This window comes from Nostoc sp., from assembly GCF_036917235.1.
Taxonomy (GTDB): Bacteria; Cyanobacteriota; Cyanobacteriia; order Cyanobacteriales; family Nostocaceae; genus Nostoc.
The window spans coordinates 1-41,210 of sequence record NZ_JBALDU010000100.1 but is presented as its reverse complement, the minus strand read 5'-3'; the positions used below and the strand labels follow the sequence as shown (position 1 = coordinate 41,210).

General features: G+C 43.0%; 35 protein-coding genes. 14 read left to right on the top strand and 21 right to left on the bottom strand.

Annotated elements, in window-relative coordinates; translation table 11 throughout:
- Positions 1-100: 100 nt before the first annotated feature.
- The 6 genes from V7K44_RS29170 to V7K44_RS29145 all read right to left on the bottom strand — a co-directional run bounded on the left by V7K44_RS29170 (position 101) and on the right by V7K44_RS29145 (position 6,524).
- Positions 101-814: a 2OG-Fe(II) oxygenase gene (locus V7K44_RS29170; protein WP_334936932.1), complete on the bottom strand. Its 714-nt coding sequence runs from the start codon at positions 812-814 to the stop codon at positions 101-103.
- A gap of 100 nt (positions 815-914) precedes the next feature.
- Positions 915-1,520 (bottom strand): CDP-alcohol phosphatidyltransferase family protein, encoded by a 606-nt coding sequence (locus V7K44_RS29165; protein WP_334936930.1) that lies wholly within the window; start codon positions 1,518-1,520, stop codon positions 915-917.
- A gap of 262 nt (positions 1,521-1,782) precedes the next feature.
- A complete protein-coding gene (gene hpnI, locus V7K44_RS29160; protein WP_334936928.1) occupies positions 1,783-3,003 on the bottom strand; it encodes a bacteriohopanetetrol glucosamine biosynthesis glycosyltransferase HpnI in 1,221 nt (406 codons plus the stop codon).
- A gap of 130 nt (positions 3,004-3,133) precedes the next feature.
- Positions 3,134-4,009, bottom strand: a complete 876-nt coding sequence (gene hpnK, locus V7K44_RS29155) for a hopanoid biosynthesis-associated protein HpnK (RefSeq protein WP_334936926.1) — start codon at positions 4,007-4,009, stop codon at positions 3,134-3,136.
- A gap of 87 nt (positions 4,010-4,096) precedes the next feature.
- A complete protein-coding gene (gene hpnJ, locus V7K44_RS29150; RefSeq protein ID WP_334936924.1) occupies positions 4,097-5,551 on the bottom strand; it encodes a hopanoid biosynthesis associated radical SAM protein HpnJ in 1,455 nt (484 codons plus the stop codon).
- A gap of 262 nt (positions 5,552-5,813) precedes the next feature.
- Positions 5,814-6,524: an MBL fold metallo-hydrolase gene (locus tag V7K44_RS29145; RefSeq protein WP_334936938.1), complete on the bottom strand. Its 711-nt coding sequence runs from the start codon at positions 6,522-6,524 to the stop codon at positions 5,814-5,816.
- Between V7K44_RS29145 and V7K44_RS29140 the strand changes: the two genes are divergently transcribed.
- The gene (locus tag V7K44_RS29140) at positions 6,456-6,797 is read left to right on the top strand and encodes a hypothetical protein (RefSeq protein ID WP_334936940.1); all 342 of its coding nucleotides are present in this window, start codon (positions 6,456-6,458) and stop codon (positions 6,795-6,797) included. The two genes, V7K44_RS29145 and V7K44_RS29140, sit on opposite strands and share 69 nt — an antisense overlap.
- Before the next feature lie 18 nt (positions 6,798-6,815).
- Here the strand turns inward: V7K44_RS29140 and V7K44_RS29135 are convergent, their stop codons facing one another.
- The gene (locus V7K44_RS29135) at positions 6,816-7,619 is read right to left on the bottom strand and encodes an SDR family NAD(P)-dependent oxidoreductase (RefSeq protein ID WP_334936922.1); all 804 of its coding nucleotides are present in this window, start codon (positions 7,617-7,619) and stop codon (positions 6,816-6,818) included.
- A gap of 235 nt (positions 7,620-7,854) precedes the next feature.
- A complete protein-coding gene (locus V7K44_RS29130; protein WP_334936920.1) occupies positions 7,855-9,510 on the bottom strand; it encodes a B12-binding domain-containing radical SAM protein in 1,656 nt (551 codons plus the stop codon).
- A gap of 319 nt (positions 9,511-9,829) precedes the next feature.
- On the opposite strand from V7K44_RS29130, the gene V7K44_RS29125 reads away from it, so the two are divergent.
- From V7K44_RS29125 to V7K44_RS29105, 5 genes are all read left to right on the top strand, one after another.
- On the top strand, positions 9,830-11,449 hold the full coding sequence (locus V7K44_RS29125) for a cyclic peptide export ABC transporter (RefSeq protein WP_334936918.1): 1,620 nt from the start codon (positions 9,830-9,832) through the stop codon (positions 11,447-11,449).
- A 59-nt stretch (positions 11,450-11,508) separates the two neighbouring features.
- The gene (locus tag V7K44_RS29120) at positions 11,509-11,739 is read left to right on the top strand and encodes a DUF6737 family protein (protein WP_334936916.1); all 231 of its coding nucleotides are present in this window, start codon (positions 11,509-11,511) and stop codon (positions 11,737-11,739) included.
- 1,820 nt (positions 11,740-13,559) lie between these two features.
- Entirely contained in the window at positions 13,560-14,033 is a 474-nt protein-coding gene (locus tag V7K44_RS29115; protein ID WP_334936914.1) for a hypothetical protein, read from the top strand.
- The gene (locus tag V7K44_RS29110; protein WP_334936912.1) at positions 14,030-15,205 is read left to right on the top strand and encodes a PrsW family intramembrane metalloprotease; all 1,176 of its coding nucleotides are present in this window, start codon (positions 14,030-14,032) and stop codon (positions 15,203-15,205) included. The genes V7K44_RS29115 and V7K44_RS29110 overlap by 4 nt, the downstream gene beginning before the upstream one ends.
- Before the next feature lie 542 nt (positions 15,206-15,747).
- Positions 15,748-16,863 (top strand): sensor domain-containing diguanylate cyclase, encoded by a 1,116-nt coding sequence (locus V7K44_RS29105; RefSeq protein ID WP_334936910.1) that lies wholly within the window; start codon positions 15,748-15,750, stop codon positions 16,861-16,863.
- A 179-nt stretch (positions 16,864-17,042) separates the two neighbouring features.
- Here the strand turns inward: V7K44_RS29105 and V7K44_RS29100 are convergent, their stop codons facing one another.
- Both V7K44_RS29100 and V7K44_RS29095 read right to left on the bottom strand, forming a co-directional pair.
- Positions 17,043-17,633 (bottom strand): thioredoxin family protein, encoded by a 591-nt coding sequence (locus V7K44_RS29100; protein ID WP_334936908.1) that lies wholly within the window; start codon positions 17,631-17,633, stop codon positions 17,043-17,045.
- A 205-nt stretch (positions 17,634-17,838) separates the two neighbouring features.
- On the bottom strand, positions 17,839-19,758 hold the full coding sequence (locus V7K44_RS29095) for an ATP-binding protein (protein WP_334936906.1): 1,920 nt from the start codon (positions 19,756-19,758) through the stop codon (positions 17,839-17,841).
- Between the two features lie 315 nt (positions 19,759-20,073).
- On the opposite strand from V7K44_RS29095, the gene V7K44_RS29090 reads away from it, so the two are divergent.
- Together V7K44_RS29090 and V7K44_RS29085 are read left to right on the top strand one after the other, a co-directional pair.
- Complete coding sequence (locus tag V7K44_RS29090; protein ID WP_094348985.1) at positions 20,074-20,277, top strand: hypothetical protein; 204 nt, start codon at positions 20,074-20,076, stop codon at positions 20,275-20,277.
- 423 nt (positions 20,278-20,700) lie between these two features.
- A complete protein-coding gene (locus tag V7K44_RS29085; protein WP_334936904.1) occupies positions 20,701-21,555 on the top strand; it encodes a cyanophycinase in 855 nt (284 codons plus the stop codon).
- A gap of 145 nt (positions 21,556-21,700) precedes the next feature.
- Here the strand turns inward: V7K44_RS29085 and V7K44_RS29080 are convergent, their stop codons facing one another.
- The 7 genes from V7K44_RS29080 to V7K44_RS29050 form a co-directional block, all read right to left on the bottom strand.
- Entirely contained in the window at positions 21,701-22,618 is a 918-nt protein-coding gene (locus tag V7K44_RS29080) for a M23 family metallopeptidase (RefSeq protein ID WP_334936902.1), read from the bottom strand.
- A gap of 224 nt (positions 22,619-22,842) precedes the next feature.
- Positions 22,843-23,850 (bottom strand): phycobilisome rod-core linker polypeptide, encoded by a 1,008-nt coding sequence (locus V7K44_RS29075; protein ID WP_334936900.1) that lies wholly within the window; start codon positions 23,848-23,850, stop codon positions 22,843-22,845.
- 895 nt (positions 23,851-24,745) lie between these two features.
- Positions 24,746-25,084: a CpeR family transcriptional regulator gene (locus tag V7K44_RS29070; protein ID WP_334936898.1), complete on the bottom strand. Its 339-nt coding sequence runs from the start codon at positions 25,082-25,084 to the stop codon at positions 24,746-24,748.
- Entirely contained in the window at positions 25,078-25,707 is a 630-nt protein-coding gene (locus tag V7K44_RS29065) for a chromophore lyase CpcT/CpeT (protein ID WP_334936897.1), read from the bottom strand. The genes V7K44_RS29070 and V7K44_RS29065 overlap by 7 nt, the downstream gene beginning before the upstream one ends.
- Before the next feature lie 100 nt (positions 25,708-25,807).
- A complete protein-coding gene (locus V7K44_RS29060) occupies positions 25,808-26,344 on the bottom strand; it encodes a phycobiliprotein lyase (protein WP_334936895.1) in 537 nt (178 codons plus the stop codon).
- A gap of 212 nt (positions 26,345-26,556) precedes the next feature.
- Complete coding sequence (locus V7K44_RS29055) at positions 26,557-27,315, bottom strand: phycobilisome rod-core linker polypeptide (RefSeq protein WP_334936893.1); 759 nt, start codon at positions 27,313-27,315, stop codon at positions 26,557-26,559.
- A 527-nt stretch (positions 27,316-27,842) separates the two neighbouring features.
- Complete coding sequence (locus V7K44_RS29050) at positions 27,843-28,424, bottom strand: phycobilisome protein (RefSeq protein ID WP_334936891.1); 582 nt, start codon at positions 28,422-28,424, stop codon at positions 27,843-27,845.
- A 191-nt stretch (positions 28,425-28,615) separates the two neighbouring features.
- On the opposite strand from V7K44_RS29050, the gene V7K44_RS29045 reads away from it, so the two are divergent.
- Both V7K44_RS29045 and V7K44_RS29040 read left to right on the top strand, forming a co-directional pair.
- Positions 28,616-29,278, top strand: coding sequence for a HEAT repeat domain-containing protein (locus V7K44_RS29045; RefSeq protein WP_334936889.1), 663 nt, complete (start codon positions 28,616-28,618; stop codon positions 29,276-29,278).
- Between the two features lie 151 nt (positions 29,279-29,429).
- The gene (locus V7K44_RS29040) at positions 29,430-29,630 is read left to right on the top strand and encodes a hypothetical protein (RefSeq protein WP_334936887.1); all 201 of its coding nucleotides are present in this window, start codon (positions 29,430-29,432) and stop codon (positions 29,628-29,630) included.
- 113 nt (positions 29,631-29,743) lie between these two features.
- Here V7K44_RS29040 and V7K44_RS29035 read toward each other — a convergent pair whose 3' ends face one another.
- Positions 29,744-30,568: a pentapeptide repeat-containing protein gene (locus V7K44_RS29035; RefSeq protein ID WP_334936885.1), complete on the bottom strand. Its 825-nt coding sequence runs from the start codon at positions 30,566-30,568 to the stop codon at positions 29,744-29,746.
- Positions 30,569-30,683: 115 nt separating this feature from the next.
- Between V7K44_RS29035 and V7K44_RS29030 the strand changes: the two genes are divergently transcribed.
- The 4 genes from V7K44_RS29030 (at position 30,684) to V7K44_RS29015 (ending at position 34,339) form a co-directional block, all read left to right on the top strand.
- Entirely contained in the window at positions 30,684-31,262 is a 579-nt protein-coding gene (locus tag V7K44_RS29030) for a phycobiliprotein lyase (RefSeq protein WP_334936883.1), read from the top strand.
- A gap of 184 nt (positions 31,263-31,446) precedes the next feature.
- A complete protein-coding gene (locus V7K44_RS29025) occupies positions 31,447-32,181 on the top strand; it encodes a 15,16-dihydrobiliverdin:ferredoxin oxidoreductase (protein WP_334936936.1) in 735 nt (244 codons plus the stop codon).
- Between the two features lie 5 nt (positions 32,182-32,186).
- Complete coding sequence (locus V7K44_RS29020; protein ID WP_334936934.1) at positions 32,187-32,933, top strand: phycoerythrobilin:ferredoxin oxidoreductase; 747 nt, start codon at positions 32,187-32,189, stop codon at positions 32,931-32,933.
- Positions 32,934-33,097: 164 nt separating this feature from the next.
- Positions 33,098-34,339 (top strand): M20 family metallopeptidase, encoded by a 1,242-nt coding sequence (locus tag V7K44_RS29015; protein ID WP_334936881.1) that lies wholly within the window; start codon positions 33,098-33,100, stop codon positions 34,337-34,339.
- Positions 34,340-34,468: 129 nt separating this feature from the next.
- On the opposite strand, the gene V7K44_RS29010 is transcribed toward V7K44_RS29015, so the two are convergent.
- The 3 genes from V7K44_RS29010 to V7K44_RS29000 form a co-directional block, all read right to left on the bottom strand.
- Complete coding sequence (locus tag V7K44_RS29010) at positions 34,469-36,061, bottom strand: sensor histidine kinase (RefSeq protein WP_334936879.1); 1,593 nt, start codon at positions 36,059-36,061, stop codon at positions 34,469-34,471.
- A gap of 198 nt (positions 36,062-36,259) precedes the next feature.
- Positions 36,260-37,972, bottom strand: coding sequence for an ATP-binding protein (locus tag V7K44_RS29005; RefSeq protein ID WP_334936877.1), 1,713 nt, complete (start codon positions 37,970-37,972; stop codon positions 36,260-36,262).
- 160 nt (positions 37,973-38,132) lie between these two features.
- Positions 38,133-41,210, bottom strand: a 3,078-nt coding sequence (locus V7K44_RS29000; protein WP_334936875.1) for a beta strand repeat-containing protein, incomplete at its 5' end; no start/stop codon positions are given.

Here is a 41,210-nt window from a genome sequence, read left to right as displayed (position 1 = left end):
CTTTAATCAAACAATGGCTAAACCTTTTAAGTGGACATATAAGGGCAAAGTTTTGGCTATTTAATGGTCTGCTTATTTACGCCGTTCTGTACTAGTTACTTTAACTGCGAAACACTTGGCGAAAACCAAAATAGGCGATCGCATCTTTCATATTTGAGACAAAACGTTTTAGCATACCCATGCGGGTGTCGGTGACGTATTCCAAAGTTAAGACAATGCGCTGTTCGTTGTCACCTAAAGGGGTAACTCTGTGGTAAAGTTTGTCACCATTGAATAATACTAGAGTACCAGGAGTTAAGGAGAGTGATCGCGTTTGTGTCTCCCGTTCAGGAATATCTTTGTAGAGTTGATATTCCAGCTTACTGGATGAGTTGTCAACCAAACCAAGCAACACAGTATAGCGTTTACCGTGATAGTAAGAGGTATCGTAATGATACTGGATATGGTCTCCAGGCTCAGTGTAATAGTATAGCGCGTAAGTATGGGGATCTGAATCAGGACAGGGAAGGAGTTTTTCTGCCGTAATTTGGTTGAGGAACTCGAAAAAGGCACTGAGTTGATAAAACTCTCCGAAAATCGGAGCAAGGCTATCTAAGCTATAGCGGCTGATACTACCGCCCTTTTTATGATTGGGAATATAGTTGCGGTTGATAGCAGGTTGCAAAGTCGGCAACAACGCCAACAACTGCTCAATGATGGAGTTAGGGACAAAGTTATCCACTACCAAAAATTCATTTTGATCTTGAAACTCTGCTTGAAGTTTCTGGTAATCAACGGCTGCTATAGCTTTATCAATTTCAGTTTGAAGCTCCATTGATAATTTGATCCTAATATCAGGATTGCAAAAATAAACATACCATTCAATAAAGCTAATAAGTCTGTTTTATTAGCTTCCTGCCCAATGCCCCGTTAGATTAGTTTGATTCAGGCTGCGGGAGTATCCAAAATTGCCAAATTACCCATATAGCAAAGCTTGGCGCTCCAATTGTCGCTGCCATTAATAATGGCTCTAGTCCATTTAGTAAGGGAACTATGGGAAACAAATACAGCACGTCTTCAATGTCAAAGCCGGCGAAATTTGGTTGACGGCTGGCGTCTTTACCTAAACGTTGTTCCATTTGGTTTCGCAAATGAAAGATGCAAGCAACAGACACGCCAGATACTATCCCCATCACCAACGCCCACCAACCAAATTTTCCCTCCCTCAAACCATATCCAATACACACAAACAATAGAATATGGATGATGGCGTCACTAACAAGGTCATATTGATGTCCCCATTTGCTGCTTTTCCCACTCAAACGAGCTAATTCACCGTCTGTATGATCGAGAAAGTTAGATAAAGCAAATAGCCATGCCCCAATGTTAACCCAAATGGTATTACCAACTGCGAGGGCGACAGCAGCCGCCAACCCTGTCAAAAGTCGCACTGTAGTAAGATGATTGGGATTTACCCAACTGTCTTTTAGAGGTTTAATTAGCCAGTAAGCAAGTTGAGCATCCCAAGGCTTTGCGATCATAGATGAACTTAAATTTAATCTGGTCTTGGAATATATATATAGCGGTTCTCGTTTGGATGCAACACGCGCTAGGGCAGCACTGCTATCATACGTGTACAACTTAAGCCGACAACTATATCAGACAGGCGTTTTGCAAATCCATCACGCCCTCATCCCCTAACCCCTTCTCCCAAAGGAGAAGGGGAATTGAATGTCTATCTCCCCTCTCTCTTGGGAGAGGGGCTGGGGGTGAGGGCAAAACGTTTTCACCAAGCGGGTTTAGCTATGCGCCCCTATTAGTCAAAACCTTAATTGATAATTCATAATTTTTGTCTTCTGGTACTAATAGCTTTCCATCTTTAGTTAGCTTCAGTTGTTGTCCCCGCCACTCTATAGTGTTACCAATAAAGCCAAAACACCAAATAACAAAGCTTAACAAGTCGCACACAATAACGAGCCATAAAAACTTTTTGACTATTGGATCTTTTAAACTAATAGTACCAACAACCCAAGCCATCACCAATCTTGTTATCCAACAGATAGATAATCCTAGCCATCCTAATATTGAACCATTGGTGGTAATCAGTAGCAACAAGCTAGTGACGACACCATAGGTAAAAATTAGTCCTAGATAACCCCAAGGACGAGAAACTCGTTTACCACGCGCCCAACGGATTTGTCGTCTGATGGCATCAATTAAGTTGTTGCTTATTTGTACGTGTTCAACTATATAGTCAGAAAGCACAACTTTGTAACCTGCTTGGACAGGTAGATAGCCTAGTTGAAAATCATCTGCCAGATAATCAGCGATCGCTTCAAATCCACCAATAGCTTCTAGTACTTTTTTCGGGATGACAATGGTAGAACCAAAGGCAAATTTTATACCATTTTCTTTAATGTTGCTGACTAAAACCCCGGCGTGAAATTCAGTAGTAGTACTAATAGCTTCTAATCTCGATATCCATCCTTGAGTTACGGTTCGATACATACAGGTAACTACACCCACGTTTTTATCTTGCAACGGCTGGATAACTCTCTGCAAATAGTCACCTCCAACTCGAATATCACTATCAGCAAGGACTAGAATTTCGTATTTAGCTTTGGCTGCGGCATTGGCTAAGTTGCTAATTTTCAGGTTTGTACCAATGACGCGATCGCTTACAATCAGCAAAATATCCAAATCTGAAAAATTGTAGATGATTTTCTTTATAATCTCTATGCAAGGGTCTTGATAATTTCGTACTGCAAAGATGATTTGATATTTGGGATAGTCCTGCTGACAAAATGAGGCTAGGTTTTCATAAGCATTACTATCAAGGCCACAAATGGGTTTGAGGATACTAACAGGTGGATGAAACTCTTGATCAATTGCCTGGGGAGCAGCAAAAAAAGTTATTGCTGCATAAATTGCATAGCAATAAAACAAAACAGATGGTATGCACAAAATTAGGAGAAAATAACTAGCGATCGCATGAAAATTTGTTAAGAAATTAGATGCAAACATAGCCATTTATTACCAGGCAATTAGTATTAGCATTTTCTAGATTCACTGCCGATAAGTTTAGGATTTTTGTATGTACGTTAGATGGGATTTAGATGACAAAGTTATTACTTTGAATTATGACAAATCAAATTTAGGTGATACGTTGGGATAAGAAATGATGGTTAGTAATTTCAAAGCCATTATTCAAGAGCGCTTCGCGTACCTGACGACTTAACAATGCAGCCAGTTCTGCTTCGCCTGTCCCTAGTTCTCCATTTGCGTTGGCGAAGCCCGCCGCAGGCATCGCTGGATGAGAGTAAATCTCCACCAAGTTTGCCTGAATCTGAGGTATCAATCCCAGTAAATATTCTTCTGTAATGCCCCCAGTTTGCAATAAACCGTAAACTCTTTGGGTAAAGCTAATACCTTGAGACTGTAGCAGTTTCTCACCATAGCGGCGTAGTCTGCCAAATACTCCTGACCAAACTAGCTTTGTCAGTAGATGACTGCGATTAACTCTCAAGGTCATTCCTAGTTCTTCACTAGGAAGACGAATTACTTTAATATCAAATTCTGCTGCCAAGTCAACTAAAATTCGCAAAACTACTGGATGTATGTGCAAATGCAAATGTCCATCGACATGAGAAAGAGGTAAACCAGTAGAACAGTATTTTTCTAATTGGGCGCGAATTTCTTGGCGCAATTCTTGATGGGTTTCCTTAATAAATTGATAGCGCAAACCGGCGAAAAATGGACTGTTGGAAAAGTTACCTTGTTTGTCAACTAAATGGGGAATTTGCTCTGGCGGTAACACAGAACGACCACATACCAACACAAGATGTAGTCCAACAGCCAAATTTGGATTCGCTTTTGCCGAAGTGACAGCCTCTTTTGCAGCATCAGCGCTCACCATCAGGCTGGTACTAGTTAGCACTCCTTCTTTATGTGCTTTGATAATTGCTTGATTAACTCCTTCAGAGAAACCAAAGTCATCACCATTGATGATGGCGAATCGCTGTGCTTGCATAAGTTTTAGATTTTTCTGTATTTTTTCTGATAATTGAGCTATTGAGTTAGACTGACGCCGATCCAATCCAAAATTCAAAATGAACAACTAACCAACAACTACTGATTCTGCTTTTGCTGTTGCTTGGGTGCGACGATCTTTCAAGTATGAGAAAAATTCCCGTCCTTCACGCAAGCGGCGCACTAACATTTGGGGATCGGTGAGCATTTCACCAACAATTGGGATAATCGCTCTGGGACGAAAGTAAAACTTACGATACATTCTCTCAACTGCATCCTCAATCTCAGCACTGGAGAGATTTGGATATTGCAGTGTAGACATTTGAATTCCTGAACTAGCAACTAAGGACTTGTTGCTAAACCAATTATTTTCTTGTGCTTGACGATAAAGTTCTGTTCCAGGATAAGGAGCTGCGATGGAAACTTGAATTGTATGAGGACTAATCTCACAAGCAAACCGGACTGTTTCTTCAATTGTTTGTGGGGTTTCGTCGGGTAAACCAATGATAAATGTGCCGTGGACAGTAATGCCAAGTTTATGACAATTTTCCATAAACTTCCGCGCGACTTCTAACTTGATTCCTTTCTTAATACCATCTAGAATTTGCTGATTTCCAGATTCAAATCCGACTAAAAGTAGGCGTAAGCCGTTATCGCGTAGTTGTTTTAGGGTGTCATAGTCGAGATTTGCACGAGCGTTGCAACTCCAAGTCAGTTTGAGTCGCCGCAGATGTTCGCTAATTGCGATCGCTCGATGTTTGTCTATAGTAAATGTGTCATCATCAAACATATATTCCCGCACTTTGTCACCGAAGATCGCTTTCGCTTCTTCCATCTCGCGGCCAACAGCTTCGGGGCTTTTTGTGCGGTATAAGTGTCCGCCAATTGTTTGCGGCCAAAGACAAAAGGTACATTTTGCCGGACAGCCGCGCCCAGTATAAAAGGAAATGTATGGATGCAATAAGTAGCCAATAAAGTATTTGGTAATATCTAGATCGCGATGATAAATCGGCAATACACTGGGCATCAAATCCCAATCGTGAATTAAGGGACGATCTTGATTATGATGGATATTACCCTGGCGATCGCGGTAGCTTAAACCTGTAATTTCTTCCCAAGATTTCCCTTCGGCTATTTCTTTGCAGGTATAGTCAAATTCGTGACGACACACAAAGTCAATAATTGGATTTTCAACCAACGTCTGTTCTGGTAATACTGCAACGTGCGCTCCAATTAAGCCAATCTTGACATCAGGGTTTTGAGCTTTGATTGTCTCGGCACACTTGACATCATTAGCCAGCGAAGGCGTGCTGGTGTGCATGATAATTAGCTCGTAATCTTGAGCAATTTCGATGACATCTTCTACTGTTTGACCGTGTGGGGGTGCATCAATAAGCTTGCTACCAGACACAAGGGCTGCGGGTTGCGCCAACCATGTTGGATACCAGAAGGAAGTAATTTCGCGCTTGGCTTGGTATCGGGAACCTGCACCACCATCAAACCCATCGAAGGAAGGAGGACTGAGAAACAAAGTTTTTTTCACAGGTAGATTTCCCTTTGCAGGTTTTAGCTAACACTTTTTTAGGATAAAACCTAAAGGGCAGCAGATGCGATCGCAGTTCTAAATCATTCATTAAATTTTCTATTTCTCTCTCTTTAGCGAAAAATATTTTTTAATCTGAGGTACAAATCTCTGCGTACCTCTGCGCTTTACTTTGCGTTCCTCTGCGTTTCAAAATATTATCTGTACCTCACTTAACAGGGAATCGCTATAACCAAGCTTTTGTTGATTTGGAATGATTGGTTTATTTTTGCCGTGTTGTACCAGATTGGTCAGCGAATGTTTTGAACTCGACAGCATCATGACTACAGAACAAGCGTACACCTTTATTGCGATCGCTTGATAATGCGCGTAGCCGATCTTGATTGAGCAATCGAGCTTTGCGATCCACTTCCATCATCCATTGGTAGGCGCGTAAACCTGGCGTGCAGCTTTTTTTGGCTGAGTCCATCTCGTGCCGATAAAAATAGGCATCACCTGCGTGCAAAAGCCAACCCTCTGGTGTATCAATGGCAACACCAGCATGACCCCGCGTGTGACCAACAAGGGGAATGAGGAGAATTTCTGGCGGTAGCCCATCGAGGTTACGTACTGCTTCAAAACCGAACCAAGGTTCGCCTCCCGCCGAATAGTACTTCCAGTGCTTAACCTCATCCCATTGTTCTGGACGAAAGCGCCTTTTGGCGATGAAGCCGCCCCGATCCTGGGCGGTTTCCATCTCAGTCTGCATTACGTGTACGGTTGCTTCCGGGAAATCCTCTAGACCACCGGCATGATCGAAATCGAGGTGGGTAAGCACTATATGACGCACATCTCGCGCAGAAAATCCCAACTTCTCAATTTGATCGACTGCTGTGTATTTTTTATCAAACTGGACGCCATTGAAATGAATGAAGAACGGACTGAGGCGGGAGTAAGGCGAGTTGATATCGCGCAGTCCAAAGCCGGTATCAATCAGAACAAGTCCCTGCTCTGTCTCGATCAGCAGACAGTGGCAGACGAGGTGAGCCTTCGGGCCGCGACTGAAGCCATCGAAGAGGGCCCCGCCAATCGGGCACATACAGCCGCAATTGAGATGATGAATTTGCATAAATCCTCCGTTACGACTTTGACAGTCAAAGTGAGTAAGGACACACAGCTGTGCGCCCCTACAGATGTGCAAATAATTTGGGATAACTTATTTTTTGCAAGTCCGTTAGCCCAGGCGATCGCACCCCGCTTAAAATGAGTCTTGATTAGGTGCAAATTAGTTGTTGCCTGACCCCGGCTCACTGAGCTTGCGGTGCTGTTCAGCACTGACTGTATCAGGTAAAACCTTACTAACATTCGCCAGAAGCTTCGTTTTGAGGGAACCGGCGATGATCTCATCTTTGCCTGCCATCAAGGCTTCAAAACCCTGCTTGGCGACCTCAGCCGGATCGTCCTTTTGATCCGTGCCCACGTTCGTGTCGTCCATACCCGCGCGGTGGAAGAAGTTGGTATCGGTGGGTCCCGGCATGAGGGCGGTGACGGTAACGCCCGTATCCTTCAATTCGTTGCGTAACCCCTCCGAAAAGGAATGCACAAAAGCCTTGGAGGCGGCGTAGACTGTCTCAAACGGGCCGGGCATCAGGGCGGCAATCGACGATGTGAAAAGGATTCGACCCTTGCCAAGCTCAACCATATCCTTCACTACCCGTTTGGCAAGATGTACAGAGGATACGACATTTAGATCGATCAAATTGAGTTCGTCCTTGAGATCGGTTTCACGCGCGAAATCACCACCGACCCCAACACCTGCGTTGATAGCGATCGCATCTACTGGTCGCCCAGTCGCCTTAATCTGGTTGTAGAGTGTCTCAACTCCGTCATAGCTAGCGAGATCGGCCTGCACCGTCTCAACTTTAGCACCCAGACCCTCGAAGGCACTAGCCGCTTCGTCAATGCTCGATCCGGTGGCTGTAACTAGGAGATCGAAGCCGTTTTGAGCAAACTGTTTTGCAAGTTCATAACCGATGCCGTTAGAAGCACCTGTCACGACAGCCAAGGGTCGGGTCAATGAACTGTTCATAACCATCTAAAATTCCTATGTAACTGTTCCACACTCGCTGGCGATAGCTTGCTTTTATCGCTACCAAAAATTGCGGGACTGTGGGCTTTCAACCCTTACAATCTTAGGTAGGTAGCAGTGTGGTTACGTCTTTCCAAGGAAGTATCGCGAGTGTATCTTCAAGGTTACTTTTTTACAGTTCTGTATATACCTCTAACAGATTTTCAGGCTCTCAAAACTTATTTTAATTGTTACCTTAGCTACGAACTTTCGTAACGATTTTTTGGGAATAAAACGAAGCTGATTCTTCATTTTTGGCACAATCTTGGGCAAACTTAATCAAATGGTGTCCGACAAGTCCAACGTGAACCAAATTTTCAATGTTACCTGCTTTTAGTGCTGGCTTGGCCATTTTCCAGAAAGTTTGACGATAGTTACTAAATAAGCCTATCCGCACCAAAATATTAGTTAAATAAGTTAAACCCTTGCGAATATTAGCCGCAGAAGTCCGAGAGGGGCTGTTAGGAACTTCGATGCGATTTGGATAGGTGTGTTCCATATTGTAGGCAAATCGCTGATATAAAAATTCTGGCTCATAAGCAGTTGTAATGCAACGCCGCCACATCTCAACAACTTGTTCGTAGGGCATCAAAAACTTAACATTTGATTCGCGGTTTTCATCAAAGAGAAGTCGCCCTTCTGCTTCTAACCTCCGCCATAATGGAGTTCTAGGTAATGCATGAAGCAGGTTAATTGTCAACATGGGAATTTGCGATGCCCGAATAAATTCGATAATTCGGTCTGCGGTTTCTAGTGTATCTGTATCTAACCCGATAATGATTCCAGAAACTACTTCCATGCCATAACTATTTAAAACCTGAATTGCTTTTAAGATTGGCATACTCAGATTTTGGTCTTTGGAAATCGCATGGAGGGCATTTGGTTCGGGTGTTTCGATACCGCAAAAGATTGTGCAGAAATAAGCTTCGCGCATCATTTCCAGCAGCTTTGGACTTTGGGCTAAATTCAGCGTTGCTTCACAAGCAAACTGGATGGGGTAGCCATTGCGTTTTTGCCAGTCAATCAGATGAGGAAGTAACTTCATAGCGGCGCGGCGATCGCCAACAAAGTTATCATCAACAAAATACACTGCTCCTAAATTGCCAGATTGTCGCATTGCATCTAACTCAGCGACTACCTGCTCTGGCGTTTTCATCCGGGGACTGTTGCCATAGAGTTCGGGAATATCACAAAACTCGCAGTGATAAGGGCAACCACTAGAAAACTGCACATTTGCTAGGAAATAATCATTGATATTCAGCAAATGATAAGCTGGGGTGGGAAACTCTGTTAAGGGTAAGCGTTCCTTGGTTTCAAAGCGAATTTGTTGTTGCGGGCGTTGAGAGTTTTGGTCTAGATATTCGATCATGCGATCGCTAGCATCTCCCAATTCACCCAAGTGTAAAATGTCAAATTCAGGATAATATTCTGGACACCCAGATACCGAAGGGCCACCCACAACTGTGATTTTTCCGGCTCGATGGGCAAGTTCGTTAATTTGATTAATCTGTGGTTTTTGAATGTGCATTCCACTCACAATCACCACATCAGCCCATTGATAATCAGCCCGCGTTGCTGATTTGACATTTTCATCAATAAACCGCACTTCCCATTCTTTAGGTAAGTAAGCAGCCACAATTAAAATACCTTGGGGTGGCATAAAGGCCCGAACATTACCCATGAGTGGGTAAGCGTAATGAAAAGTACCAAAGGAACGGCTGTACTTAGGAAAAATACACAGAATGCGTCGATGGTGCAAAGGAACGTAACGGGTTCCTTGATTGACAGGAGCGGTTTTGGAATCGCCCGTTACATTAATTTCGTTCTCTAAAGACTTTAAATTCACAGTCATCGCAAATTTCACCCTGGAAAACTGAGCAGGTAATTTGACAGTTTATTGACATAATTAGCTGTAATTCCAACTAGCTTACCAAAGAAAGGCAGGAGACAGAAGGAATTAGAAATGTATTTTTGCTCAAAGCAAAATCCTAGCTGTCTTCTGCCTGATTCATCGTGATATTTGAACGGGTGTTTAACTGATAAAATATAAAATCTACCCTAGCAATGAAAATTTAATTAGTTGGCAAACAGCAATTATGGAAATCGCGCATGAGACATAAAAAAAGAGATTTTCATTTTTTGTTGTATTCAACGGGGTATAGGCATCTGTCATGAATTTGATTTACTTTCTTTTGCGTTCTTCTTGGGGGATGGTAGCGATCGCGATCGCTACCGGATTTTTGAGCGGCGGTAGTAGTGCTGGCTTGATTGCCTTAATTAGCCATGCTGCAAGTAGCGGTAGTTCTTCCCGCCTCACATCGATAATTTGGGGTTTTGCGGGGCTGGCTATAGTTGCACTAATTACCAGTATCGTTTCTCAAGTGATGCTGATTCGCCTTTCTCAGAATGCAGTTTTGCAATTAAGGATGCGTTTAAGTCGCCAGATTCTCGCTTCCGAGTTGAGCCATCTGGAACGCTTAGGGAATCCTCGATTATTGGCAACTTTAACAGAAGATATTCAGGCGGTTGCCAATGCTGTTTATCAGATGCCTTTCATTTTTATTAATTTAGCGATCGTCTTGGGTTGTATAACATATATAACCTGGCTTTCTTGGTTAGTATTGTTGATGGTTTGTGGGATTTCAGTAGTTGCGATCGCTAGTTGTCAGTGGCTACTCAACAGAGGCGGGCAATTACTTACTTTAGCTCGTGAAGATGAAGATCATCTGTTTAAACATTTTCGCACTATTACCGAAGGAGTCAAGGAACTTAAACTAAATTACAAACGGCGTGAAGACTTTTTAGAAGAGAAATTACAATCAACTGCTAACGAATTTCGTCATCATAACGTTAACGGTCTAAGCCTTTTTGCCATGACTTCAAGTTGGGGTCAACTCATATTCTTTTTTGCTCTCGGTTTTGTACTGTTTGTCCTGCCTAATCTGCTTACTATCAATCCCGAAACTCTCTCTGGCTACATTTTGACCTTCACTTACTTGGTGTTACCAATGGATAACATCATTAGTAAACTTCCTCTATTAAGCAAAGCTAGCATTGCCTTACAAAAAATTGAGTCATTGGGTTTATCTCTAGCTAGTCGAACAGAAATATCCACTGTTCCCCCTGCTCTGAAATCTGATTGGCACAGGTTAAAATTTCAAAGTGTTACCCACACTTACTACACAGAGCAAGAAGACAATAGTTTTATTTTTGGCCCCGTCGATATAACACTTTATCCTCAAGAATTAGTCTTCATTGTCGGCGGTAATGGTAGCGGTAAATCTACATTAGCTAAATTAATTACTGGGCTTTATGTACCAGAAAACGGCGAAATCTGGTTTGATGATGAGTTAATTAGCGAAGAGAATCGAGAATGGTATCGCCAACATTTTTCCGTGGTATTTTCCGACTTTTATTTATTTGAAGAACTTTTAGGATTAAAAAATTATAACTTGGATTCTCAAGCCAGAAAATATTTACAAAAACTGCAACTAGACCAGAAGGTAAAAGTTGAAAATGGACAAATTTCTACCACTGCTCTTTCCCAAGGACAACGAAAACGCCTAGCTTTACTCACAGCCTACTTGGAAGATCGACCAATTTATTTATTTGATGAGTGGGCAGCCGATCAAGATCCAGTATTCAAAGAAATATTCTACACTCAACTTCTTCCAGAATTGCGATCGCGGGGTAAAACAGTGCTGGTGATTAGCCATGACGATCGCTATTTTCATTTAGCAGACCGAATTATCAAACTTGACTATGGAAAAATAGAGTACGATAAAACTTAATCTGACAAAACAATTGATAATTGTTAAAAGAATATTTGGAGTTTGACTAAATAAAACTAATGTCTGAACAAAAGCCCATAAGTCCTTGGAATTACAAACCTTGGTGGTGTCAACCCTGGTCTATAGTTCTCACAGGTGTCACACTGATTGGTGGTAGCTGGTTACTATTTAAAACTATCTGGCTAACAGTTCTCGTTTCCATCCCGATAGGAACGTGGATGGCATTTTTTATGTTGTTTTGGCCACAACTAATGATTCGCAGTGGAATTTTGGAGTCGTATAAAGAGTAGTTAGAGCTTAATGTAATGCTGGAAATTAGTCCAGATAGAGAAAATTATGCCACTGTCTTCAGAGATTTAGCATTTCAGATCGTGTCCAGCTAATTATATCAAGTTCGGGTGATTACTTGTAATAAAATCTATCAATGTAGCGACTGTCTTAAAAGTCAAGCGTAGGCGTAGCCCGCACTTCTCTATAAGCAGTATTTATACTGTAAAAAAGATGATCTGAGTCACAACGAGTTTTCAGTCTCTTTTTCTGACAATAAAAAAAGGTAGGATTCTCAAGTAGCAATAGTTTTGAGATAGGGATTATCTACCTTAATGGAAAAAAATATATATGCTCAAATTATTTAACCGTTATCTTATTGGGATATTTTAAAAAGATAAATTGTGGTGTGGTTTAATCATATTTGTGTAATAAAAGTTTATTTTTTTAACAGTATTTGTGTTTAGCGATCGCACCTTTTTTCCCAACCTCACAAAATCGCATTGCTCCCCATATTCATCACATTGATGGCAACCATAATAACTGGAAATCCCAAAATATGATGGCAGTACATCAATCCTGTCACCAATATATCCACATGAGCAAAAGGGATACTTAAGATTGTCGAGAGCCGGAGACACGGAAATGGGTATGTCCGGTTCTAAATGGGAGGGGCGGGAGATAGTACTCCCCCTCGCTCTAACTCAATACCTCCAACTCGCGGACTCGCATAGGTAAAATACTTTACTAGTAATACTTAGAAATATTCCCCGATACTCAGATCAACTCATGTGATTCGACACTAGCCAATAGGCGAAAAATCGAGGTAAGTCTAAAGAAATATTAAAGGCAAAATGATAAAACAAAAATCAAGATACATTTAGATAGATTTGAATACCATCAACAACATAGTACCAATCTTCAAATTTGAAGATTAATACTTTTGCTTGGGGTAATTTAATTAAGCTGAACGGTTTGCTAATTAATTAGAACAATAAGCAATGAATTGCTTGCGACGAAGAAACTATCACATGAAAAACTCTGCCTTGACTCTTATTCGTAGTGTTTTAGCCGCCTCGGTCATCACTACATCGCTCACATTTAGCTTCACTGCACCGTCTTTAGCTCAGGCTCATACGACTGTACGGTTTTCCACTGGCAAAGACGACACTTTTATACGGTCTTCGATCGCGGGCAACCAATACCATGACTACATTCTGAATGCGCGGGCAGGGCAGAGGCTGTCGGTTTCGTTGATTACCAAAGGATCGGCATACTTCAACATTCTCTCACCAGGCAGCACAGATCGGGCAATTTATAACAGCTCAATATCGGGCAACGACGGAAGCGTTCGTTTGTCACAGAGTGGCAACTATACAGTTCGTGTATATCTAAAGGGTGGCAATAAGGACAGAAATCGAACGATTCCTTTTGAACTTTCAGTCGGTATCTTGTGATGATTGCTTTTCAATACTAGACAAAAGCTTGAAAACTGTTAGGAGCGATGCGATAAACGTATCGCTCCTAACAGTTTTCTCAATCGCTGGAAGTGCAAGAGTCTAAACACCTCCAACAGCATATTATGTGCGGGATCTTAGGCAGAAATTTTCTGCCCAATATAATATACTTCGGCGCTACAAACGACCATCTTTTGAGACATGGCAAGACACAAATCAGCCTCATCAGCTTCACGCCTGTTTAGCACCGCAAAAAGGAAAATTGTATGTCCCCCCTAAGACACGAAGCCCCTGTACCGGTTGAATATCGACTGCTTGGACTCGATCGTCGGCTCATTTGGCCGACGGTGAGCGTTTATCTTGTGGTGTTTTTATGGTCGGGAGTCATGCCAGCCATCAACGAGGCTATTCATAACAAGGAGGTTTTAGCAGGGACAGCTTATAATGTCGGCCCTGTAAGTTTTACGCCAACCCAAGGCTGGGTGATAACTAAGACCCCATTCCCTGTCGGGAGTTCATCAACCGCAGTGGTCTTCAAAGATGGCGTCACGTTTAGCGTCAAGAGCGGTGTGTGGAAGGGAACTGCCGAGGAACTCCTCAACCAGATCGTGAAAGACCAGAATGAATTTGTTGTCGAGGGTAAATTAGTTCCCGTTACAACACTGCAAAAGGTTGCCGGAGTAGCTAAGAGAATTAATGGTTCCGACTATACTGGTCTACTGCTCGCATACATCGATGGCAAAGGTCAGGGAGTCCAAGTGATTGTGAAGGGCCCGGCCGCTACCTCCACACAACTGGAGCAACCGATCGCTGACATGATTAAGAGCATCACATTTAAACCAAAGGAGGGCGATTCGTGATTAGCACTTCAAAGAGTGAGGACACAATCCGCAAGGCTGCCATCGATCGTTCAGGCTGGAGCTATCCCGTCCGATTTTTTCAGCCGCACAACCCGGCGTGCTACCTGTATTGGTTGCTCGTGCTGAAAGGCACCTACGTCTTCTGCGGACTTTTGTTCCGTAACGCCATCTATCCCACCGCTCTGTTCATCGCCCTCTCGTCTCAGGCACTATATTGCCTGCCTTGGATCTGGTTTCTCACGCACAAAGATCGGTATGAACGTGAGCCAGCCAAGCTCGCGCTGCTCGGCTTCCTCTGGGGGGGACTAGTAGCGCCGTGGGTCATGGCGCTCCCTGGCAATGCTGCAATCCTATCGCTAATAGCGAAGCTGACCAGCTTCGACTTTTATAGCCATTGGAGTCCGCCCATCACGGCACCGATTGTAGAGGAAAGCGCCAAATTCGTCGGGCTTGTCATGCTCGCTTTACTAGCACGCAACCATGTCCGCAACGCCTACGACGGGTTTCTGCTTGGTGCGTTTGTGGGTCTCGGCTTTCAGGTCTTTGAAAACGTGTCTTACATTGTGGGCGCCCCCGACGCAAGCTTCGGATCGCAGCAGGTTGCTGATGCGTTGCAGGTATTGGTAGCGCGCACAGCGGTCGGTTTCTGGAGTCACTCGCTCTACACGGCGGTTGCGGGTACGGGGTTTGGCTACTTCCTTGAAGCGAAAAATCGCTCGTTCGGCCATCGGCTCGCGGTTTTGGTAGGTTTCTTTCTGTTGGCTTGTCTGGCTCATGCCTGTTGGGATGCCCTTGGCGGGTTTATCGGCTTCGGGCCCATCGGCATTGCCATTGGAACGGTTGCGATTTTGCTTGCGTGGCGGTTCTCCGAGCGGCGTCAGCGGAAGTTTGTCCGCGTCCTGCTCGCTGACGATGTTGCAAACGGAATCGTGACAGAAGCCGAACTGGCTGCGATTTCCAACCGACCGAGAAATCGGCGAGCTTACCTAAGAGAGATCAAGTCCTCATCCGGGACTGACGCGGCAAAACGCGCTGGGTTCATACTCGATGCGGCGATCGATCTTGCAGCAGCAATTGCATCTACGGACAGTCTCGATAGTCCGGCAGCGGAAGCCGCGCGTGCGGAGATTGGGAGGGTGCGCGGTGCAGCACAGTTAGGTCGATTAGAGTAGATTTCAGCCAAAATGCCGAGGTGATCGAGAGTGCCCGATCTCGGACATTGTATCATCTCTGCATAGACGCGCAGAGATGAGCAAAACTGTGCTGCAAAGTTAAGCGATCGCTCAAGCAAATTGTGAGAATAAGTTCCCCGAACCAGTTTCTAACACCAATTTGAAAAATGATTGCGACAGATGGAAAACTGAAACACTTATCCAATGGATGTTTCACAATCCAAAATCTAAAATCCAAAATGGTATAACCCTCGGAACTTACGTAAGTATAAACGAATTAGTGGTATCAAAAACATTAATCCACGATGACATGATGAAAAAGTCTGACAATATAATAAGTTTTGATAATTTTTTGCTAATATTGATATTTATAAGCTTGTTTTGGGCAAAAGACCTTGTAAGTATCTAGATACTTAGGGAATTTGCACAGGGAAAGTTAGGGTAACATGAACAACAGAGCAAACCAAAGGCATGAAGCACATCATATAATACAATATTTCTGTATATTCAACCGAATGTTGATTTTTGTTGCAGAGATGTTAATGTCAGGCAGCCTTGTTGCTGGAGAGGTAATGCTGCGGTTGTTCCAAAATTTACAACGTCCTAGACTTCACTGGCTAAGGCTTAGACGCTCATCTGCGAAAACTCAAGCTGTTCCTCTACCTGACAATGAAGCAGAAAGGCTCAAAGCCCTGGCAGACTACAATATTCTAGATACCCTACCCGAACAAGCTTTTGATGACCTAACTGCTATTGCTGCCTACATTTGTAAGACTCCAATTGCTTTAATTAGCTTAGTTGATAGCGATCGCCAATGGTTTAAATCTAAGGTTGGAATAAAAAATAGCGAAACACCCAGAGATGGGTCTTTTTGCTCCCATGCCATTCTTAAACCACAGGATATATTAGTGGTTCCCAACGCCATTAAAGACGATCGCTTTAATAACAATCCCTTAGTCAAAGGTAATCCCAAAATTCGTTTTTATGCTGGTGTCCCTCTACTTACGCCCGATGGTCTTCCAATCGGCACATTGTGTGTTTTAGATACCATTCCTCATCATCTAAGTTACCAGCAGTTAGATGCACTGCGCCGCCTAAGTCGTCAGGCGATCGCTCAAATAGAACTGATTCAGGAAGTTCGCAACCGCAAACAGGCAGAGATCGAAGGAAGACAGTTATTGCTGACCGATGAACTAACAGGTTTGCATAACCGGCGTGCTTTCTTCCTAATGGCTGCACAGCAGTTGAAAATTGCTCACCGCATGAAAGTGTTTTGCTGGGTTATATTCATTGATTTAGATGGGCTAAAACAGATTAACGACACCCTTGGTCATGATATGGGGGATGCCTTGATTATTGATGCTGGTCGATTAATTAAGCAAAGTTTTCGGAACTCAGATATTGTTGCCCGCTTGGGTGGAGATGAGTTCATTGTTTTCATCTCTAGCTACTTTAAGGACGCTGATAGTATCCAAGCGCGTCTGCAAGCAAATATCGCCAGCTTTAATCAACAGCAAAACTGTAGCTATAAACTTTCGATGAGTATCGGCATAGAGCGTTACTCACCAGAGAGTAATATGTCACTAGAACAACTAATCGCCAAGTCTGACGAATTAATGTATGCTCAAAAGCGTCTCAAGCGACAATCTTTTACATAGAATATCCCATTACGGGAACTCCAAGAAATAAATTATCCAATCTTGTGGGGTGGGCAACATGAGCGCCCAGTTTATATGGCGCTCATGTTGCCCACCCCACAATCAATAATTGAATATTTTTTTATTTGGAAGTTCCTACATAACAGTCTGTAACTACGAATTACGAATTACGAATTATTTTAATTTACTACCTGGCTGCCATGACTGCGGGGGTCATCTTGATTAGTCGTTGGTGCGACTGGGGCTGAAAATTTGGAGACTTTGCCGCTAGCTTGAGCATAAGGAAGAGAGGAACCAGTAACCAAAGCTTCTAAGTTACTAGCCATAATCGTCCGGGGTTGATCGCCGATGGCTTGGGCTATGGTTTCCCCTTGCTGACTCAAAAATACAAAATGGGGAATCCCATCTACCCGATATCTCAGCATTTCTGGCAGCCACTTAGTATTATCTACATTCAGCATGACAAAATTCATCTTGTCAGCATACTCTGTTTCTAGTTGAGTGATATCTGGGGCCATTTTTTGGCAGACAGTACACCAATCAGCATAAAACTCTACTAGAGATGGTTTGCCGTTGGTGATTGCTACTTCTAACGGTGTGGATGCCTCGCTTAACTTAGCTAGAGTTGCCGAGGTTGTTTCAGTTCGCAATCCTAAGACGAGGGAAACGCTAAGTGCGATCGCTACCATTACAATTAAGAAGTTTCTCAGACGCTTCCCGAATGTGGATTCAGGTTTTTCGGGAGAATTAACAGGTGAATCAGTACTCATAACAGAATTGTTAAAACTTATTAAGCAATTTCTTCTTTAGTTTAGCTGACTCCAGGTATTCTATAATTTTTCCACGAATGCTTGAACTGGGGATTCGGCATGGAGAAAAGACAATGTAAACAAGGAAGAGGGGGGAGAAAAGGGAGAGACTTGTTCAAAAACTCCCCCTTGTCCCCCTTCCCCCTTGTCTCCCCTGCTCCCCTATCTACTTAACTTCCAAAATCGCTCCAGTTTCCTTCAAATAAACCCGCGTAAATGGTTCATCTTCACCCAAAGTATAATCTTCAATCAACCCTTTGCGACGAACAGAAATATCGTTGCCTTTTCTAATCACCACAGTCGAACCATCGAAAACATCTCGCGCCAAAATCATCTCAGTTTCGGTGGGATTATCCAAAACTACGATATTACTATTTTGGTAAAATATGCCTTGTTCTTCGAGGATTTCTTCAGGATACTCAGTAATTAGCAAATCCAGTTTGGGATGACGCAGCAAAGTTTGAACATTACTGTTGTAATCTTTGCTTAATACTTTTTTCGAGCGATTCACAAAAACGCCATCACGACAAACAGCACCTATTATCCAGTTGGGATGTTGCAAAAGGATATGGTCAATCGTTGCTTGCAGTTCTTCAACTGAGATTTTGTTAAAGGTAATAATTGGTATCCTGGCATCCGTACCCGATTCAAAAAAGGTTTCTAAAATATGAGAAGGTACATCAACACTTTCACCAACAGAAGGTTTAAGATGCATTAAAACGCCTGGTGCAGCATTGATTTCCAAGATAGCAAAGTTACTGGATTTCCAAGATTCTGCAAGACTTTTAGTAATGACATCAATCCCCAGACAAGTCAGTTGGAAATGTTGGGCAATATCTTGCGCCAAGATAATATTGTCATCATGAACTGTCGGGGTTGCATCGATGCTCATACCTCCGGCTGAAAGATTGGCAACTTTACGTAGGTAGACAGTGCGTTCTTTCTCAATCACGCTGTCTAATGATAAGCGCTGTTCGTCTAGGTAGAGTTCCATCGCTTCATCGATCTGAATTTTACTCATCGGCGAGGTTGGCGTATCTAAACGTGCAGGTTTGCGGTTCTCTTGGCGAATTAACTCTGCAAGCGTTAAATACCCATCACCCACAACCGATGCTGGACGCCGTTCTGTGGCGGCGACAAATCGACCATTGACACACAACAAACGAAAATCCGATCCTGTGATGCTTTTCTCAACAATTATTCGGGTTTGCTGATTTTCGGGAATCGCGGCCACTGAACGATTATAAGCAGATACCAGTTCTTTTGAGTCTTGCACATCAGCCGTGACGCCAATTCCTTTGTGACCTACCACTGGCTTAACTGCCACTGGGTAGCCAATTTCTCTTGCTGCTGCCAAGGCTTCTTTTTCAGAAAAGACAATACTACCTTCAGGCACTGGGAAACCCAAGGTTTTCAAAAATGCCTTACAATCATCTTTGCGGGTAGTAAACTCCGAATCTAAATGGCTATCACAGTTAAATGTTGTTGCTACCCCCCGGACGTGTTTTTTTCCCAAGCCGTATTGCATCAATCCTTCTTCCCACAAATAAAAGGCGGGAATACCTTTCTCGTAGGCTGTTCGCAATAAGGCGTAAACTGTGGGGCCACCGTAGACAGACGCGCGAAATCGATCTTGCAACCTCACCAGCTGCTCATCAAAGGCAAAGTCTTCGTCTTGGGTAATGGCTTCAAACCAGTCCCAAACAAAGTAAACTACCTCTCTAGTTGTGCGTTCATGTAGTGATTGGGCGCTAATCCGTGTGAGATTTGGATATGGCTTCGCACTCCAGCGGTTAAGGTGTAAATCCATGTCCAGCTTTCCGGCTTCGGACACAACTTGGGCAAAGAGATGGGCATAAGATTCGTAGGTTTGATCGCGAAGATTTGGATAGCGATCGCCAATGCTGGCAATATAATCTTCAAGGGGCAAAGGCTCTCTAGAGTCAATTAGAGCAAAATCAAACACTAGCGCCCCTACGTCTAAATAAGGGTTGGGGCCAAGGTAATGCTTGAAGTTGAAAATATCGAAGACATCCGTTCTTCTAGCATTAATGCGGACTAATTCACTGCTTTTTTGTAGAACCATTGATTACGAACCTTCGGCTAAACACCCTGAAATTTTAATGCTGAGTTGTAGTTACTCAGACTTATTGATTGTAGATTGACTCAGGTTAATTTTGGAGAGTAATGGCTTTGCCACTGAGCCAATCAGAACCCACGTTAACTCTATTAGTAAGCATTTTCAACTATCTCAAGGCATAATTGAATCCCCATTCTTCAGCGAGGAATCAATAACGGTCAATTCATCCTCATGAATAATCAAAGATATAACCTTTGAAAGGTGCAACACTCATCCAAAAATTGTATAAATATATGTGGGTTATTAAAAAGACAGCAAAGTATGAATAGCACACAAGCTGCTCTAAGAGATGAAATTCGAGAACTAGCTGACGAAGCTTTTCACCAAAAGCTGATCTCTGGACATGGAGATGGGGCAGACATGAATGAGTATCAAATTGTCTACCAAGGTAAGCCCAGGCATCTCCCACTCGAACAAGCACGTTTTTTCTTAACTAACTTGCTTTACAGAAGTCGGGTTCATTAGGACTTGCCATCAGATATCTATTTGCATCTAGCTAGGGTCAATATCAATTACTTACATCGCCCGATAAATCTCCAATCGACAATTAGCAATATAGCCAAAAATGCCTCTAGAAAATACTTCTAGAGGCAGTTGACGTTCTAAATTTTATTTAGTGATTGGAAAATCAGATAATTTTTCAGAAAAGTATTGTGGTCTAATTGCGATGTCTAACGACAAGCCGCTTCTCTACGTTCCCTGCGGGACGCTTACGCGAACGCGCAGCGTGTCGCAGACAGACGCTTTGCGTAGCTTGCTTCCCCGTAGGAGTATGCGTCTACGCAAATGTTAACCCTACTTTATCAAGGAATCTATCAAAGGGATGATTTGATACATGGAATTGTCATGTTTTAGTGAAATTTATTAACTCAAATCCCAGGGGACATCATGGTGCAAAGTAATATTAAAAGGCAGTTAGTAATTATTGGGGGAGCCGAAGATAAAGAGGGAGATTCCGTAATTTTACGGGACTTTGTACGGCGCGCTGGAGGTACGAAGGCGTACATTGTAATTTTGACAGCAGCCACAGAACTACCAAGAGAAGTGGGAGAAAATTACATCAGAGTGTTTGAGCGGTTGGGAGCCGAAACTGTTCGTATTATTGATACAGAAACCCGTGAAGATGCATCTTCATCTACCGCATTGGAAGCTATTAAGAAAGCAACTGGGGTCTTTTTTACAGGGGGAGACCAAGCTCGTATTACCAGCATCCTCAAGGACACCGAAATCGATGCGGCAATTCACCAGCGCTTTTCTGAAGGTGTAGTGATAGCAGGCACAAGTGCCGGGGCTGCTGTGATGCCAGACGTAATGATTGTGGAAGGCGACTCAGAAACACATCCTCGGATTGAAACTGTCGAAATGGGCCCAGGTATGGGATTTTTACCAGGGGTAGTAATTGACCAGCATTTTTCCCAACGGGGACGGTTGGGACGTTTAATATCAGCTTTGATACTACAGCCTGCTGTCTTAGGATTTGGGATTGACGAAAATACCGCTATGGTGGTGACAGATAACCAAGTTGAAGTAATTGGTGAAGGTGCGGTTACGATTGTTGATGAATCAGAAGCTACATATAACAATATGGGCGAAATTTTGAAGGATGAGTCTTTGGCGATTTGTGGAGCAAAGCTTCATATTTTGCCACATGGCTTTAAATTTGACCTGAAAACTCGTCAGCCTATCCTAAATAATGGCTCTGTGCCAAATGGCTCTCAACCACTTGCTTCCATTAACACTTAACTTTTAGTTATTTCTTCTCCCAAAGGGAAACGCGGCGCTTAGAAAGCATCTTGATTCTGAATTCTGAGTTCTGCATTCTTCTTCAACTAATCGCTGTAACACCCCTGCCTCAACCTTTGGTAAGCAGGGGATATCAAGAAGAATATCAAGGCGATTTCGTTAAACTATAAAAACTGTCAGAACGAATTTGACTGCCATTTCGCCAAACTTCCACTCTTTGTGGAGTGACTAAATAATAAAAACTACCATTATCTGCTCGATATCTGTCTTTACCAATATGCAAAGCTACTATCTTTATAGGCTTGCTTGGTGCTTGCTTCAGTTGCCCAATATAAAATAATTGACCATTTTCTTCACAGACTTTTACGCGAGAGTTTGTAGTCTCACCTTCAATAAGACTAACTCCATTGCATTTAGTATCAGTGTTTACAGGTGCAAAATCTATTGGAATTGGCTGCTGTGAGGGTGAAACTTGATTTACTACTGGGGGTGGCGAGACTGGGCGGTTTGGGTTATCCACTTGCTGAACTTTAGAACCGGAGCCAACACTTGCAGTTACGGATGTCAACAAACGAAGGGGGTCAATTGCTATTCGACCATTTGGATGAACTTCAAAGTGCAGATGAGGTGCTGTACTATTGCCTGTAGATCCCATCTCGGCAATCATTTGACCTTGAATCACCTGTTGACCTTTGCTCACCAACAAACGGCGATTGTGGCCGTAAACAGTAATACTGCCGTCAAGATGTTTAATAGTTATGGCATTTCCTAATCCCCAATTATCCCAACCTGCTTTCACAACTGTACCGGATGCCGCAGCAATAACAGGAGTTCCAGCTGCCCCTGCAATATCAATTCCTTCATGTTGATATTTGCGGAAGCCTTGAGAAATAAACCCTTTAGTTGGCCAGATTAAGTTAGGAGTAGGGATAGGAGTTTGCCCAATTGAGGAATCGCTCGCCAATTGTGTTAAGGCAGATGTAGGTGTAGTTAATACAGCGGTTAAGGATATTAACCCAACTAGTGCATAAGTACGGTATCGATAAGCTATAGCTTTTTTCATAAGTTGTAAGTCTACTAGAACAATAATTCAGACACTTTCTGATTATTTGTTGTTTCAAGCTTACTCGGAAAATATCAGGAAATCTTTAGTGAGTTTGTAGCTTTTTAGCTTGTTAGACTTTGAATTAACCAACGAGGTCTTGATTTTATATATCATGTCCGCAGTAAAAAAATGGGTGAGTTAAACTTGCCTAACCCACCCAATAAAACTAAACATTAAAGAAATTAGCCATTAAAAACGCGACTGCGCCACTTATTCAACCGAGCTTCCCCAATTATGGCAGACCGCCGGGAATCAGCAATTTGCTCTTGCAAAGCTGCAATCTGTTTTTCTTGGGCGTCAGCTTGCTGTTGCAAAGATGTATATTCACCTGTGCTAGTCGGCAAACTGGAAGACTGCCAACTACTACTAAATTTTGTTGTCCCGATGTTGGCAAATGGTCGTAAGTCTGCTAATTGTTGTTGCAAAGTTGCAATCTGGCTTTCTTGCTCTTGAATCTTTTGTCGCAAGCTTTGTTCGGCTGCTGTAGGATCTGGAATAAAGGTATTAACTGGAGCAGCAGTTTCTGGCTTGGGCTTGAATATTTCAGCCAGCAAGGCACTAATATCCGTGAGTTTCTGTCTACCGTAAGGAGCGTTGGTAATTAGCGATCGCACCAGTTGAGGTTCATTATTCGTTGCTAAGTTCTTATCACTGCTAGAGTTGCTCCGCAGCAATTGTAACATATTAGTAAATTCCAATATCTTTTTGCCCGTTTGAGTTTTATAACCCCGGTAATATGGCACTATGTTTTCACCAAAGGCATCTAAATACTCGTCGCTATCAAGATAAGAATCAATATCTGCCTCAAAACCCTCCTCATCTAGAATGTTGCTGTGATGTTTAGTTTCGGAGTAATCATCGGGAGCGCGACCCAGCAAGTGCTTAAAGTTTAGTTCAATTGCCCGATAGCGGTAAACATTATCAAAAAATCTAGAGCGATACAACTCTGATTTGGCAACTTGACGCACAAACTCACGCACATCGATTATGCCTTGCTTGAGTTGGGATTCTGGAACAATGAGCCGCTCACTTTCCATGATGTAGGCATTACCCAACACTTGCCGATAAACTGCCCGAATTACAATTTCAATGTCATCAGCTGAAGCAGTAGTCCACAGTTCGATGGGTTCTGTTTGGGGAAATGCTTGATATTGGCGTCGTCTGGTTTCTTCGTCTAAGAAGGTCTGCATAGTTGGGTTAGTGTGGGTAAGAGTGACTAATTTGTAAAGTAAAAATAAAATTTCTGTAGGGAGCTAGTGCTTTGCTTTGGTTTCTAAAGTTATAGCAACTGGTGAACCAGCGTACTCAAGAGGACATTATGTTAAATGCGAATGGCACTAATAAAAGATACAGCCCTTGCTCTGACTGGAACAAGCCTCTAGGCAGGGAACCCATTCTGGGAGGCTCCGCCTCCAGTAGCTTGACAAGAGGCAGAGCCTCTTTTGAATACATTGCCAGCCTGGAGGCTGGGAACAAGGCTATACAAGCCTTTGGGCTTTTCTTAGTGCCATTCATGTTAGATGCATATTTCGAGATGATTTGTCACTCAAATACAAATCAAAGCATCTAACGCACCACTAGATAAAATGGTGGGTTAGGTTAAAGCCATAACACACCCTACTTAATATTTATTAATTACTAGTTATTGATATTAACTTATCAAGTTTCGGGTAGTTTTTTAGTTACATTTTCTAACAAACTTAGACGGCTAACTGTTAATAACTAACAGCTAATCACGATGATAAATTAGCAATTAGACATTAACAATTAGCCGTCAACACCCTTGGGGAGTATTTAAAATTCAAAACTTAATTTTGAATTCGAGTATAAACATCTGTCACTCGATTTTAGATTTTGGATTTACGATAGCGTAGCGTTAGCGACGTAGGAGCGTCTTTTGGATTAACCCATGCATGAATGCAGGGGCTTGAATAATGAAATTGTTTGATTCTCACTCGCGTCTGTTCGCGCAGCGTCTCGTAGAGAAGTCAGGGGCTTTAAACCTTTTTTAGATTTACGATGTTTGATTTTAATCCAAAATCTAAAATCGTCTCGGTCAGAAGAATTTCCACAAGATAGTAACTCTCAAGCACGCTCATCAAATCTAGTGTAGAAACCACCGTATTTTATCCAGTATTGTTTCAAAGTATGATGAGGTGTATGTAAACTAGCTTTTGCCTGATATAAAATAACTTGGCGATGATCGCCCATCCAGATTTTATTAATGGGGTCAACGGATATTACTGTCCCTCCTAAAGAAGCAACGCATTCAGAGAATCTCTCAATCGTTGTATATTCTAATGTCTCGAATATAAAAAAATTACCCGAACAAATCAAATGGCGGCTGCGAATCCAGCAGCGCATCTTTTTTTCAGCCAGTGGAGGCAACATTTTGATTTTAACAGATTCAAGCTGAATCAACATAATGCGCTCACCACAGGTAATTCATCAGCAAAACTTTGCCGTCTTTCAAATTGTAATGGGCCAGCGGTAGATCCCCATATTTGCTTATGGGTTTCAATATCCATACCTTTATCTAGACTTATCCAAGTATGCTCGGTTATTTCTACTTCGCTGACAAGATATGTCTGACATCCATTGCGTTGAATCAGACATTGATTACCCGGTTCCACACTGCCTTGAAACATTTCACCTTCTCGTTGGAAAACCATTGAACAGTGATAACGCCGTTCGATGCTTTCTGGGGTGATGGTTTTGAGGATATCTAATTCACGAGCTGCACCTGCATAAAGCATAGGATCTTTCAAGCTGTAATTTTCGATATAAATGCGATCGCCCAAATCGACTAGTCGATGTACTCCTTGACGATAGGGTGTCCATAAATCGTGGTCATAAGCTTGTTCAGAATAGAAACCGATACCAGAAAAAAATTCAATCGGTAAAGGACGAAAATAAATGTGAATGTGGGCGTAAAGTTGTGGATTTGCAAAAGATTGCTTGTAGTTGCTAAAATCTCCTGCCATCCAACAGGCTAAGGTGAGCAAATCGCTAGCGTTAGTGCTAGATTCGCTGGGCGCTATCGTCACGTCGCTTCGCTCCAAATTCAAAATTCAAAATTCACGCATTACAATCCCCATAAATAAATTTAGGAGCTTGTATCCTTATTATGTTTTAACCTGATATTTGCTAATTGATTGAACTTGACAAAGAGCGAATCTCTGAAGAAAAAGAAGCTGTTGTCACGCCTTTACCATCACTGGTTTTAATCGTCGCTACTCGAAATCGGAGATTTGGGTTAGCAAACCAAATTCGCTCCTCAGCCGCAGCGAGTTCATACTCTGTTAGCAGGGTAAAAATACCATCGTCACTCAGATGATATTTAGCCACTGCTGGAATTGTTTCAGCGTACCCCTTGTCCCGTAGGAGTTTGCCTCTAGAAGGATTTTCGACATCGGGAATTGGTACTAGTACAGTACTGCCAGAGATTGGTTTATCGTCCCAGTCTGACTCACCTTCCCAAGTCATCCGAAAGGGGTGAGTGATACTGCCTAGTTCAGTGTTATACAATTGACAGATTGCTACCACTGCTGGATCGGTGGTGGATAGAGACTCAATTTCAATGTTAGATAATACCTCTTCAAAGTGGGCGAATGCTAAATGATGAGCGCTACGCTGCGATCGCCATCGTCCAATTGAAAGTTCAAAAAAGTCAGTTATTTCCATTAGAAAAGTGATCTTAAAAAAGTAGCTTAAAATCCAAGAGATATCTTGGTAAAAAAGAAGGTTATTCTCCTAGTCTATATTTTAGCCTCCTTGACTACAACTGCATTTGGGAGTGCTGAGTGGGGAGAGACGCGATTAATCGCGTCTGTACAAGAGTTAGGAGTTTTTTTGTCCCTTTGTCCCCTTGTCCCCATTCTCTTTCTTAGACAAATCTAAGCAACTTCAGTGATACTGATAATTTTGCCGCCTGTCCGATGAATGTTTTGCACTTGTCCAGATAGTTGGTTGTAGTTAACTACATATTCCAGGTTGCCCAGACGAGTACGGAGATTACCTGCACCTTTGACAGCTTTAATCAAGAAGCGTTTGTCGGTGCTGCTGACACTAGAACCAGCTGCGGGAGCCTTGATGGATGTGGGTAAATTAGAACCGATATCGCCGATTAGTTTGGCTTTGCGATCGCTATCGCTGCTAGCGAATCCTCTGACTAAGCTAAAGGTGCGGTTAAAGGTAACATTCTTAATTCCGATTTGGGAGCTTGTGCTACGCACATAAGGAACAATATTCTCGCCAAAATTCTGCTGATATTCGTTGCTATCGATATAGGAGTCGATCTCAGCATCATAGCCCTGTTCGTTGTAGATGCGGACGTGTTCGGAAATTTCTGCTTGATCGGCAGGAGGACGCCCTAGCAGGTGTTTGAAGTTCAGTTCAATGAACCGATACTGGGAAGAAGAGTTGAAAAACAGGGATTGATAAATCTCTGATTTGGCAACGGTGTTGACGAATTCGCGGACGCTGATTTTGCGATCGCGCAATTGCGATTCAGCAGTGGCTAGTCGCTCACTTTCCAATAAGTGAGCATTACCCAAAACCTGTTTGTAAACTGCCCGAATCAATGTTTGTAATTCACTTTCGCTGGTGTTCGGACGCAGCTCAACAGTAGGTGAATCAATAACCCAAAGTGACATTGAATTATCTCCTGAAAAACGCTAATTAAATTTCCGAGCATCCTACCTCTTTATAGAGGTAGAATTTCTCATCAGTTGTCAGTTATTTTTGCTACTGACTAGCTTTTGTAAAACTGAGAAGGATATTTCAACAGATGTTAAAAAACTTTACATCATGGTGACAAAGGAGAGGACATAGAGACTTTAAATCCTTATTAGTCGTGATGATTTTAAGTTTTTGCATCATTTGTCCCTACATATTCTGATACGATGCCGAAACCATATTTATTAAAATTTGTTAAGTTAAATAATAGTTAAAAAAAATCTCAACTTTTTTTAGTATTTCATTTGCGATTGGGATACGAGTTATGGTATAATTTTATTCCCTTGAACCAAAGTACTAATCGTGCTGAGTCACGCAAGTTTATCTCAATAAGTGGGCATGAATAAAATCAACTATATTACGTAATGTAAAATTAATTAAGATTGTCTTTTAGTAAGAGCTTCAGCCCTGACTAGCAACCTTTAATTATTCATGCCCACTTAACTTATCGAATTTGGAAAGTAGCTAGTTGGCTGATTAAATGGTCAAAATAGGGAGCAAGAATTTGCTGCCGATCGGTTTGGCAGCGTTTCAAACTAGCAGCCTTGATGCTTTTTAAGCCTAAAATCATTGCATCCAATGGAACTTGTAATTCCTGATAGAGCAAATTCATATAATGCAGTCCTGTGGGACTTGTATATTCAGTGCGGCCACCTGCTATGCCATAAGTAATACAGCGGAGAAAATGCCAAAAATCTCGCCAGCAAGCTTGGGCGCGTTCCGGTGGATAAAGACCACCTCCAGGCTGGATAATTTCGGGATAAGTCGCCAAAACTTGTTCTCTAGATTCATCAACGATTTCGGCGGCGCGATCGCGTAACAATTGAGCAACAGGAATCAACTCAGAATTATCGGGTGACAAGGTTTTAATCTGCAATAAATCTTCATCGCTCAGATAGCGAAAAGCATCATCCGCAGCTTGAAATATGGCAATCGCTGCTTGTGGATGGGACTGTTCCCACTCAGCAAAGCTGACAATTCTAGCTTTGGCTATTAATTCTTTAACGGTTTCGCTTAATTGAGTCATTGATTTATGGGATAGGGCATGGGGCATTGGGGTGGGGGGAGCAGGGGAGAAGTAGTAGGTGCTTTCCCCTCTGCTCCTTTGCCCCTCTGCCTCTTGTGCCCAATGCCCTTAGATTCAATCTTCTTAGAATGCGATCGCCATTTGGTGACATCTGTAAAATAAAGTAAAGAATAGCTGTACCAAATGCACTTATGGAAATCCATAAAATCCAAGCAGAACTGAAGAACCCAGATTTTCACTATCGTCTAAAGGCGATCGCTGCTCTCGATAGTTATGAATCAGAAGTTGCAGTTCCTCTGCTCACCAGTAAGCTTCATGACTCAGAATTTTTGGTGCGTTCTTTTGTGGCCAGGGGTTTGGGTAATCAACAATCAGCGGAATCTTTTGCAGCTTTGATGCAAATTATGAAATTTGATGATACTCCCAACGTGCGGGCGGAGGCGGCAAATTCTTTATCGCTATTTGGCAGAGTTGCAGTTTCTCATCTAGTTCTGGCATATTATCAGGATGACCACTGGCTAGTTAGGCGGAGCATTTTGGCTGCGATCGCTGAAATGGATTGTCCTGAAGAACTATTTGATATATGCGTTCAGGGTTTAAAAGATGAAGATTTCACAGTTCAGGAATCTTCTGTTGATGCACTTGGCTTACTGGCTAATTCTAGCCAACGTGCTGCGGCATTATCCCAAATACTAACGTTGGTGAATGATGAATCTTGGCGGATGCGCGTGCGAGTTAGCTATGCTCTCAAACGATTTGATGAGCCGGAAGCCAAAGCAGCTCTGAACCAACTCAGACAGGATGAGGATCACCGAGTTGTCGGGGCTGCTTTAGAAGACCTGTTGCCACAATAGCGGCGTGGGTTTGTCCGCAATGCAATATTGTGAGAAAACTTATCAGATAAATATTAAATATTTTATTTTACCTTAAATTTGACCAAAATATCCGGTTAATCTGCCAAAATCTTGAAGAAAAGATCAACTTTTTCTAGATGAGGAGGCATTTGTGACTGATATACAAGCTGGTCAAATGACTTGGCGACTACCAGGTTCCTCAGAATGTGCCTTACATTTGCGGCATAATGCTTCGGAACCTTGGCGATCGTATAAAGAATTTCCACAATATGTTCTACCAGATCCGCCCGGTTTTTCCGAAGGATACGCGACATTTGTAGCGCTTCTAAAAAAGAACTGGCAATCATTATGAAAAGTGCTGAGTTAAAAGTGATGAGTGCCTATAAATTACTTTTTAATTCTTACTCATAACTCAGCACGGGCTAAACCATAGCTATCCGCTAACGTTACTCAGCACTGTATTGGTCAAGCACTTAAACTTTCACGAGTTGTTGTGCGGGTATAGGCGTTCCAAACGTCGAGTTCTGAATATGGACGGCTAGAAAGCATGGCTTTAGTTGCTTCTGTGAGTCCTTGAGCAAGAGTAAAATCTGCTCCAGCGATACTTAGAAGATGCTCCATCTCTGCATCACTGAGATCGGTTGCTCGCAGGTCTGTATCCCGCAAATCGGCTCCAGTCAATCGAGCATTTCGTAAGCAAGCCCCTGTCAAATAAGCTTTTGTCAAATCAGCACCACTCAAAGAAGCACCTTGCAAATTAGCTCCTGTCAAGTCAGCGCCACTCAGGTAGGCTCCACGCAGATTAGCACCTTGTAAATCTGCATTTCGTAAAGAAGCTGTATTCAGAAAAGCACCATTGAGATTAGCACCCGGACCTACCGCTCCCGAAGCTTTGTAGTTATATTCTTCGGGCCATTTCGTTTGTGAATCATAACGCGCTACTTGGAGTTTGGCTCCCTCCAAATTTGCACCACTCAGATTTGCTTGTTGAAGATCGGCACGGTTTAAATAGGCTCCCTGCAAATTAGCCCCACTCAAATCGGCTCCTTGCAGATTAGCGCCTCGCAAATCTGCCCCACTCAAATCGACATTACTTAATACCACCTCACTGAGATCGGCTCCTAATAGCTTGGCTTTACTCAAGTTAGCTTGTCGAAAATCGACTTCCTTTAGATTGAATTGATACAACTCTACCGAATCCACAGGGATTCCGGCTTTCAGGGCTGTTAAAATTTCTGGAGTTGGACTGGGGCGAACGCTTGTAATAAGTTGAATTTCACTATTTGTCATCAGCTGATTAAAATATCACTTTTGGAGTTATTCTACACTTTAGCTAAACCGGGACTTCATCTCATCACTCAGTATTAATAACGTCAAAATTTGATAAAACGAGGTTTCAAAACAGATGCATATAATACCGCCTTTGACAATGATCGACTTCTTCCGTAAAAGTGAGGGTACATGGTTTACGGAACGCGCCGTTCATCATTTTGACTCGGCGGCAGATGAGTCGGGGGAGTCGAATTTGATTATTAAAGTCATGGGAAATGACGATCCCAAAGTCCAAGAAGTTTGTAAAGCCCAAGGGATAGATCCTAGTAAAGCAACAAGCGGTGCTAGCTTTGCATGGCAAGCTAACTTAGATACTAGGCTACCGAATACCGATAATGCTGCGATTTTGGTTGATGTTCCCGACGAAACGAGGCGTTCTGGAAAACTAATTCGCAACCAAGGCTATGTTGAGAGCATTCCAGTGGTGAGCCGATATCGGTTTGCTGATGATGGAGTGCTGACAATTGATACTGACTATGACAACAATCAAGGTCAGGAACGTTGTTGGTTTGTTACGGATGATTTTCGTGTCAGAGTCAGTACAGTACGAATGATGAACGGAATCAACTTGATGACTTATTGTTCCGAGCGTCGCTGTGTTTCCCAAGAAGTTTTGGAGCAAATGATCGGTCGCAATCATGCTAGGCGTTAGTGGAAAATGGGGAATGGGGACTGGGGAAGTACTTTACCAAATGACCAATGACCAATGACCAATGACCAATGACCAATGACCAATGACCAATACCCCATTAAGGAATGTTGCTTTGTTTCTCATAAATGAGACGTGCGCGATCGCCATAACTTATTTTCATGCAAGGGTTAACAAATCATGCTCCATGTATAAGCCTTTCCTGGAATTTTTAGAAAAAGAGCTATTTCAGCGGTTTGATTTACAAAGTAGGGTCATTCCCCCTGGTTTGGAATTCAAAGTTAGCGATCGCGGCAGAAACCCAGCAACTATTCGCAGTTGGTGTTACCAATGTCAAGAGTTGCGGAAAATTCGCTATACATACATTGATGCCGGGGAGAGCGCTCAAATTTTTAACAGCGTGATTTATCCCAGTCATAACTACGATTTACCTCTGTTAGGAATTGACTTTTTATCCTTTGGCAAAGTCAAAAATCTGATTGTGCTTGATTTCCAGCCTTTGTTTCAGGATGAATATTATCAAAAAAAATATATATTTCCGCTGAAATCTCTGCATGATAAATACCCGGATTTGGCGCAAAACTTAGAAATGAAGTTTTACGATGCCAACCAGTATTTTTCTAAATATCTATTGTTTGCCAAAACCGACCCGGAAACAGTGGCAACACGAGTTTTTGAAGCTTTTCAGGATTATTTAAACTTGTATTGGCAAATGCTAGCAGATGCCAAACCGCTCCAAGATCCTGAAGATATCCAGCGGATTGTCAAAGCCCAAAAAGACTATGACCAATATAGTGCAGACCGCGATCCCGCATCTGGTTTGTTTAGCAGTTACTTTGGTCATGAATGGGCAGAGCGCTTTCTCCATGAGTTCTTATTTGAAGATGCTGTTCCCCTAGCAGTTGGTGCCGGCAAAAGATGACCGAAGTGACACTCTATCAGCCATTTCTCGATTATGCGATCGCCTATATGCGATCGCGTTTGGATTTACAGCCCTATCCTATCCCCACTGGGTTTGAGTCCAAGAGTGCTGTTGTGGGCAAGGGAAAGAATCAGGAAGAGGTTGTCACCACCAGTTATGCCTTTCAAACTTCAAAATTGCGGCAAATTCGGGCAGCTCACGTACAAGGTGGCAATTCGCTACAAGTTCTGAATTTTGTCATTTTTCCCCGCCTCAACTACGATTTACCCTTTTTTGGGGCAGATTTGGTGACACTGCCCGGAGGACATCTAATTGCTTTGGATATGCAGCCGCTATTTCGCGACGAGCTAGCATATCAGGCGAAATATACCGAACCAATTTTGCCCATTTTCCACGCCCATCAACAACATTTGTCTTGGGGAGGGGATTTTCCAGAAGAAGCACAACCATTTTTCTCTCCCGCTTTTCTGTGGACTCGCCCTCAAGAAACGGCTGTAGTAGAAACTCAGGTGTTTGCTGCTTTCAAAGACTATTTGAAAGCTTATCTCGATTTTGTGGAACAGGCAGAAGCTGTAACAGATTCACAAAATTTAGTAGCCATTGAGCAAGCCCAACTGCGATACCTGCGATATAGGGCTGAAAAAGACCCAGCGCGAGGGATGTTTAAACGCTTCTATGGTGCGGAATGGACTGAAGAGTATATCCACGGATTTTTATTTGATCTAGAGAGAAAACTAACAGCCATCAACTAGAGGCTCTTTAAACACACATTCAGTGCTGAGTACCTCGTTAATGAAGACTCATCCAAGTAACGTTAAACTGGGAAAATAATCTAAGTTATACCAATTCAAAAAAGATTTTGCGACATGATGTTTCAAATTGGTATTAGCTGTAATCAACCTAGTTTGTCTTTATAATGGTTTCCACCTTTCCCAATCCCGCTTCTGTTGATCTATCTCGCATCCGACTTTCGATTCGCTCATTGCAACCGCAATTAGTAGAGTGGCGGCGGCGATTGCATCAACAACCAGAGTTGGGTTTTCAAGAAAAACTGACTGCTGAGTTTGTATCACAAAAGCTGCAAGAATGGGGAATTGAGCATCAAACTGGCATTGCTCACACTGGCATTGTGGCCACCATCAAAGGTAAAGGGGAAGTTGCAGAAACAATCCAAAATCCAAAAGTTTTAGCGATTCGTGCGGATATGGATGCTTTACCAATCCAAGAACTCAACGAAGTGCCGTACAAATCGCAGCATGATGGAGTGATGCACGCTTGTGGACATGATGGACATACAGCGATCGCTTTAGGTACAGCTTATTATCTCCAGCAGCATCGCCAAGACTTCTCCGGTGTTGTAAAAATTATCTTTCAGCCAGCGGAAGAATCACCAGGAGGCGCAAAGCCGATGATTGAAGCTGGAGTTCTGAAAAATCCTGATGTTGACGCGATTATTGGTTTGCACTTGTGGAATAATTTGCCTTTAGGAACAGTGGGTGTGCGTGCTGGCGCATTGATGGCAGCTGTGGAATGCTTTAACTGCACAATTTTGGGTAAAGGTGGACACGGCGCACTACCCCATCAAACTGTTGACTCTGTTGTTGTTGCTGCCCAAATCGTCAATGCTTTGCAAACTATTGTCGCTCGGAATGTTAATCCCATTGATTCAGCAGTAGTAACAGTGGGCGAACTTCATGCTGGAACCAAACGCAATGTGATTGCTGACACCGCGAGAATGAGTGCTACTGTCAGGTATTTTAATCCTAGTTTGAAAGGCTTTTTTAACCAGCGTGTCGAGCAGATTATTGCTGGAATTTGTCAGAGTCATGGTGCCAATTATGACTTAGAATATTGGTCACTTTATCCACCAGTAATTAATGATATTAAAATAGCAGAACTAGTGCGATCTGTCGCAGAAGAAGTGGTAGAAACTCCTCTAGGTATTGTGCCAGAATGCCAAACTATGGCTGCTGAAGATATGTCATTTTTCTTAGAAGAAGTTCCTGGTTGTTATTTCTTTCTCGGTTCTGCTAATCCCACGAAAGACTTAGCATATCCCCATCATCATCCTCGGTTTGATTTTGATGAAACTGCTTTAGCAATGGGTGTGGAAATATTTATTAGATGCGTGGAAAAATACTTTGTTTCATGTCATTAGTCATTTGTTATTTGTCCGTTGTAGTGACAAATGACATAGACGCGCCAGCGGCTTCCCGCAGGGTAGGACAAATGACCAAGGACGACCATAACAAAAATTTTCACAATCTCATTTAGGATTGCTATATCTCTAATTCCTCACTGTCGGTTTCTCTTTATTGCTAACTTCTAAAGGCAGGAAAATCGTCATTACTTCCCCATAGTGTGGGCGTTGACGCACAATTAGTTTGCCACCGATCGCCTGAAACAAATGCTTGGTTGCAGCGATATTCAAACTAATCGTACCTGTTTCTGGTTGGAACATCAGCAGTTGACCTAGAGCTTTGCGAATTGGTGGCGTTGCAGGTATGGCGGCTTTATTTGAGTCTTTGCACCGGAATTGCGGCGATAACTGTAACTTGAGTTGATCTCCAGCTGGGATAACTTGTACTTGGATATGGCTGCCAGGGGGTAAGCTGCGAGTAAAATTTTCCATCAAACCAGTGAGAACCTGATCCAACATGGTGGGATTGCTTACCACTGTCGGTAATTGCTGGGGTAAAATAACATTTAAAGTTAAGTTCCGCCGATGCGCTGCTTGTTCCCAACGGGGAATGCTCTGCTGCAACACTTGATCCAAAGACATCGGCGTGAGTTGAGTTTTTGACGATTTTGTTGAGGCAGTAGTTTCCAGTTCTGCGGCCTTAAACAGCAATTCCATACGGTCAATTTGCTCGGTACACTCGTGATCGATAATTTTTAAGCGATTGATCGCGCTAGCATCTAAGTCTCGCCGTTTCAACAGCAGACGAGTCATGGTGCGAATAGTTGTTAAAGGTGTACGGACTTCGTGAGCGAAGGCTTGGAGCAATTCTACATCAGGATTTGGAGATTGGGCACTTGTACTGAGCGACTCGTGCCGAGCAGAGCCGAGGTAAGTCGTTGGTACAGTCTCTCCAAGAGTTGTATTGGGCATTGGGGACTGGGCATTGGAGAAAAGTCTTCTCCCCTGCTCCTCTGCTCCTCTGCTCCTCTGCTCTCCTGCTTCTTCCCCAGTCCCTAGTGAAGAGTCTCTAGTCTCTTCTGGTTCTGTTAATTCTTGAAGCAACAACTGGCTAAAGTGAATCATCATGCGGTAGTCTGGTGCTACCGGAGAATACTGTTCTACTAGTGCGTCCAAGCGGGCGAAAAATTCTGGATTAGCCAGCATTACCCGTGCCCCTAGCGATCGCCAAGCCTGCTGCACTATCTCTGGCTCAAAAGAAAATGAAAAGGTTTTTTTACCGTTTTTGTGGGTTGCTAAAACTAGCACTAATCTAAATTTATCTGTAAAAACTAAGCAAAACTGTTCTGCACCCAGAGGATCGGCAGGTAGTAAAGGAAGTACCGAATCATGGGGAGCAATCTCTTCATTTACACACGCGTTGGCGTAGTCTGCCGCAGGTATCGCACCTGGCATTTGAAATGGCATCAGCGCCAAAGGGTTAAATGGTTTTGCTGTCAAAGTTACTGTTTGTAAACTTTGAGTCAATTTTGGTTGACTAAATAAGGGTGCTGGTGCAGCTAAAACTAATCCTTGGGTTGTGTTAACTGAAGGGTCTGCTAAAGTATTTAATAGCAAATGTTCTGTCGCTGCGAGGCTGATACGCCACTGCTGCTCTGCTTTAGCAGGTGAACATTCTGCCACACTTGATTGATTTTGGGCCAAGATTTCGCTCAGGCTTGGCAATATCCATTGGTACACAGGCTTTCACCCCTTAATTCAAGAGCGACTAACAGCGTCTAGGTTAGACATTTCACTACTATCTAAGAGGTTATAGCTATTTGTATACTGATGACAGTGGTAGAACCGAACAATTCAGGGGCAATTCCCCTCTAACTGCGATGTCTACGACGGACTACGCCTACGCACTGAATGGTTGAAAAATATTGGCACTGACTTTTACCGATAGGCGTGGCGATCGCAAATTGATAATTGTGCTGGTTTCGCTACTCGAATTGGGATTGTAATTACAAACTCTGCACCTTGTCCCGGTGATGAAATACATTGCAAAGATCCACCATGCTTGCCAGTAATTATCTGGTAGCTAATCGATAAGCCCATGCCAGTCCCCTTCCCAACTGCTTTTGTAGTGAAAAAAGGGTCAAATAAACGCGACTGGATTTCTTGGGGAATTCCTACTCCATTATCAGCAATCCGAATAATTACATTTTCATTTACCTGTTCAGAAGAAATGCGAATCAAGGGATTTGGACAAAGTTCTTTTTGGAAACAATCTTCTAAAGCATCGATTGCATTTCCCAAGAGGTTCATAAATACCTGATTCAGTTGCCCTGCAAAACACTGAATTTGAGGTATTTCACCGTATTCTTTAACCACTTTAATTTCAGGGCGATTATTTTGTAATTTCAGACGGTGTTGCAAAATTAACAAGGTACTTTCGATTCCTTCATGGAGATCAGCCGTTTTGAACTCAGCTTCATCCAAACGAGAGAAAATTCGGAGACTGAGAACAATTTCCCGAATGCGTTTAGCCCCCATCTTCATTGAGGTTAACATCTTAGGCAAATCTTCTGTTAGGTACTCAATATCTGCTTCTGCGTTAGCATTTTTAATTTCTGGCTCTGGGTTAGGATAATAATTTTGATATAGCTTAATTAACAGCAGCAACTTTTGAGTGTAATCATCAGTGTGTTGCAGGTTGCCGTAGATAAAATTAACTGGATTGTTGATTTCATGGGCAACTCCCGCTACTAGTTGACCCAGACTCGACATTTTTTCCGATTGAATTAATTGGATTTGGGTTTTTTTTAGGTCTTTCAGAACTTGCTGAAGTTCTGCTTCTGCCTGTAGGCGCTCGCTAATTTCGTCTCGTAATTGTTCGTTAGCATTGACCAACTCATCTCTAGAATATTGGAGATCATCTGCCATTTTGTTGAACGAGGTAGCTAACTCGCCAATCTCATCGTGAGAGCGAATATTAACTCTGGTATCTAGCTTACCTTCAGCCAGATTCATCACAGCTTGCTGGAGTTTTTTAATCGGTTTTGAGATGGTTCTGGAGACCAGATAACCTACTAATAATGCAAAGATACCACATCCCAAACTGATGATAGACGTGACAACAATATTTTTATGGGCTATTGCTAGGGCTGCTTTATAAAGTGGTGTATACTCCAAAATTACTGCACCCATTGTTTCACCGTTGCTAGCTTTAAAAGCAACAGCAATCAATTGAATTCCATTTGGGTATTCTGGACTGGTCTCAATATAGGTTCTTGGTACACCATCGTGAATAGTTTTACCAACTTCATTATTGCGATCGCGATCTAATCGCGTACCGATATCTTCCGTAACTACATCTGCCAGAATGATTTTATTGCGGTCTACAATCTCCAGATCGCGCTGACGTTGTTTGTGTAGCGATTGAACGTGCTTTTGTAAATGAGCTAACATTTTATCTTGCGATCGCATTTTGTGCTTTTCAAGATCGTGACTGACGAAATATCCCAGTAGTCCGGCAACTTCTTCGGCTTCTTGTTGAGCAAGATACTTAGCTATATTCAATTGTTGATTAGCACTAATCGCACCAATAATTCCTGAGAGAGTAGCCATTCCTAGAGTACCCAAAATTAATTTTTGACTAATTTTCATTCCTTGCTCAAAACCTCAAGTGCTGACTACAGTGCTAATTCAGTTTTCGGGAGTTTGCCCTTTTCCTAAAATTCCCACTTATCAGCCTGAAAGCTACAGAATCAACAGCCATTAGCCAAATCTTTAATCTGGTTCTTTTTGGAACTCCGTTTTGGGCAAACTATACTTGCAACACAAAATCTGATGCCGTGAGAGTTGGCGCACCAGTTAAAGTTGCAAATAAACCACCACTGCCAAAACCAGCCGCGCTGCCATTTTGGTTGTAGAATAACTGCCCAATCACAGGATCGTAGACAATTTTTGCCGTGCTAGTCCCCGCTAAATTAGTGATTTGAAAATCATTGAGATTACTAAAACCTGTTCCCGCAGCAGAAGCGATGCCTACGGCAACCCGTTCGCGTAGCGTCTCCGACAGGAGAAGCGGGAACGCACCAAAGGTAGTCTTATCCAGTACAATCTTGTCACTTTCAGAACTGTTGAAATCAGTAATAGTATCAACACCAACAACAGTGCTAGTAAACTCAGCATTGCTGTTGTAAACGAAAAAGTCAGCACCTACACCACCGATGAGAACATCATTGCCTTTGCCACCGATGAGAATATCATCGCCTTCTCCGCCCCGCAATAGGTCATCGCCACTATTACCATTAATGATGTCGTTACCCCTTTTACCATTAATTACATCGTTAGAGTTGTCAAAACCCGTAACGTTATTGTTAAGGTCATTGAGGAAGGTAACAGTGTTCTTATTAAAAAGATTAGTTTGAGTGGAGTTGGCATTGAAGACATCAAAACTGTCAGTTACACTGGTCTGTCCATCAAACAAGATATTACCAATTGCTGGTTGTGAACCATTTGCTGGTAAGTTATCCAGGTTTTCTAATTGGAAGTTTTGCAGAGTAACTTTTGTAGAAGCCGCATCTAAAAAGGTGAGTTCTAAATTATTACCATTTTGAGTAAGTTGTAATTTATCGGCAGTCAAACCACTACCAATAAATTGCAACGTATCCAGTTGGCTAATCGCTGCTGCTGATGGATTTGAGCCAATATCAGTACCAGCAAAATCAATGATAGTGTCATCACCATCGCCAAGGCGGAAGACAAAAGTATCATTGCCCTTGCCACCGGAGATGGTATCATTGGCTGCCACAGGTGCATCGTTGACGGGTTTGACATTGAGATTGAAAGTACTAGTAACAGTACCGCCATTGCGATCGCTGACAGTGAAAGTGAAACTGTCACTGCCGTTGAAGTTGGCATTGGGGGTGTAGATGAAAAAGTCGTCGCCGGGATTGCCTGGAGTGTTGTTGTCGTCAAGTGTCAGTGTGCCATTAGTGGGGTTAGTGAAATCACCAATAGTTAAAGTCTCCCTATCTGCATCTGTATATCTACGCAGAAGATTGCTAGCAAAGATATTAACGGCAATATCTTCATTGGTGGTAGCGGCAGTCTGAAAGCCAAAAACTACATAGCTCTCCCCTGCATTAAACTGACCATTGGGGTCGCCATCTGATGCCCCGATAATCAGGTCATCGAAGCCGTCGCTGTTGATATCCCCCGCGCTGCTGACAGAACGGCCTAAGTTGTCATCTGCATTAATACCGTTAATCGCAAAGCCATTGCTGCCATTGAGGGACGAGAGGTTGAAGCTAGCCCCAAAGCCACTATTGCTGCCAAAGACCACGTAGCTCTCCCCTGCATCAAGCTGACCGTTGGGGTCGGCACGATTTGCCCCGATAATCAGGTCATCGAAGCCGTCGCCGTTGATGTCCCCCGCACTGCTGACAGAACTGCCTGAGTAGTCATATCTATCAATGCCGTTAATCGCAAAGCCGTTGCTGCCATTGAGAGACGAGAGGTTGAAATCAGAACCGAAACCACTATTGCTGCCAAAGACCACGTAGCTTGACTCTGCATCAGGCTGACCATTGGGGGATGCCCCGATAATCAGGTCATCGATGCCGTCGCCGTTGATATCCCCTGCACTGCTGACAGAATTGCCTGAGTAGTCACCCGAATCAATGCCGTTAATCGTGAAGCCATTGCTGCCATTGAGCGACAAGAGGTTTAAGCTAGCTCCAAAGCCACTATTGCTGCCAAACACTACGTAGCTCTCCCCTGCATTACCCTGACCATTGGGGTCGGCACCTTTTGCCCCGATAATCAAGTCATCGAAGCCGTCGCCATTGATATCCCCCGCACTGCTGACAGAATCGCCTGAGAAGTTATCCGAATCAATGCCGTTAATCACAAAGCCATTACTGCCATTGAGGGACGAGAGGTTGAAGCTAGCTCCAAAACCACTATTGCTGCCAAAGACCACGTAGCTCTCCCCTGCATTATACCGACCGTTGCGGTCGGCACCAGGTGCCCCGATAATCAGGTCATCGAAGCCGTCGCCGTTGATGTCCCCCGCACTGCTGACAGAATTGCCTAAATCAAACGAATCAATGCCGATGATTGCAAAGCCGTTGCTGCCATTGAGGGACAAGAGGTTGAAGCTAGCTCCAAAACCACTATTGCTGCCAAAGATCGCATAGCTCTCCCCTGCACCAAATCCCCCGATAATTAGGTCGTCGAAGCCGTCGCCATTAATGTCCCCCGCATTGCTGACAGAACTGCCGGATCTGTCATCTGCATCAATGCCGTTAATCGCAAAGCCGTTGCTGCCATTGAGAGACGAGAGGTTGAAGCTTGCTCCAAAGCCACTATTGCTGCCAAAGACCACGTAGCTTGACCCTGCATCACGCTGACCGTTGAGGTGGGCATATGTTGCCCCGATAATCAGGTCGTCGAAGCCGTCGCCGTTAATGTCCCCCGCATTGCTGACAGAACGGCCTGAGAAGTCACCCAAATCAATGCCGTTAATCACAAACCCATTGCTGCCATCTAGGAACGAGAGGTTAAAAACTGAAGTAACCTGAGGTGCGTCATTGACTCCGTTAATGGTCAAGTTAACGCTAGCTGTGTTAGTCAAGCTGCCATTATTATTGGTGGTGTATGTAAAGCTGTCAGTACCGCTTTCACCAACACCCAAAACCTCAAATGAAGCATTCGGGTCATAGGTCAAGCTGCCATCAGCATTAAGGGTAACTAAAGCACCAGAACTCAGGGTAATGGCAGTACCAACAACAACTGCCCTACCATCGATAGACGATACTGTTAAGGAGTTGCTATCGTTAGCTAAGACCTCTATGTTAACGGCAGTCTCTTCGTCGGTGGTCGCCGTGTCATTAAC

What these genes read in the sequence shown, in the direction of transcription:
- V7K44_RS29015 (WP_334936881.1), top strand. Translation starts at nt 33,098, where the DNA reads ATGGTTTCCACCTTTCCCAATCCCGCTTCTGTTGATCTATCTCGCATC.
- V7K44_RS29005 (WP_334936877.1), bottom strand. Translation starts at nt 37,972, where the DNA reads ATGAAAATTAGTCAAAAATTAATTTTGGGTACTCTAGGAATGGCTACT.
- V7K44_RS29080 (WP_334936902.1), bottom strand. Translation starts at nt 22,618, where the DNA reads ATGAAAAAAGCTATAGCTTATCGATACCGTACTTATGCACTAGTTGGG.
- V7K44_RS29125 (WP_334936918.1), top strand. Translation starts at nt 9,830, where the DNA reads ATGAATTTGATTTACTTTCTTTTGCGTTCTTCTTGGGGGATGGTAGCG.
- V7K44_RS29170 (WP_334936932.1), bottom strand. Translation starts at nt 814, where the DNA reads ATGGAGCTTCAAACTGAAATTGATAAAGCTATAGCAGCCGTTGATTAC.
- V7K44_RS29025 (WP_334936936.1), top strand. Translation starts at nt 31,447, where the DNA reads ATGTATAAGCCTTTCCTGGAATTTTTAGAAAAAGAGCTATTTCAGCGG.
- V7K44_RS29115 (WP_334936914.1), top strand. Translation starts at nt 13,560, where the DNA reads ATGCCAGCCATCAACGAGGCTATTCATAACAAGGAGGTTTTAGCAGGG.
- V7K44_RS29105 (WP_334936910.1), top strand. Translation starts at nt 15,748, where the DNA reads ATGTCAGGCAGCCTTGTTGCTGGAGAGGTAATGCTGCGGTTGTTCCAA.
- V7K44_RS29120 (WP_334936916.1), top strand. Translation starts at nt 11,509, where the DNA reads ATGTCTGAACAAAAGCCCATAAGTCCTTGGAATTACAAACCTTGGTGG.
- V7K44_RS29060 (WP_334936895.1), bottom strand. Translation starts at nt 26,344, where the DNA reads ATGGAAATAACTGACTTTTTTGAACTTTCAATTGGACGATGGCGATCG.
- V7K44_RS29095 (WP_334936906.1), bottom strand. Translation starts at nt 19,758, where the DNA reads ATGGTTCTACAAAAAAGCAGTGAATTAGTCCGCATTAATGCTAGAAGA.
- V7K44_RS29050 (WP_334936891.1), bottom strand. Translation starts at nt 28,424, where the DNA reads ATGACTCAATTAAGCGAAACCGTTAAAGAATTAATAGCCAAAGCTAGA.
- hpnK (WP_334936926.1), bottom strand. Translation starts at nt 4,009, where the DNA reads ATGCAAGCACAGCGATTCGCCATCATCAATGGTGATGACTTTGGTTTC.
- V7K44_RS29085 (WP_334936904.1), top strand. Translation starts at nt 20,701, where the DNA reads ATGGTGCAAAGTAATATTAAAAGGCAGTTAGTAATTATTGGGGGAGCC.
- V7K44_RS29030 (WP_334936883.1), top strand. Translation starts at nt 30,684, where the DNA reads ATGCATATAATACCGCCTTTGACAATGATCGACTTCTTCCGTAAAAGT.
- V7K44_RS29165 (WP_334936930.1), bottom strand. Translation starts at nt 1,520, where the DNA reads ATGATCGCAAAGCCTTGGGATGCTCAACTTGCTTACTGGCTAATTAAA.
- V7K44_RS29100 (WP_334936908.1), bottom strand. Translation starts at nt 17,633, where the DNA reads ATGAGTACTGATTCACCTGTTAATTCTCCCGAAAAACCTGAATCCACA.
- V7K44_RS29090 (WP_094348985.1), top strand. Translation starts at nt 20,074, where the DNA reads ATGAATAGCACACAAGCTGCTCTAAGAGATGAAATTCGAGAACTAGCT.
- hpnI (WP_334936928.1), bottom strand. Translation starts at nt 3,003, where the DNA reads ATGTTTGCATCTAATTTCTTAACAAATTTTCATGCGATCGCTAGTTAT.
- V7K44_RS29140 (WP_334936940.1), top strand. Translation starts at nt 6,456, where the DNA reads ATGAATGAAGAACGGACTGAGGCGGGAGTAAGGCGAGTTGATATCGCG.
- V7K44_RS29045 (WP_334936889.1), top strand. Translation starts at nt 28,616, where the DNA reads ATGGAAATCCATAAAATCCAAGCAGAACTGAAGAACCCAGATTTTCAC.
- V7K44_RS29075 (WP_334936900.1), bottom strand. Translation starts at nt 23,850, where the DNA reads ATGCAGACCTTCTTAGACGAAGAAACCAGACGACGCCAATATCAAGCA.
- V7K44_RS29135 (WP_334936922.1), bottom strand. Translation starts at nt 7,619, where the DNA reads ATGAACAGTTCATTGACCCGACCCTTGGCTGTCGTGACAGGTGCTTCT.
- V7K44_RS29035 (WP_334936885.1), bottom strand. Translation starts at nt 30,568, where the DNA reads ATGACAAATAGTGAAATTCAACTTATTACAAGCGTTCGCCCCAGTCCA.
- V7K44_RS29055 (WP_334936893.1), bottom strand. Translation starts at nt 27,315, where the DNA reads ATGTCACTTTGGGTTATTGATTCACCTACTGTTGAGCTGCGTCCGAAC.
- V7K44_RS29070 (WP_334936898.1), bottom strand. Translation starts at nt 25,084, where the DNA reads ATGTTGATTCAGCTTGAATCTGTTAAAATCAAAATGTTGCCTCCACTG.
- V7K44_RS29130 (WP_334936920.1), bottom strand. Translation starts at nt 9,510, where the DNA reads ATGACTGTGAATTTAAAGTCTTTAGAGAACGAAATTAATGTAACGGGC.